Source organism: Streptomyces iranensis, from assembly GCF_017874715.1.
Lineage (GTDB): Bacteria > Actinomycetota > Actinomycetes > Streptomycetales > Streptomycetaceae > Streptomyces > Streptomyces iranensis.
This window is the reverse complement of sequence record NZ_JAGGLR010000002.1, coordinates 1-54,522: the sequence shown is the minus strand read 5'-3', so window position 1 is coordinate 54,522 and position 54,522 is coordinate 1. Positions and strand designations below refer to the sequence as shown.

Sequence of the window (54,522 nt, the reverse complement as noted above, 5' to 3'; positions counted from 1 at the left end):
GCTGTGGCCGGTCGACGCGCTCGTCGTCGCCGTTGCCCTGCTCTGCCCGCTGTCCGTGGCCGCGACCCCGCTGCTGATGGCCACGGTCGGCGGTGGCCGGGAGGCGAAGGTGCTCAAGCAGTGGACCGTCACCACCTGGCCGGCGGCCTCCGGTGTCGCCGTCCTCGGTGTGGCGCTCCTGCTGCTGGGTGGCTATGCCCTGGGGGTGGCGGCGGGTGCCCAGGCCGGACTGACGCGTCTGCTGATCGCTCCGCGCGAGGCCGAACTGGGCACAAGGGTCGTCGAGTTGACCCGTTCCCGGCTCCGGCTGGTGGACGCCTTCGAGGCGGAACGGCGGCGCATCGAGCGCGATCTGCACGACGGGGCGCAGCAGCGGCTGGTGGGACTGACGATGACGCTCGGCCTGGCCCGCCTGGACGCCCCTCCCGGGCCGGTTGCCGATCAGCTCGCGAAGGCCCAGGAGGAGGCGGACGAGGTGCTTGCGGAGCTGCGCGAACTCATCCGCGGCATCCACCCCAAGGTGCTGTCGGACCACGGCCTCCCCGCGGCCGTCGCCGACGCCGCGGACCGCTCCGCGATCCCCGTGGACGTGGCTCTGGCCCTCTCCGGACGGCTGCCCCAAGCGGTCGAGGCCGCCGGGTACTTCGTCGTCCGCGAGGCCCTCACCAACGTCGCCAGGCACAGCGGGGCGAGCCGCGCGGAGGTGAGCGGGGGACACCGGGACGGACGGCTGTTCCTCCAGGTGCGCGACAACGGCCGGGGCGGTGCGGACGTTGGCGCCGGAACCGGCCTGACCGGACTCGCGGACCGGGTTTCGGCGTTGGATGGCAGAATCTCCCTGTCCAGTCCGCCGGGCGGACCGACCCTGTTGCGTGTGGAGATTCCTTGCGTACGGACCGACCGCTCCGCGTAGTACTGGCCGAGGACAGTGTGCTGCTGCGGGAGGGGCTCATCGGCCTGCTCGGCCGCTGCGGGCACGACGTCGTCGCGGCCGTCGGCGACGCTCCCGCACTGCTCGCCGCGGTCGAGGAGCACGCCCCCGACATCGTCCTGACGGATGTGCGGATGCCCCCGGGGTTCCAGGACGAGGGGCTGCACGCGGCGGTGCGGCTGCGCGAGCAGCGGCCCACGCTGCCCGTCCTGGTCCTCAGTCAGTATGTGCAACGGACGTACGCCTCGGAACTGCTGGACTCCGGAGACGGCACGGGCGTCGGCTACCTGCTGAAGGACCGGGTCGGGCAGGTGGCGGACTTCGTGGCCGCCCTGTGCGAGGTCGCGGACGGCGGCACCGTCGTCGACCCCGAGGTAGTACGCCAGCTGCTGCGCCGACGCCGCAATCCGCTGGAGCGGCTCACCGCGCGGGAGCGGGAGGTGCTGGGGCTGATCGCGGAGGGCAAGTCGAACGGTGCCATCGCCCGTGCGCTGGTGGTGTCCGAGGCGGCCGTGGGCAAGCACATCGGCAGCATCCTCACCAAGCTGGACCTTCCTCCGGCGGAGGAGACACATCGCAGGGTGCTCGCGGTCCTCGCCTATCTGCGGGCGTGACGCGGAGGACGACCAGGAGGACCGGCCCGGCTATCGCTCGCCGGTGAGGTTCCCCATCACCTCGTAGACCTGATCCGGGGTGAGGGGGCCGACGGGGAGTGGCCGGTGGGCGGCCTCGGTGCGCAGTCCGTCGAGGAGGAAGGCGATATTGCGGCGCCAGGCGTCAGGGGCCGTGCGGGGGGTGGCTCGGGCCAGCACGGAGTTGGAGCCGAGGACGAACACCAGGTCCTCGGTGGTGAAGTCGGGGCGTAGCGCACCCGCGTCCTGGGCTCGTTCGACGATGCGCTTGGCGGCGTCCAGCGTCCGGCCGCAGACGGCCATGAGGCGTTCGGCGCCCGGGTAGCGGCCCCCGACAACATCGGCGACCGCCGGATCGGTGGCCTGCATCCGGCAGAGCTGCTCGATGTAGTACGCGAACCCCTCCCAGGCGTCCTCGCAGGCCAGGGCCCCTTCGGCGATCTCCTCGAGGCGCTCGGCCGCCAGGTCGGTCACCACCTCGTCGATGAGCGCCTCGCGGGTGCCGAAGAGGTTGTAGAGCGTTCCGTGGCTCACCCCGGCCCGCCGGGCGATCTCCTTCAGCGGTACGTGGAGGCCGCGTTCCCGGAACAGCTCGGCGGCGGCTGCCCGCAGCTTCTCCGCGTTTCGTTGCGCGTCGGCCCGCATCCGGTCGTTCCTCCTGGTCCTGGCGTGGCGTCCCCCATGGTCGCATCCTCCCGCGAAACTAACTTGACCCTGCGGTCAAGTTTCATGTTACCGTCGACCGCATAAGTTGACCCACTGGTCAAGTTAGCTGATCCAAAGCTGATTCATAACTGATCCAAAGGAGAGCCCTCATGTCCAAAGTGATCGCCGTCTTCGGGGCCGGTACCGGTCTCGGCGTGTCCGTGGCCCGCCGGTTCGGGCGCGAAGGCTTCCGGGTCGCCCTGGTGGCGCGCCGCAGGGACCGCCTGGACGGGCTCGTCGAGCGGCTCGCCGGTGAGGGCATCGAGGCGGCCGCCTTCTCCGCCGATCTGTCGAAGCCCGCCGAGATGCCCGCCCTGGTCGCGGCCATCCGCGACCGCTTCGGCCGGATCGACGCCATCGAATACGGGCCGATCAGCGGTGACCAGGGCTTCACCGCCGCCACTCGGCTGGACGCGGCCACTCTGGAGGATCTGATCCCGCTGCTCCTGCTCACCCCGGTGGAGGTGGTCCGCGCCGTGCTGCCGGAGTGGACCGAGCGCGGCGACGGCGCCTTCCTGCTGACACAGGGCTACTCGGCGGCGCAGCCGATACCCCACCTCAGCGGCGTGGGCCCGGTGATGGCCGCTACCCGCAACTACCTGTACTCGCTCAACGGCGAGCTCGCCGACACCGGCGTCTACGCGGGCACCCTCACGATCGGGGCCCTGATCGAGCGCAGCGAGATGGCGGAGTTGGCCGTGGCCAACGTCGAACCGCTCGCGAACTTCCCGGTCGTCGATCCGGACGACCTCGCCGAGCACTACTGGGACATGTACACCAAGCGCGACCGCGTCGAGCGGTTCCACCCGGAGCCCCCGGCCCCGCAAACCACCGCCGGGTGACCCGCGGGGGACTCGGGCTGCGCCCCTACGCCCAGCAGCCGTTGACCGTGGCGGCCAGGCCGTCGAGGGTGTCCTTGGTGGCGGCCGGGTCGGCGGAGGACTGGTTCTCGATGAAGGAGAAGACCTTCCACCGGCCGTCCTCCGCCTTCGTCAGGCCGCTGAGCGCGATGGCGCCGGTCAGCGTGCCCGTCTTGGCCTTGACCTGGCCGACGGCACACTGGGAGTCCGGGGTGTCGAAGCGGCCCCACTCGGGGCCCAGGGTGCTGCCCGCCTCGCCCGCCACCGGCAGGCCCTCGTCGATGGAGCGCAGCAGGCCGCGGTAGCGCGGGTCGGTGAGCAGATCGAGGATGTCCGCCACGGTCCGCGCCGGGATGCGGTCCGCGCGGGAGAGCCCGCTGCCGTCGTGGATCTCGAAGTTGGTCATCGAGACCCCGTAGTGGCGGCTGAGGACATCCCGCACCACGGCCGTGCCGTCCTCGTAGGTGGCGGGCCTGCCGGCACCGAGCGCGGTCATGCGCAGCACCGTCTCGGCGATGTCGTTGTCGCTCTTCTTGAGCATCTTCTTGATCGTCTCGGACAGCGTGGGGGACAGGTGCTGCCCCACCGGGACGTCGGTCGCCGAGGCCGTGCCGCGGGTGACCTCGCCATCGACGGTGACGCCCTGGTCGGCGAGTTGCTGGGCGAAGACCTTGCCCGCGTCGATGGAGGTGTCCGCGGACAGCTTGCCGTCCACCACCAGGGAGCGCACCGGCGACACCTGGTCGTCGTAGTAGGAGTCGTTCCAGCCGGTGGCGAGGGTCGGCTCGGGGAAGAGGCTGTCGTCGATGCGGACCTTCACCGAGTCCAGGCCCCCGAGCTTCACCCCGGCGGCGGCCGTCTTGGCGAGCTCGGTGAGATCGGCGGTGGTCAGCATGCGGTCGCCGCCGCCGATGAGGGTGAGCGTGCCGTCGCCGTAGACCACCTTGGTGGTGAACCGGTGCTCGGGGCCGAGTACGGTCAGCGCCGCCGTGGCGGTGGCCAGTTTGGCGTTGGACGCGGGCATCAGCGCGGTGTCGGCGTCATGCCCCCAGACGACCTTGTCGGACGCGGAGTCCAGCACGATGCCGCTGAAGGTGTCGCCGAGGTTCGGGCTCTGCGCGCGGGTGTTGAGGTTCTCCGCGATCCGCTGCTCGGCGGGGTCCAGCCCGTCGGCGGTCACGGACTGGGCCGTCGTGGTGGCCTTGGTGCTCTTGTCGGCGGCGAGCGCGGACGGTGCGGACAGCAACGCACCGGTGACCGGGACGGCCGCGACGATGAACGCGCGGCGCACGGCGAGGCTCATGGGCTTGGCTTTGCGATGACGCCCGGTGGACGAGGTCGCGCTGGACATGTGGGGGGCTCCGCGGGCGCGTAGGAGGGACAACAGTGGAGCAAACACTTTAACTGCAACTGATCAGCTTCGTCCCACCGGTTGGTGGACATGTGGTGAAGCCACTAGGGAGATACATCACTGCACCGACTCCTCCGGCTATTTACGAGATGTTGCGACCACCGTTGAGAACGATCGCCTCGCCGTCCGTATCCATCGGCGTCGGGCTGTGCCCTCCACTCCGGGACGGGTGGGGGAGCGCGCTCCGACGTGGCCGAGGGCAAGGCGTCCCCGGCGTATGAAGACTGCCGATGAGGGGCGAAGGATGAGGAACAAGAAGAGACACAAGCGATCCAGGGTCATCGGGCTGACCGTGGTCGGAGTGACCGCACTGGCCGTGGGTGGCGGGGCTCTCCTGATGACCGACAACGATGCTTCCGCCGCCCGTCAGCCGGCCGGGCGGCAGGCGCCGGCGGGTACGGCGATGACCGTCAAGTGCCCGGATGCCGCGACCCGGCTGGCGAGTGTGCCGCAGCAGGCGCGGCCCACCGTGGACAAGGAACTGGCGACGATGGACAGCCAGGTGGCCGACGCCTACAAGCAGTTGGCCGCGCGGGGCCCCGGCGCCGACCGGGACTGGGTGCGCACCCGGGTGCTGGAGCCGCTGACCGCCCAGCGGCGTGGCGCGCTGAACCGCATCGGGAACGAGATCGGCCGGGTGGCGAGCCGCCCGTCCGGCCTGGACACGATGGCGCCCTGCACCGTGCAGGAAGCGCCCAACCCCGCCGCCGCACCCGCCTCCGCGTCGGCGGGCGCCACCCCCGCCGCGGGAACGGCCGCCCCCGCCGCTCCGGCCGCGGGCGGCCAGGCGCAGTCCGGCCCGGTGCGGGCGGACTTCGTGGACATCCGCAAGGTGAAGCCGAACGTCAAGAACCCCCGCACCCGGGGCAACGCCTCCCGGGGTACCTTCTCATCGCGCTGCGGACGCAATGAGAACAAGCACTTCAACTCGGACAACGTGATCGTCGCCCCCGGTGTATCCAACGGCGCTCACCACATGCACGACTACGTCGGCAACCGCGACACCGACGCCTTCTCCACCAACGACAGCCTCGCCGCCGCCGGGACCACCTGCTCAGGCGGCGACCGCTCCACCCACTACTGGCCCGTCCTGCGGCTCCAGGACGGGACGAAGGAGGTCGACGCCGACGCGCCCGGCGGCGGCACCGAGGGCAACATCGGGCGGATCCTGCGGCCGGCCACCGCGTCGATCACCTTCCGCGGCAGCGCGGTGTCCAAGGTCGCGGCGATGCCCAAGTTCCTGCGCATCATCACCGGCGACGCCAAGGCCTTCACAGGCGGCACGGCCAACGCCAACGCCTCCTGGAGCTGCACCGGCTTCGAGAACCGGCAGCTGAAGGACAAGTACCCGCTCTGCCCGAAGGGCAGCAAGGTGGTCCGTACGTTCAAGTTCCAGAGCTGCTGGGACGGCAAGAACGCCGACAGCGCGAACCACCGCACCCATGTGGCGTTCGCGGACGCCAAGGGCGCGTGCGCCAAGGGGTTCAGGGCCATTCCGCAGCTGGTCCAGCGGATCACCTACAAGGTCGCACCCGGCTCGCTCTTCGCGGTCGACAGCTTCCCCGAGCAGCTGCACAAGCCGGTGACCGACCACGGCGACTTCATCAATGTGATGTCCGGCTCGCTGATGAAGAAGGCCGTGAAGTGCATCAACACCGGGCGTAAGTGCGGCTGACGGCCGCTGCCCGCAAGGCCCGGTGCCCCGGCCGGACTTCAGATCCGGCCGGGGCACCGCCCACGTATGGTTCAGTCCTGGGGCGTGCCCTTGGGCAGCTGCCGCCACGTCACCTCGGTGTGGGCCCGGAAGGCCCAGTCGAGCATCTTCTTCGCGTCCGGGTAGCGCTTGGGCGCGTTCAGGATCACGCCCACGACGGTGCGTCCGTCACGCTTCGCGGCGAAGACCAGGCACCTGCCGGGCGCGGTGCCGGTGCCCGTCTTGATGCCGATCGCGCCGCTGTACGAGCCCAGCAGCCGGTTGGTGTTGTTCCAGTAGTACGTCCTGGTCCTGCCGTTGGCGGCCGGGGCCTTCTGGATGGTGTCGACGGACTTGACGACCGTGCCGAGAGTGGCGTTGCGCAGCGCGTGCCTGGCCAGCTTGGCCATGTCGCGCGGCGTGGTGTAGTTCTGTCCGCCCTCCGAGATGCCGTCGAAGGTGTCGTAGTGGGTCCGGGTCATCCCCAGCGCGGACGCCTTCTTGTTCATCTGCGCGATGAACGACTTGGTGCGCTTGGCGGTGGTGTCACCCGTGCCGAACGTGTCGGCGAGCGCCATGGCCGCGTCACAGCCGGACGGCAGCAGCAGACCGTACACCAGCTGCTTGACGGTGAGCTTGTCCCCCTTCTGCAGGTCCGCCTTGCTGCCACCGACGCGCGCGGTGTAGTCGATGTACGACTGCTTGACGGAGACCTTCTTGTTGAGATCCAGCCCCCGGCTGTCCAGCACCACCGTCGCCGTCATGAGCTTCGTGGTGCTCGCCATCGGCCGCTTGGTGTCCGCCGCCTTGGCCCACAGCTGCTTGTTGGTGCCGTTGTCCAGCAGATACGCGCCCTTGGCGCTGACCCCCGACGGCCCGCGCGCGGCCTCGGTGGTCTGAGCGGCGCCCGCCGGCACGGCGACCGTCAAGGCCGCCGCCGAGGCGATGACCGCCGTCCCCCAGCGGCGGATCGCCTTACCCCCACGTCTCTCCATACGCCCTCCGTTTCTCCTATGACATGCCGGTGAATGTCCGGGCATGCGCGCATCGTCTCACTGGAGGGATGGTGGCGGCGGTCCGGGGTGCCGCCCATGACCAGCCGGGGGGCCGTCAACTACCGCTGGTGACCCACTCATAGGCCCGCCGGGCGTCGAACTCCGGCTGCCCGCCCCGGAAGAGCAGCCCCGCGGAGGCGAACAGCTCCCCGTCCGGAGACGGCCCGCCCGCGTACGGAACCGCGATACACCGCATCCCGGCCCGCCGGGCCGCCTCCACCCCGGGACCGGCGTCCTCGATCACCACACACTGCCCCGGATCGACGGCCAGCAGCCGCGCCGCGGCCAGGAACACATCCGGCTCCGGCTTGCCACGGCCCACGTCCTCCGCGGACACATAGCCGGGCAGCAGCGCGTCCAGCCCGGTGGCCTTGAGCGCGGTCTCGATCGCGGACCGGGACGAGCCGGAGGCCACGACCAGCGGATGCCCGGCGGCCCTCAGCCGCTCCACGAAGGCCCGCATCTCGGGAAAGATCTCGGTCGTGGCCGCCAGCGCCAGATAGTGCCGGTTCTTGACGGCGAGCAGCTCCTCAACGGGCGCCTCGATGCCGTACCGCTCGCGCAGCGTCTCCAGGGTCTCGCGGGTCCCGATCCCGATGAACTGTGTGTGCTCCTCCCAACTGAAGCCGGCGACCCCGTACCGCTCGAGGGTCCGCCTCCCCGCCTCGTAGTAGAGGGGCTCGCTGTCCACTAGCGTGCCGTCCAGGTCGAAGATCATGGCGGGCATGGTGCTCATGGGGACAGCATGCCAAGAGTTCGCTCGTGCTATCGCCGGAACCCCGCGTACGCCGTACTCGGCGAGGGTTCGTGTGACGGCGTGTTGGTCTAGACCGCTCTGTTAGCGTCGGCCCCGAGCGGATACCGAACCGGAGCCGGCGGAAGGGTAGTGCGGTGGGTGTGACAGGAAGTGGGTGGCGGGCGTATATCGGGTCGTTTACCTCGGCGGGTGGTGCCGGGGTCACCGTGGCTGATGTCGACGATGAGACGGGGGCGCTGCGGATCCGGAACTCCACGGATGTGGTCGTCAATCCGTCCTATCTGGCGGTCGCGCCCGGTGGGAGCGTGCTGTACGCGGTGAGTGAGACCGATGACGGGGCGGCCGCCGCCCTGGACGTCGGGCAGGATCCGCCCTCGTTGGCCGGGGAGGCTGTGCCGGTGCTCGGTGCGGCGCCCACTCATCTGGCGCTTGCCGGTGGGCAGCTGCTGACGGCCAACTACGGGTCCGGCAGTGTCACCGCGCTGCCGGTGCTGGAGGGCGGCCGGCTCGGGGAGCCGGTGGCCGTGCTGCGGCACGAGGGCAGGGGGCCGCATCCGGAGCGGCAGCGGGGGCCGCATGCCCATGCCGTGGCGGCCGATCCGTCGGGCGGCTGGTTGCTCGCCGTGGACCTGGGGATCGACGCGGTGCGGGTGTACGCGCTGCCCGGTCCGCGTCCGCATGGTGAGGTCCGGCTGCGCCCGGGGAGCGGCCCGCGCCATCTGGCGTTCCATCCGCGGGGCGACCGCGCGTATGTCGTCAACGAGCTCGACCCGACGATCACCGCCTGCCGTTGGGACGCGGCGTCCGGCGTTCTGGAACCGCTCGGTGAGACCCGTCTGGTGCCCGAGGGCACCGACGTCGAGACCTACCCCGCCGAGGTCGTGGTCTCCGGGGACGGCCGCTTCGTATGGGCCGCGAACCGCGGACACGACAGCATCGCGACACTCGCCCTCGACGCGTCGGGCGACCGCATGGAACTGGTCACCACCACGCCCTGCGGCGGCCACTGGCCGCGCGATCTGACGCTCGGCCCGTCGGGACGACGGCTCTATGTGTCCAATGAGCGCTCGGGCGATGTCACCTGGTTCGACATCGACCCGTCGAGTGGGGTGCCGCGTCGTGAGGGTTCGGTTCCGGCCCCGGCGGCGTCCTGTGTGGTCTTCGGGTGACGTCCGTCGGGCTGACGTGAGTGGGGGCGGTGACCTTGGTGGTCGCCGCCCCCACTTCGTCGTCCGTCGTTCCATGGCCCGCCGCGTCAGCGCATCGCCGGGGAGGCCTGCTGCAGCGTGATGCCGAGCGCCGCCGCGTACTTGGCCAGCGCCAGCTTGCCCACGGCCGGGTAGTCGCCCAGCCCCTCGGCCGCCGAGCAGCCCGCCTCCTCGGCCGCCGCCGAGATCAGCTCGGTGGAGACCTCCGGGCCGATGAGGTACGGCGCGAGGGCGAGCCGCGCGGAGCCCGCCGAGCGCAGCTGCTCGGCGACGCGGAGGACGGCCCCGTCCTCGTCCAGCGCGGCGGCCATCACCGGCACCGCGAGGCGCGCGGAGAGCAGCATGCCGGTGATGCCACCGGCCTGGGCCGCCTCCTCGCCGCCCACCGTGGCGAGGATGATGCCGTCCGCGGCGGTCGCGACCGTGAAGAGACGGGCGCGGTCGGCGCGGGCCAGGCCCGCCTCCGACAGACGTACGTGCAGGGCCTCGGCGAGCAGCGGATGCGGCCCGAGGACGTCGGTGAGTTCGGCCGCCGAGCCGCTGCTCATGACGGCCTGGCGTATCCGGCGCAGCTGGCCGTTGTCCGGGCCCGCGAGCAGCGGGACCACGACGGCCGCCGGGCCGTCCGTGGGGACCGTGGGGATGGGCGGGACCTCGTCGACGACCTCGCCCGCGGCCTCGGCCTCGGCGATCGCCTCCGCCGCCTCGTCGGCGAAGGCCTTGGCGGCCTCGGCCGCCTGCCGCAGACGCTCGGGGTTCTCCTGGGCGGCGCGCGTGAGCACGGCCTCGAGCTGCGGGAACTCCTCGCCGTCGCCGTCCAGGAAACCGACCTGGGCGTCGAGCCCCGGCATCTCGGAGCGGGCGATGCTCAGAAGCTCCTCGGCCAGGCGCCGGGCACCGTCATTCGGCGCACCGGGGACGGCCAGCACCAGCGGAGGCGCGCCGAGAGGTACGGCGGCGGGCTCCGGTCGGCGGTGCCGTCCGGGCTGGCGGGGACGCGGCATTCGTACAGGCAGGCCGGACGCGGGCCCTGTGGGGGAGCTCATGGCGCCGCATGTTAGTCGCTCAATGGGCTCGGCTGTTCGGGAGGGGGTGACTGGGGGCATATGTCCCGCTCTGTCGACTGGTGTTGTGTGTTGATGTGCGCTCAGCGGCCATACTTGGTCGAAGAATCAGTCATGTGTCCGGAATGATCGGTCATGGTGTTCGATATGGGTCGCCGGGTATTGATCACCCGTATGGGACGCCGGTGTCCGGCGTCCCGTGCCGGGTGTCCTGCTCCGTGCCCGCGTCGATTTCCCCGCGGGGCGTGGGCTCAGACGACGCCGAGCAGCGCCGGGTCCCGTGGCAGCCGCAGCTCGTCCGCATCCAGCGCCGCCGCGACGCACAACGCCCCGTCCAGCGGATCCCCGGCCGCCTCGACGACCCGGACCCCTGGCAGCCGCGCCGCCAGCTCCTCGCGCACGGGCGTCAGCAGCGGCGCGCCCATCCGGAACAGCCCGCCGGTGAGCGCCACCTCGCTCGACTCCAGCCGGGGGCAGACCGCCTCGGCGGCCTCGGCGACATGGCGGGCCGCGGTCCGCAGGATCGCCTCGGCGACCGGGTCCTCGGTGGCGCACCGGCCCACCTCGGGGGCGAAGGAGGCCAGGACGGCGGGGCGGTCGGGGCGCGGATACAGCTTCCCCGGCAGCCCGGTCGCGGGGCCGAACACGGCTTCCAGACGGGCCAGCAGTGGCTTGGAACCGCCGTCGCGCCCGTCGTACGCCCGCATCGCCGCCTCCAGGCCCGCCCGGCCGATCCACGCACCACCGCCACAGTCGCCCAGCAGATGGCCCCATCCGTCGGCCCGCCGCCAGCCGGTGGCGGCCCGGTGGGTGTACCCGCCCGTGGCGGTGGCGTCCGTGCCGGATGCGGCGTCCGCGCTGGATGTGGCGTCCGTGCTCGATGAGGCGTCCGGGCTGGACGCACCGCCCGTGCCGGGTACGCCGCCCGTACGGGATGCGTCATCCGCGTCGGACACCCCGCCCAAGCCCTCCGCGACCCCCTCCGGCACCGCCCCCAGCGCGATCAGCCCGGTCCCCGCCGCGACCACCGCGCCGGGGCGCTGGCCCAGCGCCCCGGCGTACGCGGTCACCGCGTCGGCCGCCAGGGCGAGTCGCCGTACGCCCAGGGCGTCGGCGAGGGCGTCCGGGAGCCTGGCGCGGAGGTCGTCCCCGAGTGTGGCCATGCCCGCCGCGCCCACGCAGACCGCGCCGAGGCGCCGGGCCCCGGCTTCGCGCAGCAGCTCCTGGGCGGCGGGCAGGACCCGCGCCAGCAGATCCTCCGCGTCGATGCCCCGGTCGCCGACGACGGCGGGCGTGGACGAGGACCATGTCAGCGGCGGGGACCCGGTCAGTGGGTGCTCCGCGGCCGAGCCGCCGTAGGCGTCCGCGCGGGCCACCCCCACCCGTACGCCCGAGCCGCCCGAATCGATCCCGAGCACATGCGTCGCCGCGGCGTCGGGCACCGTGTCGGCCACCGGCTCAGCCGAATCCGCGCGAGTCCTGCTTGAGCGCCGTGTCCACGGTGAGGGCCGTGGCGATCACAAGGCTCAGCAGCGGATCGGGCAGCTGGCGGTGGATCTGGAGGACGTAGTTGTCCGCCGTCGTGAACATCGTCTTCGCCAGGCCCTCCCAGGTCTTGGTGATCCGGGCGACCTCGCTGTCCGTGTGGTCGACGATGGAGAAGTTCCAGGCCCGCCAGTTCTCCGCCTTGATGGCGCCGACCTGCTGGCCGTTGACCTGAATGCCGAAGTTGATCTTGCCGAAGACGTTCTGCTGGACGATCTCACCGACCGGCTGTCCGTCCGGACGGGTCACCTGCACCTTGGACTTCACGAACTTCGCGGGCCGGGTGAGCACCAGATGCGGCTGTCCGTTGGCGTCGCGGATCTCCAGCCGGTGCGTCATGAACTGGTCGAGGCTCGAGACGAACCGCGCGACCTTCTTCAGCGTGCTCTGGCCGACCTGGACCACCGAACCGATGGTGCGCCCGTGCTGGTCGAAGACGCTGTACTCATTGGTGAGCTCGATCAGCTTGGCCTTCTGGTTCACCACCAGCACCGGTTCGGTGAACAGCGTGCCGCCGCCGCCCGCCGAGGGTCCCACATGTGCCTGCTGCTGCACCTGGTGCTGGACCTTGCCGGGGTTGTGGTTGGGCGGGGCGGCCTGTTGCGGCGGGGGCTGTCCGGGCTGGCCCGCGTGTGTATGGGCGGTCCACTGGGCGCCGTCCCACCAGCGCAGCTGGTTCGGTGTGCCCTGGGGGTCGGCGTACCAGCCCGGAGGGGTGTTCGTAGGTGATGTCATGGCGGGCAGACTACCTTCGCCCACCTGGACCTATCGGGTCAGGGAAGGCGCCAGTCCACGGGCTGCGCCCCCTGCTGCGCCAGCAGGTCATTGGCGCGGCTGAAGGGACGGGAGCCGAAGAAGCCGCGGTCGGCGGACATGGGGGAGGGGTGTGCGGACTCGACCGCCGGAAGGCTGCCCAGCAGCGGCCGTACGTTACGGGCGTCGCGGCCCCACAGGATGGCCACCAGGGGGCGGCCGCGCCCGGCCAGCGCCCGGATGGCCTGCTCGGTGACCTCCTCCCAGCCCTTGCCGCGGTGGGCGGCGGGGCGGCGCGGGGCCGTGGTGAGCGCCTTGTTGAGCAGCAGCACGCCCTGCTGGGTCCAGGGCGTCAGATCGCCGTTGGACGGACGCGGCAGCCCGAGGTCGGTGTGCAGCTCGCGGTAGATGTTCTCCAGACTGCCGGGCAGCGGCCGCACCTCGGGCGCCACCGAGAAGCTGAGCCCCACCGCGTGTCCGGGCGTGGGATACGGGTCCTGACCCACGATCAGCACCTTCACCTCGTCGAAGGGCTGCTGGAAGGCGCGCAGCACATTCGGCCCGGCGGGCAGATAGGTGCGGCCTGCCGCGATCTCGGACCGCAGGAAGTCGCCCATCGCCGCGATGCGTTCCTCGACGGGCTCAAGTGCCTTGGCCCAGCCCGCTTCCACAATTTCGTTCAAGGGTCGTGCTGCCACACCGCGTCACTCTAGTGGCTCAGCGGGTGGCCGCGTGCCACCTCACGATCACTCTCGGCCGATCACGGCGATCATCGTTGGCCGATCGCCCTCAGCTGATCACCGCGGCGCGGACACACAGCACATCGGGGAGATGGTGGGCGATCTGCCGCCAGCTCTCGCCCTCGTCGGCGCTCGCGTACACCTCGCCGTTGCGATTGCCGAAGTAGACCCCGGCCGGATCGGCGTCATCGGTGCGCAGGGCGTCTCTCAGCACCACCCCGTAGTGCGGCTCGCCCGGCAGCCCGGTGCACCGCTCCTCCCAGCTGGCGCCCGCGTCCTCGGTGCGGAACACCCGGCAGCGGTAGCCCGGGGGGTAGCGGTCCGAGCCGTCGGCGGCCGGGAAGACGTACGCGACGCCGCTACGGCGCGGATGGACGGCGACCGCGAAGCCGAAGTCCGCCGGGAGGCCCTCGCTGATCTCGGCCCAGTGCGCCCCGCCGTCGTCGCTGCGGTACACCCCGCCGTGGTTCTGCAGATAGAGCCGGTCGGGGTCGACCGGATCCCGGGCGATCTTGTGGACGCACTGCCCGAACTCGGGATACTGATCCGGCAGGAATTCCGCCTTGAGTCCGCTGTTGGACGGTGCCCAGCTCTCGCCGCCGTCCGCCGAGCGGTACACCCCGCCGGAGGACACGGCGACCATGAGCGCCCGCGGGTCCCGCGGATCGGTGATGACCGTGTGCACGGCCTGCCCGCCGAACCCCTCGCCCCACTCCGGCCGCTGGGGGTGGTCCCACAGGCTGCGGACGAACGCGAAGGTCTCCCCGCCGTCCTCGGAGCGGAACAGCGCGCCCGGCTGGGTGCCCGCGTAGACCACCTCCGGCTCGTCGGGCCCGGCCGGCTCCAGCTGCCACACCCGCTCCAGCGAGGTGTCGGTGCCCTCGGGGAACTTCACCGCGGGCCTGGCGGGCTCGTGCCAGCTCGCCCCGAGGTCGTCGGAGCGGAAGACCGAGGGGCCCCAGTGCGAGCTGTCCGCACCGGCCAGCAGCCGGGGGCGGTCGCCCCGGGTGTCGATGCCGACGGAGTACACCGCCTGCATGGGGAAGTGGGGGCCGCTGAAGTCCCAGCCCCCGCTGCCGCCGGGGCGGCCGAGGAAGAGACCCTTGCGGGTGCCGACGGCGAGCAGGACATCGTTCATGACGGCTCACTCCTTGGAGTGCGGGACGGGACGGCGGAACGGATGGATGTGTCCGTCATCACAGAGTCTGCACCCACCCACTGACAACGGCGCGGAAGCAACCGCGTCATCCGAGAGCGCATGGCGCCACGGGAGACCACCCGTGCCACAGAAGGCGACCCACACCACAGAGGCCACCCGCGCCACAGAAGGTCATGTGCGTCATACGACGGGCTTCGTAATTTGACGATCGTCGTACTACGGTGGTTACCGTACTAAGCGGCGGTCCGACCGGACCCCACGAGGAGAAACGGAGACGTTCGTGAGTGCCCTCTTCGACCCCTTCACCCTGCGGTCGCTGACCATCCCCAACCGCCTCTGGATGTCGCCCATGTGCCAGTACAGCGCGGACCCGGACAAGGGCGCCGGGGTCCCGCACGACTGGCACTTCGTCCACTACGGCGCCCGCGCCGCCGGCGGCACCGGACTGATCCTGGTCGAGGCGACGGCCGTGTCCCCCGAGGGCCGCATCAGCCCCGGAGACCTCGGCATCTGGAACGACACCCAGGTCGAGGCGTTCCGTAAGATCGTCGGCTTCCTCAAGGGGCAGGGCACCGTCCCGGGCGTCCAGCTCGCCCATGCCGGCCGTAAGGCGTCCACCGACGCTCCCTGGAGGGGCGGCGCGCCGCTCGGCTCCGACCAGCGGGGCTGGCAGCCGCTGGGGCCCAGTCCGGTCCCGTTCGACGAGGGCCATCCGGTGCCGGACGAGCTGTCCGAGGAGCGGATCGGCGAGATCACCCGCCAGTTCGCGGACGCGGCACGGCGCGCGCTCGCGGCCGGTTTCGAGGTGGCCGAGATCCACGGCGCCCACGGGTATCTCCTCCATGAGTTCCTCTCCCCGCACAGCAACCACCGCACCGACGGCTACGGCGGCTCCTTCGAGAACCGCGTCCGCTTCGCCCTGGAGGTCGTCGACGCGGTCCGCGCGGTCTGGCCGGAGGAACTGCCGCTGTTCTTCCGCGTCTCGGCCACCGACTGGCTGGAGGAGAACGGCTGGACCCCGGAGGACACCGTCCGGCTCGCCGCCCTGCTGAAGGACCACGGAGTGGACCTCCTCGACGTCTCCAGCGGTGGCAACGCCGCCGGTGTGCGCATTCCGGTGGAGCCGGGCTACCAGGTGCCGTTCGCCGCGCGGGTGCGCCGGGAGACCGGGCTGCCGGTGGCCGCGGTCGGGCTGATCACGGAGGCGGAGCAGGCGGAGAAGATCGTCACCAACGGCGAGGCGGATGCCGTCCTGCTGGCCCGCGAACTGCTCCGTGACCCCTACTTCGCCCGCCATGCGGCGGCCGAACTGGGTGGTCAGGTGCACAATCCGGACCAGTACCACCGCGCGGTCCGGTAGACCGCGAGCGTCACCGCCGTCCCGTCCGGGGCCTCGAGTAGTTCGGAGCCGAAGTAGTACGGCGATCGTCAAACTACACTGGAGGTCTCGGAACGAGGCGATGAGGAGCAGCCGTGCAGACGCAGACCACGCCGACCGCGCCCCAGTCCCGGGCGTCGTCCCAGCCCCAGGCGTCCGGGCGCTCGCTGGAGCATCCGCGGCGCGAGGCGATCCGCCTCGAGGACGTGCTGCACGCGCTCTCCGATCCCATGCGGATGCGGGTGGTGCGGACGCTCGAAGAGGAGAACTGCGAGCTGTCCTGTTCGGTCTTCGACCTGCCGGTCAGCAAGTCCACCACCACCCATCACTTCCGGGTGCTGCGCGAATGCGGTGTGATCCACCAGATCTACCGGGGCACCGCCAAGATGAGCGCGCTGCGCCGCGACGACCTAGACGCGCTGTTCCCCGGACTGCTCGACAGCGTCCTCGCCGCCGCGGCCCTCCAGGAGGGGCGCCTCGGCGGCAACCGGGGCTGAAGTCCGCCCGCCCGGCAGGTGGTTGAAGAGCAGATTGAGCGCGATCGCGGTGACGCACCCGGCGCTGATCCCGCTGTCCATCACCGTCTGGAACCAGTCCGGGAACTCCTTGTAGATTCCCGGCACGCCGACCGGCAGCAGCCCCACGGCGACCGACACCGCCACCACCGTCAGGTTGTGGTTGTCCCGGAAGTCCACCCCGGCCAGCGTGCGCAGCCCGCTCGCCGCGACCGTACCGAACATCACCAGACCCGCCCCGCCCAGCACCGGCGCCGGGATCGCCGCCACCACCGCGCCCAGTTTCGGGCCCAGCCCGAGCAGCACCAGCAGGCCGCCCGCGGCCGCGACCACCCAGCGGCTGCGCACCCGGGTCATCCCCACCAGGCCGACGTTCTGCGCGAAGGCGGTGTACGGGAAGGTGTTGAAGACCCCGCCGAGCACGGTCGCGGCGCCGTCCGCGCGCAGTCCGTCCGCCAGCCGCCGCCCGTCGACCGGGCGCTCGGTCAGCTCGCCCACCGCGATGAAGTCACCCGTGGTCTCCGTCATCGTGACCAGCGCGACGACCAGCATGGACACCACCGCCGGGGTCTCGAACGTCGGGGTGCCGAAGTGGAACGGGGTGGAGACGCCGACCCAGTCGGCGTCACCCACCCCGGAGAAGTCGGTGAAGCCCAGGGGTATCGCGGCCGCCGTCCCGGCCACGATCCCCACCAGCACCGCCACCCGGCCGAGGAATCCCGGCGCGAAGCGCTGCACGGCCAGGACGAGGACCAGCACCCCGGCGGCCAGGCCCAGGTTCTTCGGCGCGCCGAAGTCCGGCGCGCCCTGGCCGCCCGCCGCCCAGTTGCCCGCGACCGGCAGCAGCGAAAGACCGATGATCAGTATCACCGTGCCGGTCACCAGCGGCGGGAAGAACCGCAGCAGCCGCCCGAAGACCGGCGCCAGCACGATCATCGCCACCCCGGCCACGATCACCGAGCCGTAGATCGCGCGCAGTCCGCCGCCCTGCGTGCCGATCAGCACCATGGGGGTGACCGCCGCGAAGGTGCAGCCCTGCATGATCGGCAGCCGCACGCCGAACCGCCACAGCCCCACGCACTGCAGGACCGTGGCGATACCGCACAGCAGCAGATCGGCGTTGATGAGATACGCCAGGTCGGCGGCGGACAGCTTCATCGCCCCGCCGACGATCAGCGGCACGGCCACCGCGCCCGCGTACATGGCCAGCACATGCTGGAGTCCGAAGGCGGCGAGCCGGCCGGGCGGCGGCACCTCGTCCACAGGATGGCGTACGGACGTCATGGCGGCTCCTCGCGCGGCGCAGGGTTGGGCGGCGGATCAGGGTGAGGCGACCGTAGAAGGCTTAAACAATCTGTTGATTTCAGGGGTGTTGCCGCCCTGTGTCAACCCCTTGGACCGCGTGGACCCGCGGACCGGTGCCAACCCCTTGGACCGCGTGGACCCGCGGACCGGTGCCAACCCCTTCGACCGCGTGGACCCGCCGACCGCCGGTGGAAGCCGACCGGCGCCCGGCCCGGGTCACTCCTGCCCGCGCGCCGCGCCCAGCAGCCCCGTCCAGTCCGGGATCTTCACCTTCGTACGCCCCAGCGCCTCGCCGAGCGCCGACTCGGCCGCCTCGATCCGCAGCCAGCCGGTCCACTCCACCGGCTCCACCCCGGCCTCGCGCAGCGCCCGCAGCGGATCCGCCACCACCGGGCGGGCGGCGAGCGCCTCCGCGTCGGCCAGCAGCGAGGCCACGGTCTCCTTGGCGCACGGGCGGTTGGTGCCGATCACCCCGGTCGGCCCGCGCTTGATCCAGCCCGCCACGTACTCCCCGGGCGAGGGCGCGCCGCCGCGCAGCACCCGCCCCGCCGCGTTGGGGACCGTGCCGCGCTCCTCGTCGAACGGCAGCCCCGGCAGCGGCACCCCCCGGTACCCCACCGACCGCAGCACCAGCGGCGCCTCGATGTCCTCGAACACCCCGGTGCCCGCCACCCCGCCGTGCCCGTCCGGCGCGGTCCGCTCGAAGCGCACCGCGCGCACCGCCCCCTCGCCCAGCAGCGCCACCGGCTTGAGGAAGAACCGCAGATGGATCCGGCGCGGCCGGCCCGTGGGCTCGCGCCGCGCCCAGTCGCGCAGCACCTCGACATTGCGCCGGTTGATCCCCGGCAGCCCCGAGGGGTCCACATACGCCGGGTCCAGCGCCAGCTCCTCCGGGCGTACCAGCACATCGGCGCCGGTCAGCGCGCCCAGCTCGCGCAGCTCCTTGGTGGTGAACTTCGCCTGCGACGGCCCGCGCCTGCCGACCATATGGACGTCCGAGACCTGGCTCTCGGACAGCGTCCCGAGGGCGGCGTGCGGCACATCGGTGGGCCTCAGCTCCTCCGCCCCACGGGCCAGAATGCGCGCCACGTCCACCGCCACGTTGCCCACCCCGATGACGACGGCGGAGCCCGCCCCGAGCGCGAAGGAGTCGACGGTCGCGTCCGGATGGGCGCTGTACCAGGAGACGAACTCGGTCGCGGAGAAGCTGCCCGGCAGCTCCTCGCCCGGAACGCCGAGCCGCCGGTCGGTGGCCGCGCCCACGCAGTAGACCACCGCGTGGTAGAGCCCCAGCAGCCGCTCGGGCACCAGCGGCGGCGGGCCCACCTGCACATTGCCGAGGAAACTGACCCGGGGGTGCTCCAGGACCGCGCGCAGCGTGTTCTGCAGCGACTTGATCTTCTCGTGGTCGGGCGCGACGCCGTAGCGCACCAGCCCGTACGGACAGGGCAGCCGGTCCAGCACATGCACCGACACCTCGGGGACGGCCTGCTGCTGGACGAGCGCTTGGGCGGCGTACACCCCGCTCGGCCCGGAACCGATGACCGCGACTCGAAGCACGAGGAGCTCCTTCCGCAGGATGTCTCCAGCATCGCACCCGGCGGGGCGCCCTGTCCGGCACTACGCGCCGAGTGACCGGCGCGGGTGACACCGCCCGGCCGCCGGTCCATGGGTCCGCGACCGCGCCGCGAGCCGGGCTCCAGACCGGTCCGACGGTCCGCCGGGGCTCCGCGCCGCCCGCTACGACATCTGCCGCATCCGCCGGATCTCGCTGCTCTGCTGCGCGATCACGTCGTTCGCCATCTCCTCCACCCGGACGTTGTTGCCCTGGGCCAGCACATCCGTGGCCATGGAGACCGCGCCCCCGTGATGGGTGATCATCAGCTTGAGGAAGAGCGCGTCGAAGTCGGCTCCCTCGGCGGCGCGCAACCGCGCGAGCTGGGCCCTGGTGGCCATCCCCGGCATCTTCGCGTCATGGCCCTCGTGGCCGTCCCCGTCGCCGCCCTTCGGCTCGCCGCCAGTTGTCGTCTGCCAGGCGCGCATCGCCTCGATCTCCGGCTTCTGCCCGGACGCGATGCGCTCCGCGAGCCGCTTGACCTCTCCCGACTTGGCGCGGTCGGCGGCGAGGCCGGTCATCACCAGGGCCTGCCGGTGGTGCTCGATCATCATGCGGACGTAGGAGCGGTCGGCCGTGTTGGGGGAGTCGTCGTCGCCCGCCTTCGCCGCCTCCTCGGCGGAGAGCTTCTTCGCCGCCTCGCCGGGCTTGCCCGGCGCGATCACCGCGGGCTTGCCGTCCTTGCCCTTGCCCGCGTCGGCCGCACCGCCGCTCTCCGCGTCACAGCCGGTCAGGACGAGTGCCAGGGCGGCCGCCGCGGCGGCGGCCGCGAGGGACGCGGAGTGGAGCGTCGTACGGCGGTTCAACACCGTGGCCTCCTGGGGCGCTTGGGATCCGCAGACCGTCTTAGCACGTCAGCGGGGCTCCCGATCCGGGCACGTTGGGAAAATCTCTTTACGAACATGTTGCTACCTGTTGTGGTGTACATGGATAGAGCGATACTTCCCCCGGTCCGTCAACCGTTCAACTCCGAACGGAGACGGCGACAAAGGGAGGACGCAGTGAAGCCGTGGGAAAGACCTCCGCAGCGGCGCAGATACCTCGGCGCGGCCGCGGCCGCCTTCGGACTGGTGGCCACCTTGCTGGCCGCGGGCCCGGCGGCCGCGACGCCCGACCCCGGTGACGCTCCTCACAAGGAGCGGGTGACAAAGAGTCAGCAGTCGGAAGCCAAGGCCGCCATCGAGAACGGCGACATCCCCGGCGTGGACCAGATCGTCCACAGCGACAATGTCAGCCACCTCACCAACATCCCCAAGCAGGACCTCAAGGGCATCAACTCCGACCTGGCCTTCCAGGGCAAGTACGCCTTCGCGGGCAACTACGACGGCTTTGTCGTCTACGACATCAGCCGGCCGAAGAGCCCGAAGATCGTGAGCCAGGTGCTCTGCCCGGGTTCGCAGAACGATGTGTCGGTCTCAGGAGACCTGCTCTTCCTCTCCACCGACTCCTCGCGCAGCGACAACTCCTGCAACAGCACCACCCAGCCCGCGACCGAGAAGTCCTCGTGGGAGGGCATGAAGGTCTTCGACATCAGCGACAAGCGGAACCCGGAGTACGTCGCCGCCGTCGAGACCTCCTGCGGTTCGCACACCCACACCCTGGTGCCCGAGCGCAAGGACGTGTACATCTACGTCTCCTCGTACTCGCCCAGCGCCACCTTCCCGGACTGCCTGCCTCCGCACGACGGCATCTCCGTCATCAAGGTGCCCCGTAAGGCGCCCGAGAAGGCCGCGGTCATCGACTTCCCCGTGCTCTTCCCGGACGGCGGAAACCCCGGCGGGCCCACCAACCCCGGCGTCACCCAGACCACCGGCTGCCATGACCTCACCACGTTCCCCAAGCTGAAGCTGGCGGCGGGCGCGTGCATGGGCGACGGCGTCCTGCTCGACATCGCCGACCCCGCGAAGCCGCGGGTCATCGACCGGGTCGAGGACAACGTGAACTTCGCCTTCTGGCACTCGGCCACCTTCAACGAGCGCGGCACCAAGGTCGTGTTCACCGATGAGCTCGGCGGTGGCGGGGCCGCCACCTGCAACACCGAGGTGGGAGAGGACCGCGGTGCCGACGGCATCTACGACATCGTCGGCAAGGGCGACAAGCGCAAGCTGGTCTTCCGGAACTACTTCAAGATCCCGCGCCACCAGGCCGACACCGAGAACTGCGTGGCCCACAACGGCTCGCTGATCCCGGCCAAGGGCCGCGACATCATGGTCCAGGCGTGGTACCAGGGCGGCGTGTCCATCTGGGACTTCACCGACTCCGACCGGCCGAAGGAGATCGGCTACTTCGAGCGCGGGCCGCTCTCCAGCGACGCGCTCGTCACCGGAGGCTCCTGGTCCGCGTACTACTACAACGGCTATATCTACTCCAATGACATCCAGAAGGGCTTCGATGTCCTGAAGATCCACGACCGGCGCACCGACAGCGCCGGGTCGGTCCGGCTGCGCGAGCTCAACGCGCAGACGCAGCCCGACTACCGCTGAGCGCCGGGGCCCTAGCCCAGAGCGCTCATCCGGCTCCCGCCGGGCGGCTCATCGCCCGGCGGGAGCCCCAGCTCCCAGTCCAGTTCGTAGCGGTGGAACAGCTCCGCCCGCAGCCGCTCGGGCGCCATCGGCGCGCCCGGCAGCAGCACCGCGACCACCGCGCCCATCAGCAGTGCGCGCAGCAGCCGGTAGTCGGTCTCGGGGTCCTCGGAGCCGTAGCGCGTGACGGTGTCCCGCAGCAGGAGGGCCAGCCGCTGCTGCTCGGGGCACTGGATGAAGCCCTCGGCCGTGAGGATCCCCGCCATATGCGTCCGCATCAGCCGGGGCCGGTCCCGGGCCAGGCCCAGGATCGCGTCGATGGCCCGCGCCAGCAGCTCCCGCCCGGCCTCCGCGCCCTCCGGCCGCGGCTCCCGCTCGAGCCCCCGCGCCAGCTCCATGTGCATCAGCCGGTGCACGGCCGTCTGCAGCAGCTGCCGCTTGCCCGGGAAGTAGTACGACACCAGACCGCGGGCCGCCCCGGCCCGGTCGGCGATATCGGCGAGGGTGGTCGCCTCGTAACCGCGCTCGCCGATCAGCTCGACCGTGGCCTCCAGCAGACGGGCCTGGGATCGGCGCCGCAACTCCTCATTGACCGACGGGTTTCGGGGGACCATGCTATAACTCCTGTGTTGGCTGGCTGACAGCCAATATACTCAGGGGGCGTGGGGTTGTCCGCCGTTCCCCTGAGGGCGGCCGCATGTCTCCGCCGGTTCGGGCGACACGGGGGGATCGCCCGAACCGGTGGGTTCGCCCTGTTGGGACGCCTTTGGAATCCCTTGCGGGGCCCGGCCTTCGGGCGCTGGGGAGCGGTGGCGGCGTCCGGCAGCAGCCGGAGAATCGCCCGCAGCATGGCCTTCGCCCGGCCGCGGGCGGGCGATGGGCTGATACCCAACGCGATGGACGAACTGCTCCGGTACATCGCGATCGGGCTGAGGCAGACCCTCGCCCGGGTACTGGCCGCGCCGGAGCTGTTCGACCAGCGGGAGGAGGACGGGGCCGTCGTCCCGCTGGGCCCGAACCCGCCGCTCGCGCTCCGCGACAGCGTCGCCGAGGCGTCGTTCCTCTGCCCGGCCGCCGCGATCGCGGTAGAGGATTAGTGGATCAGCAAGCGCTCACACCCGATCGCGGCCCCGCGAGACGCTTCTCACCGAGGCCGCGCAAGCGAGGGGAAGGCAGTCTTGACCACGTCGACTTCCAGTCCGGCCGCCAGTTCCGCGTCTGCTTCCCGGCAGGTCACCGTCGGGCTGGCCGAACGCTCGTACACCGTCCACATCGGACACGGTGTGCAGCGGCTGCTCCCGCAGGTGGTGGCCGCCCTGGGCGCGCGCAAGGCGGTGGTGGTCACCGCGCGGCCCGCCGAGCGGACCCCCGACCCGGGTGTGCCCTCGCTCGTCGTACAGGCGCGCGACGGGGAGGAGGCCAAGGACCTGGCCGCCGTGACGGACCTGTGCCGCCGGTTCGTCGGATTCGGGCTGACCCGCTCGGATGTGGTGGTGTCCTGCGGCGGCGGGACCACGACCGACACGGTGGGCCTGGCCGCCGCCCTCTACCACCGGGGCACACCGGTAGTCCATGTGCCGACCTCGCTGCTGGCCCAGGTGGACGCGAGCGTCGGCGGGAAGACCGCGGTCAATCTGCCCGAGGGCAAGAACCTCGTCGGCGCCTACTGGCAGCCCGCGGCCGTGCTCTGCGACCTCGACCACCTGGACACCCTGCCCGAACGGGAGTGGCGCAACGGCCTCGGCGAGATCGCCCGCTGCCACTTCATCGGCGCGCCCGATCTCGACCGGCTGCCGCTGCTCGACCAGATCGCGGCCAGTGTGACGCTCAAGGCGGGCGTCGTCGCCGCGGACGAACGCGACACGGGCCTGCGCCACCTCCTCAACTACGGCCACACGCTGGGGCATGCGCTGGAACGTGCCACCGGGTTCGCGCTGCGGCACGGAGAGGGCGTGGCCATCGGCACGGTGTTCGCCGGGCGGCTCGCCGGCGCGCTGGGGCGCATCGGCCCGGAACGGGTCGCCGAGCACCGTGACGTGGTCGCCCGCTACGGCCTGCCGACCGGGCTGCCCCCGCGTGTCGCCGTCTCCGAACTGGTGGAGCTGATGCGTCTGGACAAGAAGGCCACCGATGGGCTGACGTTCGTCCTGGACGGCCCGGAGGGGCCCGGACTGGTGCGCGGGATCTCCGAGGAGACGGTCAGCACCACCCTCGCGGAGATGCCCCGCGAGCCGGAGGGGTGATGTGGCGCGGGCCGGAGGGGTGCCGCGCCCCAGCCCCAGCGCGCCGGAATCGCAATACGCCGCGGTATTCGGCCCGTTCGCTTGAGGAGTCGGCGTCCATCAGCGCCCGCGCATGTGCCGGGTGATCTTCCCCGAGGCGGTGCGCGGCACTCGCGCGATCTCGTGGGTCTCCTCCGGGACCTTGATGGCCTGGAGCAGTTCCGGCAACGCCGGATCAGGTCAGGCCCGGACGGGTGCGCCGGACCACGCGGCGGGCAGGACGTCGCCGACGGGCCCGCGCCGCACACAGCGGCCGCCGTCGAACAGCGCGGCCTCCTCGGTCAGCGCACGGACCGCGGGCAGATCGTGGCTGATGAACAGCAGGGCGGTGGCGGCCGGGGCGAGAAGGCGGGGCAGCGCGTCGAGGACCCGCTGCCGGGAAACGGTGTCCAGCGCCGACGTCACTTCGTCGCACACGAGCAGGGACGGACGCGCCGTCAGCGCCCGTACGAGCGCGCAGCGCTGGAGCTGGCCGCCGGAGAGCCGGTCCGGGGTCCGGTGCAGCAGCGCCTGGTCGAGCCCCAGCGCACCGGCCGCCTCGATCGCCTCAGCCGTCGCCTCCTCGGCGCGCAGGCCGCGCAGCAGCCGTGCGGTGTCCGCGAGTTGCCCGAGGACCGGACGGTGCTCCTCGAAGGAGCCCGCGCTGTTCTGGCGCACGTACTGGATGGCGCGGCGCTGTGGGGGCGTACGCCGGTCGATGCGGCGGGGGAGCGGTCGGCCGTCCAGCCGTACCTCGCCCCGGGTCGGTGTGGTCAGCCCGGCCAGCGTCCGTCCGAAGGTCGTCTTGCCCGAGCCGGAGGGCCCGAGCAGCGCGATCTTGTGGCCGGGCGGGAACGCCATCGACACCGGCCCGGCCAGGGGATCGCCGGACCGGCGGCGCACGACGATCTCCATGGCGGCGACCCCGGCACGGTCCGCTGACGCCGGGTCCTCCGGAGCGGACCCGTCTCGCGGCGGGCCGGTCGTGGTCGGACCGGACGCCGCCGGGTCAGGCGTCGTCGGGTCAGCCGTCGTCCAGCTCGACTCTCTGCCCGCGCCGCCGCCGCCTTCCGCGGTGAGGAGTTCCCGGGTGGCCCGGTGGCGGACGGCCGGAAGCCCGGTGGCGGCCGGCCCGTCGCTGGGGACGGGGGCACCGGCGCGCCGGTGACCGCCGAGGACGTCCGCCACCGGCCCGTCGTCCACGACCCGGCCGTGTTCCAGCACGATGACCCGGTCGCCCGTCTCCCGCACCAACGCCAGGTCGTGGCTGAGCAGCAGTACGCCCGCGCCGTCGTCCGCGAGTGCCCGCACCGTACGGCCCAGGGCGTGCGCCAGCGCCGGGTCCAGGCCGCTCGTCGGCTCGTCCAGCACCAGCAGCCGGGCCCCCGTCACCAGGGCGGAGGCGAGCGCCAGACGCTGCTGCTGGCCGCCGGAGAGCTGGTGCGGGAAGCGGCGGCGGACGGCCTCCCACTCCAGCCCGGCCAGGGCGAGTGCCCGGCGCGCGGCGGGCTTGCGCGCGGCCCGTTCCGGGTGCCCGAGGGCGGCCAGCTCCGTCAGCGCGCCACCGGCCCGGCGGACCGGATCCAGTACGGTCTCCGGGTGCTGCGGCAGATGCGCGGCCCGGCCCGTCCGGGCCGCGGGACGCCGGGCCGGTGTCAGGAGCAGCAGGTCCGTACCCGTTAGCAGAACGCGTCCGGTCAGCCGCACACCGTTGCGGGAGGCACCGAGTGCCGCCAGGCCGAGCGTCGTCTTGCCGCTGCCCGACGGGCCGACGACGGCGGTGACGGCACCGGCCGGAACGGTCAGTCCGACCCGGTCCAGCAGCGGCCGCTGCGCCCCGTCGGCATGCGCGGAGACCTCCGGTACGTGCAGCAGCGGCACATGGGCGGTGCCGGTCACCGGCCCTTCGCCTCCTCCGCTCACCGGCTCTTCGCCTCCTCCGCTCACCGGTTCCTCCTCCGTGCGAGGACGCGGTCCACGAGCAGGTTGCCGCCGACGCACAGCGCCGTCAGCAGACCGGCGGGCACCAGCACCGCGGCGGGCTGGGTGAACAGGGTGTCGCCGTTGCGCTCGATGAGTACCGCCCAGTCCGGCGAGGACACCGGCAGCCCCAGGCCGAGGAAGTTGGCGGACGCCAGCAGGTACAGCACCACGGAGAACCGGCCGCCCGCGTCCGTGGCCAGGGGAGCGGCCAACTGCCGTGCCAAGTGCCGGAGATGGATGTACGCCCAGCCGCGCCCCTGCATCCGCAGCGCCTCGACGACCGTCCGGGTGCCCGGCGCGAGCGCGGCTCCGCGCACCAGGCGCGCCACGGCCGGGACCTGGAGCACCCCGGCGACCGTCACCAGCCAGTACCAGTCGCGGTGTCCCGTCGCGGCCAGGGTCATCAGCACCAGCAGTCCGGGGAAGGCGAGCAGCAGGTCGAGGCCGCGCATCACCGTCTCGTCCAGGCCGCGCCGCGGCCCCGCGGCCAACAGCCCCAGCGGCACCCCGGCGGCCATGCCGATCAGCAGCGCGGCCAGGGCGCTGCCCAGGATCGAGGCGCCGCCGTGCAGCACGAGCCACAGCACATCGCGGCCCAGGACGTCCGTACCGAGCGGATGCCCGGCGCCCGGCGGCTGCGACGGCAGCGCGCCCTGTGCCGACGGCGTGTCCCCGGCCAGCCACGGCCCCAGCAGGGCCGCGAGCACCGGCACACCGAGCAGCACCAGAGCGACCCACGGACGGCGGGGTCGGCGGACGCGCGCGGCGCCGGCCCCCTCCCGTACGGTCTCGTCCTCCGGCACGATCGCGTCTTCCCGCGAGCTCACGCCGTCACCTCCAGGCGCGGTGCCAGCCGGTGGGCGACCAGGTCGGCGGCGAGGTTCACAACGATTGCGGTGCCCGCGAACAGCAGCGCGTACGTCTGCACCTGGGGCATGTCCCGGTTCTGCACCGCCTCGACGAAACCGCTGCCCAGCCCGCGGAAGCCGAATACCGCCTCCACCAGTACGGCACCGCCCAGCAGCCCCTCCACACAGCGGGCGAACTGCTGCGCCGCGGGACCCAGCGCGCCCGGCAGCACATGGCGCAGCACCACCGTCCGCTCCCGCATCCCCAGCAGCCGTAGGTGCTCGGCGACGGGCCCGTGCCGCTCGGCCGCCACGCCCGCCCGGATCTGCCGCGCCAGATCACACAGGTGCCGGGCGGTCAGAACGGTGACCGGCAGCACCAGCACGGCCGGCTGGGCCAGCAGCGCGGCCGTGTCCATGCCGACGGCGGTGGCCGGCAGCAGCCCGGCCGCCAGCGACACCGAGGCGACCAGCAGCAGCCCGAGCACGAACTCCGGGACGGCGTGCAGCACGACGGCCGCCGTGTTCAGCGTCCGGTCGAGGCGACTGCCCTCCCGCAGTCCCGACACCGTGCCCAGCAGTGGCGCCGCCACCATGACCAGAACCAGCGCCGGAACGCCCAGCAACAGCGTCACCCCGATACGGCGGCCGATGTCGTCGCCCACCGGCACCCCGGTCGTCAGGGAGTTCCCGAGGTCGCCGGTGAGCAGATTGCCGAGCCAGTGCCCGAAGCGGGCCCAGGCCGGCTCGTCCAGCCCCAACTGGGTGCGCAGCGCCGTCACCTGTTCGGGCGTGCCGAGTTCGCCGCGGAGGACGTCGGCCGTGTCGCCGGGCAGCAGCGAACCGACGGCGAACACGGCGACGAGCACCACCAGACACTGCAGAACGGCCAGCAGTGTGCGCCGCAGGACGTAGCCACGCACGTCAGCCGACGCGAACCCGGTCGAACCGCGCCCAGTCGTGGGAGTTCGGCGGTGCGGCGCGCAGGCCGTGGACCGACGCGCCGATGGCGTCGTTGGCATCGGAGAACGCCCACACCAGCAGCCCGGACCCGTCCCGGGCGAGCTTCTGGGCGCGGGCGAGCAGGGCCAGCCGGTCCCGCTCGTCGCGGGTGGTGCGGGCGCGTTCCAGCAGCGCGTCGAACTTCTCCGAGGCGTACTGCGTCTGGTTGCGGGCCGCTCCGCCACGCACCCGCTGCTGGAGGAAGTCGGACACGGGCAGCGTGGAGGTGGTGTTGAAGGCGGCGACGCCGTTCGTCTTGATTTCGCTGAAGTACGTGCTGGATGCGCGGGTGTTGGCGGTCAGCCTCAGCCCCACTTCGCGCAGCTGCCGCGCCATCAGATCCGCGGCCGGCTCCCACGCGGCATCGACCGAGCTGGTCTCCACGGTGATCTTCAGCCCGTCCGCGCCGGCCCGCTTCACCAGTCTCCGCGCCTCGTCGACGTCGCGCTCGCGGGGCTTCAGGCCGTCGGGGTAGCCCCGCAGGCCCATGCCGAACAGGTCGTTTCCCGGCTCGCCGTGCCCGGCGAGGGCGACGCGCACCAGCGCCTCCCGGTCGAGCCCGAGCTGTACGGCGCGCACCAGCCGTGGGTCGTCGAACGGCTTGCGGCCGGTACGCAGCAGCAACTGCTGGGCGGTGGCCCGCTCCACGGTCAACAGCCGCGTCGAGCCGTCCTGTTTCAGCCGGTTGACGGAGGCGCCGGCCATGTCAGCGGCGTAGTGGATCTGTCCGGACAGCAGCGCGTTGAGCCGTGCCGACTCCTCGTTCGCGGGGACGATCTCCAGCTCGGCGACGTGCGGGGCGCCGTCCCAGTGGTCCGCCCAGCGCCGGTACCGGGCGGTGCCGCCGGGGGTGAACGAGACGTAGGTGAAGGGGCCCGAGCCGATGGGCTTGCCGAAGTCCGTCGTCCCGTCGGGGATGATCTCGGTGCCGGGCCCGGCGAAGACGGTGGGGAACTCGAAGTTCGGAGCCTTCAGCGCGAAGACGACGGATCGTTGGCCGTCGGCCCTGCTCGCCTCGGAGTCGATTGCGGAGAGCAGCACCTGCGAGGGGGATCCGGTGGCGGGGTCGGCGGCGCGGCGGTAGCTGTAGAGGACGTCCCCAGCGGTGACCGGCTTCCCGTCGTGGAACTCCGCGGTGCGCAGACGTATCCGCCACCGGGTCCCGGACGCGTCGCTCTCCCAGGACTCCGCGAGCCGCTTACGGACGGACATGTCGTCCGCGTACGTGCCGAGCGTGTCGTACAGGGCCTTGGCACGGGCCTGGTCGACGAAGTTCGGGGCGACATGGGGATCGAGGGTCTCCTGCGAGCCGCCGGCCGTGAACGCGGCGCGGAACCGGTCGCTGCCTCCCCCGTCCCTCGCGTCCGCGCCGCACCCGGCGAGCAGGCCGGACCCGGCCAGTGCCAGGGCGCCGCCGGCGGCCAGCACCCCTCGTCTGCCGGGTTCCGGCCATCTGCCGCGTTCCGGCCGGCTGCCGGGTTCCGGCCGGTGCGTCGGCTCCGTCCTGGCGCGCGTCGTCACGGTCGATCCTCTCCGGGGTGTCCTCGCCCCTGCCATCGGACCGGCGACGGGTCAGTCTCCTGGCTCCCGGATCGTCGCTCACCTCCGCCTTCCCATCCGCGTCCGCGGACAGTGACATGCGGGAGGACCGCTCCCCGGTCACAGTGGCGGGACCGCGCCGGACTCGCACCGGCTTCCTGGCTCCCGTCGCCTCGTGCAGTCATTGTGACGCACGGGGCGGCGGGGCTGGGACCAGGGGCGCCCACCGGCCGGGCGCCGCGCCGGATGCCGCCGAGGAGGCCGTGGCCCCGCGCGCGAGGGAACTCTACAAACCTGTAGATTCTGTTTTCTCCCCACAATGGAGGTATTACTGAGAAGGAGATGCAGATGACGCTGTGGGACCGCCTCAAGGACTCGGTCCAGACGATGCAGGCTCAACTCACGGCGAAGAAGCACGAGTTGCAGAGCGGGGCGTTCCGGGACGCGAGCATGGCCATGTGCGCCCTGGTGGCGGCGGCGGACGGCACGATCGACCCGTCCGAGCGGCGGCGCGTCGCCCAGCTCATCGCCACCAACGACGTGCTCCAGAACTTCCCCCCGGACGATCTGCACCGCCGCTTCGAGGACCACCTCGACGAGCTCACCACGGACTTCGCCCTCGGCACGGCGAGCGCCATGCGGGAGATCGGCAAGGCGAAGAGGAGGCCCGCCGAGGCGCGGGCCGTCATCCAGATCGGCATCGTCATCGGCTGCGCCGACGGCTACTTCGACGAGAGCGAACGGGACGTCGTCCGCGAGGCGTGCTCGGCCCTGGACATCCCCCCGACCGAGTTCGACCTCCACCGCCCCCTCCGCGTCCCCCGCAGCCCGTACCGGGCCCCGGACGAGCTCCCACAGGCGGCCGGCGAGCGGGTGTCCGGGCGGGCGGACTCCGGTGCGAGGCGGGCGATACGCCCCGGGGCCGCCGTGCCCGGCGACGACCTCCAGGTCTTCCTCAAGGCGCTGACCAGCGGAACCCGTCAGAAGCTCTTCGCGCACTTCGCCGACGGGGAGGAGCTGACCGTCGGCGAGGCAGCCGAGCGTGCCGGACTCGGCCCGTCGACCACCTCCGAGCACCTCGCGGTCCTCCGGCGCGGCGGACTGCTCCAGTCGACGCGCAGCGGCAAGCTGGTCCGCTACCGCGCGGACAGGGAGGGCATCGCCGAACTGCTCGGGCAGCTCCATTCCTACCTCCTCGCCCCCTCCGAACCGCAGGACACCCCTCCCGCCCATGGCTAGTGCCGTGACCGCACGGGTCCGCCGGATCGGGTCATCACCGCGGCTCCGGCGCGGGACATGGCAGTAGAGTGCGACGGTGACCCCTCCGCCGGAAAACCCGCCGTCACTCGTCAGTGAGGACGACCGCGACACGGCCGTGCGGCGCCTGCAGGACGCGTACGCCCAAGGGCACATCTCGCACGAGGAGATGGACCAGCGCCTCCATACGGTGCTCACCGCCACGACCCACGACGAGCTCGCGTCGGCCCTGGCCTCGCTCCCGGCGGAGCCCCCGGGCGCCACGTCCACGATCGCCGCCCACAGCGGACGGATCCGGCGGCGCGGCCCATGGCGGGTGCCGCGGACCCTCAAGGTCGAGTCGGCGTTCGGCAGGGTGCACCTGGACCTGTCCCGTGCGGTCATCGAGCATCCGGTCATCGACATCGAGCTGGCGCTCGGCACCGGCAGGGCCAGGATCACGGTGCCGCGCGACGCGATCGTCGACGTCGAGGGACTGAGCACCGGCTGGAAGGACCTGCGCTACAAGCCCCGGCCGCAACGTTCCCTCCCCGGCGGCCCGGGTGGCCCCGGCGGCCCGAAGATCCGGATCTCCGGTGCCGTGGGGTTCGGACGCTTGAAGATCCGCCACGCGAGGCGTTGAGGCCCCCACCCCGCGTCAGAGCCACCCGCCCGGCACTCCGTGGCTCCTCCGACCCTTGACTTTCCTATCGGGAAAGTAGGACGCTTACTTTCCCGATAGGAAAGTGAGGTCTCGTCATGGACGACATCGCTCCGGAGCAGGCCCGCACCGCCCTCGACGCGGCCGACCGTGCCCGGCGCCAGGTGGCCGAGGAAGTCGGCCTGCCCCGCGGTTACTGGTGGGCCATGGCGGCCGGCTGGCTCCTGCTGGGCGTGCTCGGCAATGTGCTGCCGCCCTGGCCGGCCGGGGTCGCGACCGTGGGCTTCGGCGTGGGGCACGGGGTGCTCGCGTCGCGCCTGCTCGACGGACGCCGACGCACGGATCGGCTCCAGGTGAGCGCGGCGGTCGCCGGTCACCGTATCCCCCTGGTCGTGGTCGGCATGCTGCTCGGGCTCATCGGGGTCACCGTCCTGGTGGCACTCGGGCTCGACGCCGACGGCGCCGGCCATGCCGGCATCTGGGCGGCGGTGCTGACCGCGGCCGTCGTCGGGTTCGGCGGACCGGAAATGCTGCGCGTTCTGCGTCGGTGGGCGCGGGCATGACGAAGCCGCGGTTCGACGAGCTGATCCATCCCAGCACCCGGCTGTCGCTGGTGGCGACCCTGGCGGCCGCCGACTGGGCGGAGTTCGCCTTTCTCAAGGACCGGCTCCAACTGTCCGACTCGGCGCTCTCCAAGCAGCTCACGACACTCGAAGAAGCCGGGTACGTAGCCACGGAGCGCCGACTCAGCGGCAGCCGCCGGAAGGTGCGCGCCCGGCTCACCAGCGCCGGCCGGGATGCCTTCAACGGCCACATCGAGGCACTGCGGGCGATCGTCGCCGACGCCGCGGCACCGGCCCAAGAGCCTCCCGTGTGAGGCCGTCAAGGACGTGCGGGCCTCACGGGGCAGCCGATACGCGCACGGCCCGGGTCACCGCCGTCCCCATCCGCGACAGGACCCTGGCGGTCAGCCGACGTGCACGTGCGGCCGACGTGCCCTGTCGGGCTCGGCCTCGCGGAGCACTTCCCGGGTGACTCGAAGTAGATGTGCGGCCGCTGCCCGGTCCCGTCCCGTATGTGGAGCAGCAGGGCCGCCGGCGAGTTGGGGATGCTGGAGCCGTCGAGGGCGAGCACCCGGTACCGGCCGTGCAGCACCTCGCCGCGCACCCGTACCGCCGTCTCGAAGTCGGACGGATCACGCACGCCGACCTCACCGCTGCCGGGCGCCGCGGGCGGCGATGGTGACCGCGACGGCGGCGGAGGTCATCAGGACCAGCACGAAGAGCTTGCCCTGCCAGAACGACAGCAGCCGCTCCAGCATCGCGATCGATCCCTGGCCGTGCGGGCTCTCCTTGGCCACCCGCCGGTACACCGGCAGCGCCCCGGCCAGGGTCACGGCCACCAGCACGATGGTGGCGATGGGGGGCAGCAGCCCGGCGGCGAGGGCGGCGATGCCGTTCCGGCCCCCGCGGCCGGGACGGCTCCCCGGCCGAACCGTCCCGCTCCTGCCGCCGCCCGCCTGACCGGCAACCGTCGCCTGAGCCTGCCGGGCGCGGGCAAGGAGGTCCGCCGCTTCACCTTCGACACCCGCGACAGCGAGACCCCGCTGGGCTACGAGGCCGGTGACGCCCTGGCGGTGCAGTCGCTCAACTGGCCCGAACTCGTGGCCGAGTGGCTGGCCGCCACCGGCCTCGACGCGAACGCGACCGTTCAGGTCGAGAACGTGGGAGAGGTGCCCTTCGCCGAGGCCCTGTCGCGCCATCTCGACATCACCCGCATCACCCCCGACCTGCTGCGCTTCATCGCCGATCGCACCCGCGACCCCCGTGATCTGCGGAAGCTCCTGCGCCCGGACAACAAGGGAGAGCCGGCGAAGTGGTCCTGGGGACGGCAGGCCGTGGACGTATTGGCCGAGTCCGGCGTCCGGGCCGGAGCGCAGGAGTGGACCGATCTGCTGGGGCGCCTGCGGCACCGCCTGTACTCCATATCGTCCAGCCCGCTGACCGACCCCCACCTGGTGTCGCTGACAGTCTCCGTCGTCCGTTACGAGAACCTGGGCGGCCGTCCGCGCCAGGGCGTCTGCTCCCCCTTCCTCGCAGACGCCGAGCCGGGCACCCCGGTGCCGGTCCGGGTCCAGCGCGCACCGCACTTCCGCCCGCCCGCCGACCCCGCCACGCCGACGGTGATGGTCGGCCCCGGCACCGGCATCGCCCCCTTCATCGCCTTCCTGGAGGAACGCCGGGCCCGCGGCCACCGCGCCCCGAACTGGCTGTTCTTCGGGGAACAGCACCGCGCGACCGACTTCTACTACGAGGAGGAGCTGACCGCGTTCCTCGCCGAGGGCATCCTCACCCGCCTGGACACCGCGTTCTCCCGCGACGAGCGCGCCAAGAAATACGTCCAGGACCGCATGCGCGAACACGGCCCCCTGCTGTGGTCCTGGCTCCAGGACGGCGCGCACTTCTACGTCTGCGGCGACGCTTCCCGCATGGCCAAGGACGTCGACCAGGCCCTGCGGGACATCGCCACCGTCCACGGCGGCATGGACGAGACCGAGGCGGCGGCGTACGTCAAGCAACTCGCCACCGACAGACGCTATCTGCGCGACGTCTACTGACCGCCGCGTTCCATCAGGCGCCGACGGCTTCCAGCAGGAGATGGCGGCCGTGGGCACCCGCGAGGGCCGCTCGGTGGTGTACTCGCTGTACGACAACCATGTCGCCGAACTGCTGGACCAGGCCCTCTACCACGTTGAACACCTGCGGCTGCGGCTGCGGCTGCGGCTGAGCGACGCGTCGGCCGGGGACGTGGACGCGGTGTCCGCGGGCCTCGGACCGAGATCGCTCATGACTGCGCTCTCCCCTCGGGGGACGCCTCGCGCTCCCTGGTACGGCTCTGGACGTATTCGTACGAGGCGATCGCCCCGTACACCAGCGCCGCGCCCAGCAGCCAGCCGGCCAGGACGTCGCTGGGCCAGTGGACGCCCAGATAGAGGCGGGTGAAGCCGACGCCCAGCACGGACACCGCCCCCACGGCGGCCATGAGGCGCAGCCACTTCGCCGGTGCCCCGTGCAGTGCCAGCAGCCACAGCAGCAGCCCGAAGGCGACGGTCGCGGTCAGGGCGTGGCCGGACGGGAAGGCCGCGTAGTGCGCCGAGTCCACCGGATTCGGCCACCGGGGACGCTCCCGGCCGAGCGCGGCCTTCACCGCCTGTTGCAGCGCCGTGCCCAGCGCCGCCGTGACGGCCACCCAGAGCGCGAGCCGCCACTCCCGGCGCCACAGCAGCCACCCCACGGCCACGGCCAGCAGCGCACGCATCGTCCAGGGGTCCCAGAACCAGTCCGTGAGCACTCTGTTGGCCCGGGTGAAGCCATGGTGCCGTACGGCGGAGTGGTGCAGGCTGACGACGATGTCCCGGTCGACGGTCCCCAGCGGCCCCCAATGGGCGGCCACCAGGGCGAGCAGCACCAGGAAGAGCGCGGTGAACACGGCCGCGGCGCGGGCGGCTCGGCGGTGGAGGTTTGCCGACTGCATGGGTCGATGATCGCCGACGGGCGGGCTTCGGAGCCAGGAGGCCCTCGATCTTCCCCGAGCCGGGAGCCGCCGTTGTGCCGAGGACGCGGAGAACGCCTATCCCAGCACCCGCAGCGCCGGGACGAGCGTGACCAGCAGCGGGACGGCCGGGACGAGCGCCGCGGTGGCCGTAAGGCGCCAGCGGCGCGCCACGGGGAGGCGGGAGGCCGGGGCCAGCAGCCGGTCCACCCGCTGCGGCACCTGGGCGAGCGCGCTGGGGCAGGGGCCGAACACCCCGCGGTCCTCGTTGAGTTCGACCAGCGCGAGCGCGGTGGTCGTCCGCCCGAAGCGCCGTGACGCGGAGTCGTCGGCGGCCAGCTCGACCAGCCGGTGCACCTCGTCGCGGAATGCCGCGAACATCGTCACCTGCGGAAAGCCGCTGGCCAGCGCGCCCGAGCAGTGCAGCAGCCAGTGGTGGCGGGCGCGGGCGTGGCCCTGCTCATGGGCGATGACGGCGTCCAGCCGACGGCCCTTGAGACGGCGCAGCGCCGCCGTGGTGATGACGAGCCGGGGCGTGGTGCCCGGCAGCCACCAGGCGTCCGGCTTGTCGCTCTCCAGGACCACCAGGCGCTCCTCGCCGGGCTCCTCACCGGGCAAGGCGGGGGAGCGGACGAGGAGTTCGGCGCGGTGCTGCCTGCGCCAGGCGCGGGCGCGGCCGATCTCGCGGGTGAGCATCACCGCGCTCCAGACGGCCCCGAAGGCGAGCACGAGGGCGACGGGCGCGGCCAACGGCCCGTAGCCGGACAGCGCGTACGCCTCCACCACGCCCTTGGGCGCGGGGGCGAAGACATTGCCGCGCACGGCATCCCAGGCGGCCGCCCCGGTGAGCGCCATGGTCAGCGCGCAGCACAGCAGCACTCCGACGACCACGCACTGCCACACCCAGAGGGCGAGCACGGGTTCGCGGTCGATCCAGTCGGAGCGGGACAGCAGGCGCGGCGCCATTGCCGCCGCCAGTGCGCCAAGGCCCATCAGCGCGAACGGGACCATCATGGCCGTCAGCCTATGATCGCGACGCTCCGGCCGGGTACGGTCACGGCGGGGAAGTGACGCATACCACCACGGTGCGGCTACGGATCAGGCCACGGCCCGGCCCGCCGCCCGTTCACAGGGCCAACAGCATGGCGAACATCCCTATGCCCATCGACAGCCTGCAGGCATGCCGCAGCTCGGGCCGCCGCGACCAGCCGGCACCGGGCGGTCCCGCCCCCACGCCGTCCACCGCCCCGTCCACGGCCCCGTCCGTCATCGGTACGAGCCGCAGCCCGGACCGTACGACGTAGACCGCGAAGTACACGAGGAGCACCCCGGTCAGCAGCGGCACCCCGCCCGCCATCCGGCCCGGGGTCATACTGCCGGTGTGATGGTGGCTGCCCGTGGTGCCCACCATCATCGCGAGTGCCATATAGACCATCGCCAGCGCTCCGACGGCGTGATGCAGACGGTGCCCCGGGAGCCCCATGCCGCGCGGGACCGGCAGCAGCGCCCTTACGGCCGCCACGGCGAAGACCGCCGCGAAGGCGGGCGGACCCCAGGGCCGGGGGTCCAGCACGGCGGACGGCACCGCCATCACGGCCATCCCCCACCCCATCAGCGCCTCGGCGCCCGCGATCCGCCGCCCCGGCCCAGGTGGCTCACCGCGCATCTGCAGCAGACAGTAGCCACCCGTGGCCGCGCACAGCGCGACCAGCAGCCAGCCGATGAGCGGCGGTCCGTGCACGGCCACTCCTCCCGAACGGGGACGTAATACCAGGAGACATCCCCTTCCGCGGCACCACCCACGGGAGCGCACGGGCGCAGTGGGGGAGCGCGAGGCGTGCGGAGTGGCGGAGTAGGCGGGAGCGCGAGGAAGTGGTGTGGCACGGTGAGGGGTGCGGCCCGTGGATCACGCAGGCCCCAGCCGCACCACGGGACGTGAACAGCTGTCCAAAGAGGAGGAGAGCCCGTGTCGAATCCACCGCTTCCCGAGGCCGCGGTCGCCATGCTCGAGAAGCCCAATCCGGCCGTGATCGCGACGATCCGGTCCGACGGTCAGCCGGTGTCCACGGCCACCTGGTACCTCTGGGACGACGGCCGGATCCTGGTCAACATGGACGAGGGCCGCAAGCGGCTCGACCACATCCGCAACGACCCCAGGGTCTCGCTCACCGTGATCGACGAGGCGAACTGGTACAACCACATCACCCTCATCGGCCGGGTCGTCGAGCTCCAGGGCGACAAGGACCTGGCCGGAATCGACCGGCTGGCCCAGCAGTACCTGGGCAAGGACTATCCGCGGCGGGACCGCGACCGGATCAGCGCCTGGATCGAGATCGACCGCTGGCACGGCTGGGGCGAACACAAGGAGAACAGCCAGCCCGGCTGAGTCCCCTCGGCGTCGCCCGCCCCGCCCCGCCACCGCGAGCCGTGGCGGGGCCGACGGCACGAGGAGGAGGCATCACGGGCGGTAGCGCAGCGGATGGTCCTCGGGGACCTCCACGACCGCGATCCGCACGCCGTCCGGTCCAGACCACAATGACTTTGTTATTAGGGCACACTGGGTGCATGACTGTCCTACAAGGGGCGACGCAGCTCGAAGCCTTGTCGGCTATCCGGCTCAGCGTCCGCACGGACGAGACGACATCGCCAGGGCGCCAGCGAGCCGCTAACGGAGGTTCAGCACAGGCACTCGGAGCCAAGATCATTGGCGAGGCTGAAGACCTCGACGTGTCAGCATCTAAGACGACACCGTTCGAGCGACCTGAGCTAAGCAAGTGGCTCGCGGAGCCGTCGCGGTTCGACATGATCCTTTGGTGGCGCCTCGATCGCGCTGTGAGGTCCATGGCGGACATGCACGAGCTTGCGAAGTGGGCACGCACGTATCGCAAGATGCTTGTGTTCGCTGAGGGCCCCGGAGGGATGCTGAAGCTCGACTTCCGCAACCCGCTTGATCCCATTGCGGAAATCATGGTAACGCTCCTGGCGTTCGCAGCACAGATGGAGGCACAAGCCATCCGTGAGCGCGTGCAGGGAGCATCGGCAGCTATGCGTGCCATGGCGCTTCGCTGGCGTGGTGCGCGTCCGCCGTACGGGTACATGCCGGCGCCGATGCCAGACGGAGCCGGACAGACGCTTGTGCCGGATCCCGATGCCGTCAAGGTGATCGAGCGGATCGTCCGAGAACTCATCGAGGGCGGCAACCCCACGGCTATCGCGCGAAGCCTGAACTCTGATGATCCGCCGATCCCGACCCCGCGAGATCACTGGGCGCTGAAGCAGGGTCGGGCGACGGGAGGAAGGACAGGCGGCCCAGCCTACGAACGCGGGACGAAAGTCGAACGGTTCAAGTGGGGTGCGTCGACGATCAACTCTCTGCTTCGATCGCCGGCTCTGCTCGGGCACAAGTTGCACGGAGGGGTCCCGGTGCGTGACGCGAGCGGGCGTCCGGTGGCTGCGACAGCAGAGCCGATCTTGACGCGTGAGGAGTTCGACAACATCGCTGAGCTTCTGGGGACCAGGGCGCGAGACACCCGTCCCGCCGTCCGGAAGGACACCAACGCTCTGCTGTTGCGAGTGATCTTCTGTGCGGGGTGCGACGGCCGCATGTACTACACGAAGGCCAGCGGGAAGAGAAAGACGAACGTCTACGGATGCCGATCTGCCGCACACGGCGTGACGTGCGAGACTCCCGCCTCCATCAAGGCCGAGTGGGTAGAGGAATACGTCAAGCGCGAATTCTTGCAGCACGCCGGGCGCTGGGAAGTCATCGAGATCCGCAAGATCCCGGGATACGACCCGGGGCCGGAGATCGGTGAAGTGTCGGCGGAGCTGGAAGCCCACATGAAGCAGTCGGGACGCTTCAGGTCCGAGGCGGGTCGTCGGCTGTGGGAGGAGAAGGCAACCGCGCTAGAGACCCGCTTGGAGGAGCTGGAGGCAACTCCGCGGCGTCCTCCCGTCGAAGAGGAGATCCGTACGGGGCGCACATACGCTGATCAGTGGGAGTCTGAAGACGACGCCGGGAAGCGGAACATGCTGCTCGACGCAGGGGCTCGGGTGCTCGTGAAGCAGAGCCGTGCGGGCGGGAAACATGCCCTCGATGAGTCTCGGCTTGCGTTCGACGTTGCGCAACACAGTGACCCGGAGGCGGAGGCGTTGGAGGAAGCGCGGCATCAGGCGCTGCTCTAAGGTAACGGATCAATAACGCTTGTGGGTGCGTCGGGGCTTCCTCGGTGTCCTCGTCGACCAGCCTCGTCCGCCCGCAGGCCGTCAAGCGGAACGGTGGCTACCCCCGGGCACGCTATGGGTAACTGTGTAGCGTAAGCGAGAGGCTGTGAATTGCTACGCAGAGCAACCACTGGTGTCATTCTGAGGGTCAAAGGGTCAAACTAGACCCCTATTTCTAACTCTCTCTACACGCGTTAGAGAGACTTGAAAAAGGGTCTTAGTTTGACCCTTCTGACCCTAGTTTGCATTTCTGCAGGTGGAGGACGGGGCGGCCCGTTCGACGGCCAGCCGGTGCCAAACCAAGATCTGTGCCCCATAACAGTAGTAGGGCAGGAGAACGGCGACCGTCGCGAGTGGCGGGCGGTCCGCTTCTGCCCGCCCTCGTCCGGCGCCGTTCCTGCGCTCCCCGTCCTCTCCTCCGGGTTTGAAGCGCGGTCGAGCGGCGCCGGATGGTTCATAGGTTTCCCCGCCCGGTGCATGGGACTTCGACCCGTTCGAAGCCCGGGAAGGGGGATGGCAGATCACGTAGTCCAGAGGCCGAAGACGCCGCATGCAGTAGGGATCGAGTCCCGCCCTTCGGGGCAAGTGGCCACGCCTGCCGTAACGCCGGTTCGAATCCGGCCGTGATCACGAGCGCAATGACGGATGCGCAAGCTCCGGTTAGTCCCTGTGGCACGTCAACCGAGCAAACTCCGCCGACCCGCGAGGAATCCACAGTTACCCGCGCGGTGATCGGCGTAGCCGTCGACAGGTACGGGGCTGCTTCGGCAGGAAAATCCACCTCCCCGGATGTCGGAGCCTTGCGCACTCGGGATAGTCGGGGAGGCGAAGGAGCGGCCCGACGTCGCGCTTCCGTAGCTCAGTCGGTAGAGCGCCGCTCTCGTAAAGCGGTGGCCGCAGGTTCGAGCCCTGCCGGAAGCTCAGAGGGGCGTCCCGCGCAGCGACTTCGAAGCGCGCGCCCGAAGTAGAGGGAGGAAGCCAACACCCCGGCTGCCCTCACGCTGACTACCGGCGGGACCTGGTCAGCACCTTCCCCGTTCGTACAACGGCAGTACGCCCGGCTCTGGACCGGGAAATCGTGGTTCGAATCCACGGTGGGGAGCGCGGACCTTCGGGTCTAGCTTGCCGTCTCCCGCGGGGAGGCGGACGACGCCCCTGACGGTGGCCCGAGGCAACTCGGGAGCCGTCAGGGACGCATTGCTGTCGCGCCATCGCACTCCGGGACCTCTCGGGGCAAGCCTCTGGCGCACAGAGGGCATGGCCTGAGTCGGTGACCTGGGGCAGACCGGGAGCCGACGGGCGCAACGTCCAACACCCTAGGCAGGGGCGCGAGCGGAAGGGCTGGCGTCTTCAATGACCGCCCCATGGCGCCTGCCTAGTTGATCTGCGGTGCGCAAGCCCCTTGGCGTGCCGGTTGGGTGGGCCAGGAATGCGCACAGAGGGCAGGGCACCGATCCGCGCTCAGCGCGACACCTGGCGGTGACGGCCGCCCTGCCTAGCTGACTTCCTACTTCGGCAGCTTCACGACGAACGTCGGGCCTTTGCCCGGATCGTCTCCACCGACGTAACTCACCTTCCCGCCCCGACGGCCGACGTCGAGGACGAGCGACCCCGTGACAGCCTGGCCAGGCTTGTACGTCGTATCGAGGTCCGGCCCATCGCCGACACCTTCGAGCGTGCTCGCGTCCTGCGCGGCCGTCTGGTCGTCCTCCCACTGCATCATGCCGTAGGTCATGATCTCGGCTGGAGCCTTGCCGACGTTCTTCAGCGTGAGCGTCAGCTTCACGTACTGGCCTTGCTTGGGCTTGTTGGTGGTGTCCACCTCGGCCGGCGTCACGTACTTCGCGCTGACGGCCGTGACCTGCATCTTGGTCGTCACCTTGTAGTTCTCGCCGTAGTCGTCCGTCTCGCCGACGTCGAACGTGCCTGTCTCGCCGACGGCGATCACCGGGGCCGCGGACGTGGAGGCCGATGGAGAAGGCGACTCCTCAGCCGCCTTCTGTGCTGGCTTCGACGGAGCTGCGGAGGTAGCCGGCCCGTCGACGTCTGGCCCGTCACTGCTCTCCGAGCAGCCCACCAGAACAACCCCGAGAAGGGCCACAGACGCCGCTCTGACGGCGTATCGGGACGTGCGCATGGAATCCCCCCAAGGATCACGTAAGCGGCTCCCCAAGCCGCCCGAGAAGGCTAAGTATGCACGGAAGAACCCCGGGATGTAGCTCAGTAGGAAGAGCGCCCGCTTTGGGAGCGGGAGGCCGCAGGTCCGAGTCCTGCTATCCCGACCAGAACAAAGAAGACCCTGACCGTCGCAGCTCGGCCAGGGGCTCCACTTCGAAGGTACCGACCAGCCCTGCCGCAGTGAAGACCCCTGCGCGCAGGGCTGTTCCATTTCCAGGGAGGCGTGATGGCGTGGGCCAACAGCAACCGACGTGCCAGCCTCCCGAAGAACTGGCCAGCCATCGTGCGCAGGATCAAGCGCCGTGACGGCTACCGGTGTACCACGGTGTTCGAGGTGGGCGGACGATGCACCCAGCCAGGCACTGACGTGGACCACGTGATACCCGCGTCGCTCGGTGGTTCTGACGACGACAGCAACCTGACGTTGCTGTGTCGCTGGTGTCATGAGCGCAAGAGCGCACGTGAAGGTGGCACAGCAGCGGGGCTCAAGCGCGTGCGTACACAGCGGCCGACGTCTACACATCCAGCACTGGAGGACTGACGATGCGGTTGACACTGCGTCTGCGTACACGCAGATGGCCGCTTCACACGCGCACATCGCAGTCTCAGATGTGGGTGACGTTGGCATGTGGCTGCTCCACCCGAGTACCTACACCAGGTACTCCGTGCGCGCATGGTCGGTCGTGGCGGACCGGGAGGCGCCCACACAGGGCTTCCTAGAGGTATCTGAGCGGTACGGGGGTGATTTACCGTAACGCGCCGGACCTGATGATGGTTTGAAAAATCGCAGGTCAAGCCGGGTATTACCGTAACGCGCCGTGCTAGGATGGAGCCATGGAGAGGGAGAACGTGACTTGCGCACGGTGCCCGGAGCCGCTGAAGGCGAGCCGCTCCCACCGTGCGCGCTTTTGCTCCACCCGCTGTCGCATGGCGTCTCACCGCGCGGCGAAGAACAACCCGCTCCCCATTGAGCTGACGACCCGCGACAGGTGGGTCCGACGCTCCTCCACGAAGGTCCCGTTGACGGTGGCCGGCATGGCTGCCTCGTCGACGGACCCGCGGACGTGGAGCACCTACAAGGACGCCACCGTTTCGACGGCCGGCGTCGGTCTGGGCTTCGTCCTGAGCGACGAGGACGACATCGTCTGTCTCGACCTGGACCACAGCATCAACACACTCACGGGTCGACTGGCGCCGTGGGCAGCAGCCATCCTCCGTGACGCAGGGACCACCTACGTAGAGGTCTCCCCATCCGGCGACGGCTTGCATATCTGGGGCCGCGCGAACGTCCGACAGGGACGCCGCATCCGACGCCCCGACGGTACGGCCGTAGAGGTCTACGGGACCGGCCGCTACATCGCAATGACGAGGCGCCGACATGGCAACTCCCCGTCGATCCTCGCGGACCTCTCCGCGGTGGTTTCCAAGCTGACGTCTGGGTGTCAGACCCGCAAGGCATGCTGAAGCCATGAGCGAGGCACACACCATCACCAGCCTTGGCGCGACGTGGCAGCCGGGGGACGTGGTTCTCACTTCTAAAGGTGAGCTGCGCGTCCGTGCGTCTAACAACCCGGTGTTTCCGTGGGGTGACCCGAGCCAGATCCTTTGGGGCGGCTTCGGAGAGACCCACTTCGAGGGCGGATACGCAGACGAGGACACGGACCGCCCCTTGACGCTCCTGGTGCGCAACGGCGTGCCCGTGGGCGGCCTGGTGATCAATGAGGGGGATACCCCCGCAATCGACTGACGGTGTAGCCCCCGACATGGGACGGCGCTGCCGTTCCTGACCCGGGAGGTACCGAAGTGGCCGGACGAGGTCCCGCCCCCAAAGACCCTGCCAAGCGCCGTCGGCGCAACGCCGACGCCATCCCTGAGACCGTCATCACCCCTGATGATGAACTCCGCGGCCCCGAGCTGCCAGAGGGTGCCCTGGGTGTCAACGCCAAGACTGGCGAGATCATCGAGTGGCATCCCATGACTGTTGCGTGGTGGCTGACGTGGCGGAAGTCGCCGCAGGCGCAGACCTTCACTGACACCGACTGGGCGTTCCTCGTCGACACGGCGCTGATGCATCACTCGATGTGGGCGAAGGGTCAGTGGACTCTGGCCGCCGAAGTGCGCCTCAGGGCTGCCAAATTCGGCGCTACGCCAGAGGACAGAGCCCGCCTGAAACTGAAGGTCGACGACCCGACTTCACGCCCGCAGGCGCCCGTACAGAGCGCCGGAAACGTCTCGGACATCAACTCGCGCAGGGCGCGACTCACCAGTTAGGAACCCGGATGCCGCGCGCTATCGTGCGCGCCCCCGGTCACGACCGCTCCCGCTCTCTTGGGTGGCTAGCGGCCGACGAGCGACGCCCCGAAGGCCATGCCCGGTGTGTCGGCGATGGGTGCACGTGCCAGCACCGTCCCGTTGGCGACCGTCAGACGAAATGATCACATACAGCAGCCCCCGTCGGGATCATCCGGCGGGGGCTTTTTGCGTTTCCGGCGACTACTCCCAGACAGGCCGTCCGCTCTCCCAGAGCGCAGACACGTGGCCGGCGAACCGGTCGTGCAGGCCGTCGTCGCCCATCCGATGCAGGTGGAACATCGGCGATTCATGACCAAGAAGGCTCGACAGGTGCGGGGTCACCAGCATTTCGGAGTCGAAGCTGAACACCGACAGGGCAATGTGCTCATCACTGAACCGAGCGTCGACACCGTCAATGTGATTCAGCTTCGACAGCGCGTCGAGCGTGATCCTGATCCGCGTACTGACGGTGAGCGGTACTCCTTCGATCTCTTCCCGACGTCGGGTCACCTCCGAGTCGGGATCTCCGACGAGGAACCGCACAGAGCAGCCGGACGCCGCCTTAGCCGCCAACCGGTCGACGAGGCGGGGTTGCTCCTGCCACACGAAGTAATTGGTGTAACCAGCAAACGTAATGCTGTGCGCCGCTGCGTCAATCAACTGCCCCCACACGGACGTGGGACAGGCGTTTCGGTATGGATAGGCTTGGATGATCTCGCGGCTAGCCCCCGTCTTGACAACCGACCTGGCTGCCCTCGGCCACAACATGCCGTCATCTACTCCTAACGCCTTCGCGACGGCGGCTCTCGTGTCGGGGTGTGGAGCCCGACTAGGATCCTTCAACCATCGCTCTGCGGTCTTGGTGGACACTCCCACCATACGAGCGAGGCGGTTGGGCGATACGTGCGCGTCGGCCATAGCATCTCGAAGAGCTTCGTTCAAGATTCCTCCCCCGGACGTTTAGGACACTTAGGACCATAGCGCGAAGCTGTCCTAGCTGTCCCGTCCCAAGAGGTTCAAACGTCCTGTCAAGAGGGCCACAGTTTGCGCATGGACAGCGACGCAACGAAACCATCTCTCGTATTCATCTACGACCGTGAGGAGACCAGCCAGACGGATCGACTACTCGCCCGCGTCACCATCTGCCGGGCCTACACGGCTGAGATGGGCTGGGACGTTGCGGGGCAGTGGATCGACCGCGGGGACGCTGCTGTGGGTGAGCGTCGGCCGTTCTGGCAAGGCATGATCGCGGCGATGAGGCAAGAGGGCCAGGGTCGTCGCATCGTGTGCCTGGTGGCGACCTGGAACCGGGTCGCGTACGACCTGGAGATCCGAGCCCAACTGCGGAAGCTCGTCAGCGACATCGGTGGGACATGCGTGGCCGTGGAAGACGCCGCAGCACCGCCACCGCCCAACTCCCGAGACGCGGCCCTGCGCCGGATCCGGGCCAGCGGGACGCAGATCGGGCCGGGGGCGACGCTGGTCCGCCACGACGGGGCGATGTCGTGACGTGGTTCCCCAGCAGGGACGACCACCTGCCGCGACGAGAGGCGATCTCGCGTGTCGCGGCCGTGACGCCTCGCGAAAGGGCCGCCGTGACGTTCGAGGACCGGGGGCGCGCAGCCATCAGGGCGTCGTCGCGGTACCTGGCGGACCCGTCCACGTCGCTCGAAGATGCACAGGCCGCGATCAAGCTGCTTCAGCTGGCCCTCTCCGACGTGATCATGGTTGCGGAGGATCGACAGCGGCGGCTGGCGCGAATTCAGGAGGCCGCAAGTCACCCCGCCTGATGACTTCCTCGTCCCCCCCTGATCACCGGCTGCGGAGGGGGCAGGCATCGGCGGCGGACGCTTCCCACGCGTCGTGTCCACGCCGCCGCCGGGGTCCTTGGGGTGTGGAAGGGGCGCTCTCAGGATCCCCGCATCAAGCCCCTGCCTGTCGGGCGCTGGAAAGTCAGGCAGGCAGGAAGCGGTCCGGTGGAGGTCGGCTCCGACTCCGGACCGTGGTCCCCGCTCCGAATCCCGGTGACGTGCGACGGGATGGGGGGCGGGGGCCGTGAACAGCCTCGTCCCAGTCGCGTGCTTGGAGGCCGGTGACCGGGACGAGGGCAGCGCACCACTCACAGAGAAGAGGCACGCGCATGAGCCACGGTACAGCTCTGCTCGATACCGACGACCGATCAGGCGTGATCAAGACCGTCATGGACAACAATCCGGACATGGCAGAGAGCATGGCCGGCCGGATCGTTGACGAGGCCACGAAGTTCGTGATCGCCGCATCGTGCTCCCCCGGGAAGAACCTGACTCCGTCGCGGGTCGTCGACGAGGGATGGCATGCGCTCATCCTGCACACATACCTGTACTCCAGCCTGTGTGCGCGGCGGGGCGGCTACGTCCACCACACGCCCGGCTACAACCCCAGGAACTACGACCCGGCCATCCTGGAGCGTACGAAGGACCGCCTCTCGCAGCTCGGGTTCGAGGTGGACGCGGAACTGTGGGGCCCGCCCGGCAAGGACCCGGCCGTCGTGGCGGCCAAGTGTCAGCACACGGAGGAGTGCGCGATCATGCCGATGCCGCCGGACCCCGGTCCAACGGAGTAATGAACCTCGGAGGTTCGTCCTTGAGCGGGCCGTCGACGGCAGTAGCGTCACCGAAGGAGGTTCGAGATGCGAAAAGACTGGATTGACCCTCGGTATCGCGCCGTCGTGATGACGCTTCGGGGGCTCCGAGAATGCACCGGGCGACCGGTGAAGGGGTTCCTCATCCCTGAGCGTGGTAGCGGCCAGGCTCAGGACAAGAGGAGCTAGCACTACCCCACAGCGGCCCCGTCCGTGCGCTCACCCCCGTGGCGCCGGGCGGGGCTTTTTCATGTGTGCTGTCGGCCGTCAGATCCCTGGCCGGTAACGGATCGGATGATCCTCGGGCACCTCCACGATAACGATTTTGAGTCCGTCCGGATCGGCGATCCACATCTCCACCAGCCCCCACGGCTCCTTCTTCGGCGGCCGCAGCACCTCGACCCCCTGCGCGGTGAGCTCCTTGTGCGCCGCCGCCGCGTCCGCCACCTGGAGCCACAGCTGGAGGCCCGGGGCGGGCGGGGTGTCCGAGCGGCCGGAGACCTCCAGGAAGCCCCCGCCGAGGAAGTAGACCGTGCCGCGCTCGGGGCCCGTTCCGAACTCCCGGTAGACCGCCAGGCCCAGGGCCTCGCCGTAGAACGCCCGGGAGCGCTCGGGGTCGGTCGGCCGCAGCAGGACGCGGCTGCTCAGTACGTGAACCATGCCCGCGACCCTACGCAACCTGACCTCTTCGGGGCAGGTTAAGGTCTATTTGCCGCCACCGGCCGCCACACCGGCCCACACCGGCCACCGGTTGCCGCACCGGCCGCCCGGCCGTCACCGAAGGGAACCCCGCCGACGCCATGGACACCGCGGACGCCACCGTACGAGCCACCGACCCGCTCACCTTCCGCACCGCCACCGAGGCCGATGTGGAGGGGCTGGTGGCCCTGATCGAGTCGGCCTACCGCGGGGACGCGAGCCGCGCCGGCTGGACCACGGAAGCGGACATCCTGGACGGGCAGCGCACCGACCCGGAGGACGTCACGGACGTGGTGGGGGCCGAGAACGGCCGGATGATGATCGTCGAGCGGAACGGTGAGCCGATCGCCTGCTGCCAGCTCGAGCACCGCGGTGACCACGCCTACTTCGGCATGTTCGCGGTCCGGCCCGCGCTCCAGGGCGGGGGCCTGGGCAAGGTGATCATCGCCGAGGCCGAGCGGTTCGCGCGGGCGGAGTGGGGCGCCAAGGAGATGCATATGACGGTGATCTCCGCCCGCGAGGAGCTGATCGCCTGGTACGAGCGGCGCGGCTACGCCCGTACCGGCCGGATGACCCCGTTTCCGTACGGGGAAGTGCGCTTCGGCGTACCGCGCCGCGCCGACCTCGAGTTCGAGCTGCTGATCAAGCCCCTCGGCTGAGCCCCCTCTGAGGGCCCCGAGAGGTCTCGCACCGCTTACGCCGTACGGGTGAATACGGGTGAATACGGGTGAATGCCGCCCGCGAGTGCGTCATGCCGTGAAGCGCGCCGCCCGCCGGATCTCCGGGAAGTCGGTGGTGGCGCCGTCCAGGCGGAGGCCGCGGGCCAGCTTCAGATGGTCGGGGGTGTTCACGGTCCAGCCGATGACCTTGAGGTCGTCGGCGTGCGCCTTCTCCACCAGCTCCAGCGTCAGCCTGCGGATGTTGAGCACCAGCATCCCGGCGCCGACGGCATGTGCCCGGTCGATCACATCGAGGCCGTAGCGGCTGGCCACGAGGGCGGTGCGGGCGGTCGGGAGCAGGGTGCGGACCTCGGCGAGCGCCTCGTCGTGGAAGGACAGGATGTCCACCCGGTCCAGCAGATCGCGGCGGGTCAGCACCTGGGCCAGCGCGCGGGCGGCCGCCGTGTCCTTGATCTCGGCCTGGAGCGGCGCCTCCACGGCGTCCACGACCTCCTCGAAGACCGGGATCCGCTCACCCTCCCCGGCGTCCAGCCCACGCAGCTCCGCGAGGGTGAAGTCGCTGATCGGGCCCTTGCCGTCGGTGGTGCGGTCGACGTCCGCGTCGTGCATCACCACGAGTGCGCCGTCCTTGCTGAGGTGCAGGTCCAGTTCGATGACGTCCATGCCCTCGTGCTCGGCGCGAACGAAGGACCGCAGGGTGTTCTCCGGCTCGACACCCATCACTCCGCGGTGTCCGATGGTGAGAAAAGTCAACGCTGTCTCGCTCTTCTGACGGCCCTCGACGGCCTTCGCCGGGTCGTCTTCGTCGGGTCGGGGGAGGCAGTGGGGTGGCTGATTCATCGGCATGCGGCGGACGGGCCGCCCGGACCGGCGCACACCATACCGGCCGCTCGTGACAGGACCGTTCAAGCGGGGCCGTGGCATGAGCCGAGCCGATGGGGGCAGGAAAAACTGCGGTGGTGCGGGTGTGGCGCAGGATGATTTCCCGCACCGTCGCTTGAGCGAGGGAGCATCCATAGATACGGTGGTCATACGCAAGTTTCTTCGGTGAAGGAGTGGTCATGGCGGAAATCCTTTCGTCTGTGATAGCTGAAGGTGTCGTTCTGCCCGCAGAGCGTGTGGTCGATCATCCGGCCTGGCCAACCCTCAAGGACGCTGTCGAAACGTTTCGCCGTTGGCAGTCCAAGGACGGTTCCATCGACTTCGACGCCGAGGGCGCACCCACTCGGGAGACCGCCGCGGCGACCGTCGACCGGGTGATCGGGGCCATCGAGGAGCTCGCCCCGCTGCTTCCGCACGACGCCGACTACCACCGGGCGGTCGTCGCGGATCTGCGCCGCTGGACCGAGGAGGGATTCGGCGTCCCCGACTTCCTCGACTCGCTGCTCGCCTTCCAGCCCGCCCGCACGCGCGCCGACGGCCTCCAGCACCTCGTGGTCTTCCCCATGTACACGCAGAACGGCAACCCGGACCGCAATCTGGAAGCCGTGGTGCTGCGCATGGTCTGGCCGGAGTGGCTGGCCGGGCTGGAGCGCACCCGCTATGACAACCCGCTCTACTGCGGACTGGCCTTCGAGGACTTCACCTCCGGCTACGACACCAACTCCGCGGTGCTCTTCCCGGAGACGATCGCCGTCCGCGAGGCCCCCGAGCGCTTCAGCTGGGGCGGCATCTTCTGCGACCGGGAGGCGGCCCGGTTCCGCCGGGTCAGCGAGGCCGCCGTCCGGGCCCTGGGGATCGAACTCCCCGACGACATCCGGGACATGCTCGCCGACCAGCACCGCTGCCAGGAGGCGTTCGCCCTGTGGGACATGGTCCACGACCGCACCCACAGCCATGGCGACCTGCCGTTCGACCCCTTCATGATCAAGCAGCGGCAGCCGTTCTGGATGTACGGACTGGAGGAGCTGCGCTGCGACCTCACCGCCTTCAAGGAGGCCGTGAAGCTGGACGCCGAGGGCGTCGCCCAGGGCCGTGACGTCCAGTACGCCGTGATCTTCGACCGGATGTTCCGGTTCCCGGTCACCGGCGCGCGGGTCCGCAACTACGACGGGCTCGGCGGCCAGTTGCTCTTCGCCTACCTCCACCAGCACGACGTCGTACGCTGGACGGACAACACCCTGCAGATCGACTGGTCCCGCGCCTCGCAGGTCACCAACCAGCTGTGCGGCGAGATCGAGAAGCTCTACCGCGACGGCATCGACCGCCCCAAGCTCGTCCACTGGTTCAAGGCGTACGAGCTGGTGTCGACCTATCTCGCCCCGCACCCCGGCTCGGTCTGGGCCAAGGGCCCCGAAGCCCTGGACCTGAGCCAGCCGCCGCGCAAACTCGTCGACGACGTGCTCCCCGACGAGTTTCCGCTGAGCATGTTCTACGAGGCGCTTGGGAAGAAGCTGCGTGACGTGGTCGCCTCCACCAAGGGCATCACGGCCGACAGCGACCTGTCGGCCGCGGCATGAGCACCGCGGCGGCGCACAGCCCCCGGGCGGGGCAGGACGAGGAGGCAGCGAGCATGACCACACCGACATCGAGCCCCAGCCCGAACGAGCCGGGCGAGAGGCCGCTGGACGGTGCGGTGGTGGCGGTGGCCGGCGCGGCCGGCCCCGCGGGCCGGGCCACACTGCTCCGCCTCGCCGAGGCGGGTGCCACCGTCGTCGCCTCCGACGCCGACCCGGCGCGGCTGGCCGAGGCCGTGGACGCGGCGCGTTACGCCCACGGCGGCGCCAGCGTCACCGGCGAGACGGTCGATCTGCTCGACCTCGGCGCCGCCCGCGCCTGGGCCGACCGCACCGAGAAGGAGTTCGGCCGGGTCGACGGGCTGATCCACCTGGTCGGCGGCTGGCGCGGCAGCAAGACCTTCGCCGACGCCCCGCTCGCCGACTGGGACACCCTGCACAATCTGCTGATCCGCACCGCCCAGCACACCTCCCTCGCCTTCCACGACGCCCTGCTGCGCAGCGGCAAGGGCCGCTATGTGCTGATCAGCGCGGCGGGCGCGTCCAAGCCCACCGCGGGCAACGCCGCGTACGCCGCCGCCAAGGCCGCCGCCGAGGCCTGGACGCTCGCGCTCGCCGACTCCTTCCGCAAACTGGGGGGCGAGAGCGGTCCGCCGGCGGCCGCTGCCATCCTGGTGGTCAAGGCGCTGGTGCACGACGCCATGCGGGCGGAGCGCCCCAACGCGAAGTTCGCGGGCTTCACGGACGTCAAGGAGCTGGCCGAGGCCATCACCGGACTCTGGGACCGGCCCGCCCAGGAAGTGAACGGAACCCGCCAGTGGCTGACCCCCAAGCAGTGAGGACCGACGCCCGCCGTCACCACGACCCCGAGGTGCGCGGCTTCGCCAGCGACAACTACGCCGGCACCCACCCGGAGATCCTCGCCGCGCTCGCCCTCGCCGACGGAGGCCATCAGGTCTCCTACGGCGAGGACGACTACACCGCGCATCTGCAGTTCGTCATGCGCAGCCACTTCGGCCCGCACGCCCAGGCGTTCCCGGTCTTCAACGGCACCGGCTCCAACGTCGTCGCCCTGCAGGCCCTCACCGACCGCTGGGGCGCGGTCATCTGCGCCGAGTCCGCCCATATCAACGTGGACGAGTGCGGGGCGCCCGAGCGCGTCGGCGGGCTGAAGCTGCTCACCGTCCCCACCGAGGACGGCAAGCTCACCCCCGAGCTCATCGACCGCCAGGCGTGGGGCTGGGACGATGAGCACCGGGCGATGCCGCAGGTGGTCTCGATCGCCCAGAACACCGAGCTCGGCACTGTCTACACGGTGGACGAGATCCGCGCCATCTGCGACCACGCGCACGAGCGCGGGATGAAGGTCCACCTCGACGGCGCCCGGATAGCCAACGCGGCCGCGTCGCTGGACGTACCGATGCGCGCGTTCACCAACGCGGCGGGCGTCGACATCCTGTCGTTCGGCGGCACCAAGAACGGGATGCTCTTCGGCGAGGCCGTCGTCGTCCTCGACCCGGACGCGGTGGGCGCCATGAGGCATCTGCGCAAGCTGTCCATGCAGCTGGCGTCCAAGATGCGGTTCATCTCCGTCCAGCTGGAGGCCCTGCTCGCCCGCGACCTGTGGCTGCGCAACGCCCGGCACGCCAACACCATGGCCCAGCGGCTGGCCGACGGCGTGCGCGCGGTGGACGGGGTGAAGATCCTCCACCCGGTCCAGGCCAACGCGGTCTTCGCCCGGCTCCCGCACGAGGTGAGCGAACGCCTCCAGAAGCGCTACCGCTTCTACTTCTGGGACGAGGCCGCGGGCGATGTCCGCTGGATGTGCTCCTTCGACACCACGGAGGAGGACGTGGACGGCTTCCTCACGGCCCTCAAGGAGGAGATGGGCCGGTAGGCCGTTTCCGGGAAACGAGCGCACGGGGCGGGCCGCACGGCCCGCCCTGCGGCCTTCCGTCCCCTAAGCGGATCGGCGGAAGTCGGCTGCGGTTCGGTGGCGCCCCGAAGGGGCGCGGGCCTGTGTCGAGGTGCGGCTCCGCCGCGCGGGCGCGACCAGCCACGACGCAGCCGCGGATGAACGACGGCACCTCGCGCCACTTCCCGCGGAGCGCTTAGCGGCCCCGGTCCAGGGACAGCGCCTCGGCCGGGGTGGGAGCGGTGCCGCCCAGATGGGCCGGGACCCACCAGGTGTCCTCCGGGCCCTTGGGCCGCACCGGATACGCCCGCTGCGCCGCCTCCAGCAGCTCCTGCACCCGGCCGCGCAGCCGCTCGGTCAGGGTGTCCGAGGGCTCGGTCGGGTCGGCCTCCATCGGCTCGCCCACCCGCATCGTGATCGGGAAGTGATGGCGGCCCAGCGCCCGCTTCTGGCCCTTGGTCCACAGCCGCTGCGTGCCCCACAGCGCCATCGGCAGCAGCGGGACGCCCGCCTCCTGCGCCAGCCGGGCCGCGCCCGACTTGAAGTTCTTGAGCGTGAAGGACCGCGAGATCGTCGCCTCCGGGAAGACGCCGATGATCTCGCCGGAGCGCAGCGCCCGCAGGGCGTGCTTGTACGCGTCCATGCCCGCCGCGCGGTCCACCGGAATGTGCTTCATCGCGCGCATCAGCGGCCCGGAGACCTTGTGCCGGAAGACCGACTCCTTGGCCATGAACCGCACCAGCCGCTTGGCCGGAAGGGCGGTCAGCCCGCAGAAGACGAAGTCGAGATAGCCGATGTGGTTGCTCACCAGAACCGCGCCACCCGTCTGCGGGACATTCTCGGTGCCCTTGATGTCGAAGCGCAGATCGAGCGCCTTGAACATGGTGCGGGCGATGCCGATCACCGGCGGGTAGACGAGCTCTGCCATCGAGGACCCTTCGTCGTATGCCTGGGGAGGGTTCTCCCGGCGGAAGTTACGCGGCCGTAGGTATCCGGCTTCTGGCAGATGGTGCCCGATGTCGTCTCTTTGTGCTACCGCGCGGCACGGCCCGGCCGAGAGATCCTCATCACGTCGGCGAGCCGCCGGGGAATTCCCGGGCCGCCCAGGACGCTGCACCAGGGAGGTCCGACCGGGAGGAGACAGGTGCGAGACGGCGACGGAAGCCGGCGGCTGGGCGCCGCCGAGCTCGGCGCGGAGCTGGGGGAGCGGGCGACGCTGGTCCAGTTCTCCAGCGCCTTCTGCCAGCCCTGCCGGGCCACCCGGCGGACGCTGTCCGAGGTGGCCGCGATGGTGGACGGCGTGTCGCACATCGAGATCGACGCCGAGTCGCGGCTGGAGCTCGTCCGGACGCTGGACATCGCCCGTACCCCCACCGTGCTGGTGCTCGACGCGGCCGGGCGGGTCGTAAGGCGGGCCTCCGGGCTGCCGCGCCGGGCCGATGTCATCGCCGCTCTGGGTGATGCCGTGTGAGCCTCCGCGCCCCGGCCCCACTTGACGGTCCGCACCCGGCGTGGTCAGGGTGAACGGCATGTGGCCTGGACCCCTTCTCTACGGACGTGTGTACGTGGACCTGATGCGGACCGCCGGCGCACGGTGTCCGGGCGGGTGAGCGAACGAGGACAAGCGCAGCCCCCCGCCCGTACCTCCGGCAGAAGGACAACTCCATGACGGCAACGCACGACCTCGGCACGTCCCCACTGACGACGTCCGACCTCTTCCGCTCCGTCTTCCGTCGGCACGCCTCCGGCGTCGCCGTGATCACCGCCCAGGGCACCCGCCCGGTCGGCTTCACCGCCACCTCCCTCGCCTCCGTGGCCGCCGAGCCGCCGCTGCTCTCCTTCGGCGTGGGCACCGGCTCCTCTAGCTGGCCGGTGCTCTCCGAGGCCGAGCACGTCGGTGTCCACATTCTGGGCGAGCATCAGCGGGAGCTGGCCGCGACCTTCGCGCGCAGCGGTGCCGACCGCTTTGGACCGGCCACCGGCTGGCGCTCGGGACCGGAGGGCGTGCCGGTGCTCGACGGGGTGCTGGCGTGGCTGGTGTGCCGGGTGGTGGCCCGGATACCCGCCGGTGACCACCGGGTGCTGATTGGCGAGGTCACCATGGGTACGGCGGCCGGGACCGGCCGTCCGCTGCTGTACCACCAGGGGCGCTTCAACGCGCTCCGCGACTGACCTGCCACGCGCTCCGCGGCCGACCCGCCCCTCTCCGGTTGGCATGTACGCCTCGCGTTTGATCACCGCCGTTGGCAAGGTCACAGTTCAAGCGGGTTGCGTACGGGGAATGAGCTGGGTGTACTGACGAGTAATATTTTGCTGCGGTGCATGGGCCGCTCGGCAGGAAACCGCCCGCGGTACCGCCCGGGTCCCGCCCCCGAAGGCGCCTATGCTGCCAGCAACAAGGCAGCTCGGTAGAGACGATGCAGTAGGAGAGCCGGCGTGAGCTTGAGGATCGTTGTCTGTGTGAAGTACGTGCCCGACGCCACCGGCGACCGGCACTTCGCCGAGGACCTGACCGTTGATCGTGATGA

55 protein-coding genes, 4 tRNA genes, 7 pseudogenes and 1 riboswitch (1 of these 67 only partly in view) are annotated in these 54,522 nt (G+C 70.8%); of the genes and pseudogenes, 37 read left to right on the top strand and 29 right to left on the bottom strand.

Going from position 1 to position 54,522, the window contains the following annotated elements; translation table 11 throughout:
- Together J2Z30_RS03850 and J2Z30_RS03845 are read left to right on the top strand one after the other, a co-directional pair.
- Window positions 1-913, top strand: partial view of a sensor histidine kinase gene (locus J2Z30_RS03850; RefSeq protein WP_044579052.1) — the 3' portion only. It extends 377 nt beyond the left edge of the window; 913 of the gene's 1,290 nt are visible here — the last part of the coding sequence; its start codon lies off the left edge, out of view; the stop codon is at window positions 911-913.
- Complete coding sequence (locus J2Z30_RS03845) at window positions 886-1,545, top strand: response regulator transcription factor (RefSeq protein WP_044579054.1); 660 nt, start codon at window positions 886-888, stop codon at window positions 1,543-1,545. Before J2Z30_RS03850 ends, J2Z30_RS03845 begins: the two co-directional genes overlap by 28 nt.
- 30 nt (window positions 1,546-1,575) lie before the next feature.
- On the opposite strand, the gene J2Z30_RS03840 is transcribed toward J2Z30_RS03845, so the two are convergent.
- Window positions 1,576-2,208: a TetR/AcrR family transcriptional regulator gene (locus tag J2Z30_RS03840; RefSeq protein ID WP_044579057.1), complete on the bottom strand. Its 633-nt coding sequence runs from the start codon at window positions 2,206-2,208 to the stop codon at window positions 1,576-1,578.
- 170 nt (window positions 2,209-2,378) lie between these two features.
- On the opposite strand from J2Z30_RS03840, the gene J2Z30_RS03835 reads away from it, so the two are divergent.
- Complete coding sequence (locus J2Z30_RS03835) at window positions 2,379-3,110, top strand: SDR family NAD(P)-dependent oxidoreductase (RefSeq protein WP_044579059.1); 732 nt, start codon at window positions 2,379-2,381, stop codon at window positions 3,108-3,110.
- 25 nt (window positions 3,111-3,135) lie between these two features.
- Here J2Z30_RS03835 and dacB read toward each other — a convergent pair whose 3' ends face one another.
- Window positions 3,136-4,479 carry a D-alanyl-D-alanine carboxypeptidase/D-alanyl-D-alanine endopeptidase gene (gene dacB, locus J2Z30_RS03830; RefSeq protein WP_044579062.1) on the bottom strand — a complete coding sequence of 448 codons (1,344 nt, stop codon included), beginning with the start codon at window positions 4,477-4,479 and terminating at the stop codon, window positions 3,136-3,138.
- Window positions 4,480-4,783: 304 nt separating this feature from the next.
- On the opposite strand from dacB, the gene J2Z30_RS03825 reads away from it, so the two are divergent.
- Window positions 4,784-6,214, top strand: coding sequence for a DUF1996 domain-containing protein (locus J2Z30_RS03825; protein ID WP_044579063.1), 1,431 nt, complete (start codon window positions 4,784-4,786; stop codon window positions 6,212-6,214).
- Between the two features lie 71 nt (window positions 6,215-6,285).
- Here J2Z30_RS03825 and J2Z30_RS03820 read toward each other — a convergent pair whose 3' ends face one another.
- Window positions 6,286-7,227: a D-alanyl-D-alanine carboxypeptidase family protein gene (locus J2Z30_RS03820; protein WP_044579065.1), complete on the bottom strand. Its 942-nt coding sequence runs from the start codon at window positions 7,225-7,227 to the stop codon at window positions 6,286-6,288.
- 115 nt (window positions 7,228-7,342) lie between these two features.
- On the bottom strand, window positions 7,343-8,023 hold the full coding sequence (locus J2Z30_RS03815; RefSeq protein ID WP_044579067.1) for an HAD family hydrolase: 681 nt from the start codon (window positions 8,021-8,023) through the stop codon (window positions 7,343-7,345).
- A 155-nt stretch (window positions 8,024-8,178) separates the two neighbouring features.
- Between J2Z30_RS03815 and J2Z30_RS03810 the strand changes: the two genes are divergently transcribed.
- The gene (locus tag J2Z30_RS03810; RefSeq protein WP_044579070.1) at window positions 8,179-9,213 is read left to right on the top strand and encodes a lactonase family protein; all 1,035 of its coding nucleotides are present in this window, start codon (window positions 8,179-8,181) and stop codon (window positions 9,211-9,213) included.
- Between the two features lie 86 nt (window positions 9,214-9,299).
- Here J2Z30_RS03810 and J2Z30_RS03805 read toward each other — a convergent pair whose 3' ends face one another.
- The 5 genes from J2Z30_RS03805 to J2Z30_RS03785 form a co-directional block, all read right to left on the bottom strand.
- Entirely contained in the window at window positions 9,300-10,298 is a 999-nt protein-coding gene (locus J2Z30_RS03805; protein ID WP_078957074.1) for a sirohydrochlorin chelatase family protein, read from the bottom strand.
- Between the two features lie 269 nt (window positions 10,299-10,567).
- The gene (locus J2Z30_RS03800; RefSeq protein ID WP_372453237.1) at window positions 10,568-11,647 is read right to left on the bottom strand and encodes an N-acetylglucosamine kinase; all 1,080 of its coding nucleotides are present in this window, start codon (window positions 11,645-11,647) and stop codon (window positions 10,568-10,570) included.
- Window positions 11,648-11,774: 127 nt separating this feature from the next.
- Window positions 11,775-12,596, bottom strand: a complete 822-nt coding sequence (locus J2Z30_RS03795; RefSeq protein WP_044579074.1) for an LURP-one-related family protein — start codon at window positions 12,594-12,596, stop codon at window positions 11,775-11,777.
- 38 nt (window positions 12,597-12,634) lie between these two features.
- Window positions 12,635-13,312, bottom strand: a complete 678-nt coding sequence (locus J2Z30_RS03790) for a uracil-DNA glycosylase (protein WP_044579075.1) — start codon at window positions 13,310-13,312, stop codon at window positions 12,635-12,637.
- A gap of 91 nt (window positions 13,313-13,403) precedes the next feature.
- Window positions 13,404-14,492, bottom strand: a complete 1,089-nt coding sequence (locus J2Z30_RS03785; RefSeq protein WP_044579077.1) for a WD40/YVTN/BNR-like repeat-containing protein — start codon at window positions 14,490-14,492, stop codon at window positions 13,404-13,406.
- 301 nt (window positions 14,493-14,793) lie between these two features.
- Between J2Z30_RS03785 and J2Z30_RS03780 the strand changes: the two genes are divergently transcribed.
- Both J2Z30_RS03780 and J2Z30_RS03775 read left to right on the top strand, forming a co-directional pair.
- On the top strand, window positions 14,794-15,873 hold the full coding sequence (locus tag J2Z30_RS03780; RefSeq protein WP_044579079.1) for an NADH:flavin oxidoreductase/NADH oxidase: 1,080 nt from the start codon (window positions 14,794-14,796) through the stop codon (window positions 15,871-15,873).
- A 113-nt stretch (window positions 15,874-15,986) separates the two neighbouring features.
- Window positions 15,987-16,388 carry an ArsR/SmtB family transcription factor gene (locus J2Z30_RS03775; protein ID WP_044579080.1) on the top strand — a complete coding sequence of 134 codons (402 nt, stop codon included), beginning with the start codon at window positions 15,987-15,989 and terminating at the stop codon, window positions 16,386-16,388.
- On the opposite strand, the gene J2Z30_RS03770 is transcribed toward J2Z30_RS03775, so the two are convergent.
- The 3 genes from J2Z30_RS03770 to J2Z30_RS03760 all read right to left on the bottom strand — a co-directional run bounded on the left by J2Z30_RS03770 (window position 16,302) and on the right by J2Z30_RS03760 (window position 20,135).
- On the bottom strand, window positions 16,302-17,690 hold the full coding sequence (locus tag J2Z30_RS03770) for a nucleobase:cation symporter-2 family protein (RefSeq protein WP_044579081.1): 1,389 nt from the start codon (window positions 17,688-17,690) through the stop codon (window positions 16,302-16,304). The two genes, J2Z30_RS03775 and J2Z30_RS03770, sit on opposite strands and share 87 nt — an antisense overlap.
- 237 nt (window positions 17,691-17,927) lie before the next feature.
- Window positions 17,928-19,271 carry an FAD-dependent oxidoreductase gene (locus tag J2Z30_RS03765; RefSeq protein WP_044579083.1) on the bottom strand — a complete coding sequence of 448 codons (1,344 nt, stop codon included), beginning with the start codon at window positions 19,269-19,271 and terminating at the stop codon, window positions 17,928-17,930.
- Between the two features lie 180 nt (window positions 19,272-19,451).
- A complete protein-coding gene (locus J2Z30_RS03760) occupies window positions 19,452-20,135 on the bottom strand; it encodes a DUF305 domain-containing protein (protein WP_044579085.1) in 684 nt (227 codons plus the stop codon).
- A 192-nt stretch (window positions 20,136-20,327) separates the two neighbouring features.
- On the opposite strand from J2Z30_RS03760, the gene J2Z30_RS03755 reads away from it, so the two are divergent.
- Window positions 20,328-21,809 (top strand): LVIVD repeat-containing protein, encoded by a 1,482-nt coding sequence (locus J2Z30_RS03755; protein ID WP_044579087.1) that lies wholly within the window; start codon window positions 20,328-20,330, stop codon window positions 21,807-21,809.
- Between the two features lie 11 nt (window positions 21,810-21,820).
- On the opposite strand, the gene J2Z30_RS03750 is transcribed toward J2Z30_RS03755, so the two are convergent.
- A complete protein-coding gene (locus J2Z30_RS03750) occupies window positions 21,821-22,462 on the bottom strand; it encodes a TetR/AcrR family transcriptional regulator (RefSeq protein ID WP_044579088.1) in 642 nt (213 codons plus the stop codon).
- Window positions 22,463-22,696: 234 nt separating this feature from the next.
- Here J2Z30_RS03750 and J2Z30_RS03745 point away from each other — a divergent pair, with 234 nt between their 5' ends.
- Entirely contained in the window at window positions 22,697-22,945 is a 249-nt protein-coding gene (locus tag J2Z30_RS03745) for a ferredoxin (protein ID WP_372453228.1), read from the top strand.
- Window positions 22,946-23,026: 81 nt separating this feature from the next.
- Window positions 23,027-24,091 (top strand): 3-dehydroquinate synthase family protein, encoded by a 1,065-nt coding sequence (locus J2Z30_RS03740; RefSeq protein ID WP_044579090.1) that lies wholly within the window; start codon window positions 23,027-23,029, stop codon window positions 24,089-24,091.
- Between the two features lie 219 nt (window positions 24,092-24,310).
- Here the strand turns inward: J2Z30_RS03740 and J2Z30_RS03735 are convergent, their stop codons facing one another.
- Genes J2Z30_RS03735 through J2Z30_RS03720 form a run of 4 tightly spaced genes read right to left on the bottom strand, consistent with a single transcriptional unit; the run spans window position 24,311 to window position 29,463 of the window.
- Window positions 24,311-26,056: an ABC transporter ATP-binding protein gene (locus tag J2Z30_RS03735; RefSeq protein ID WP_308279700.1), complete on the bottom strand. Its 1,746-nt coding sequence runs from the start codon at window positions 26,054-26,056 to the stop codon at window positions 24,311-24,313.
- A complete protein-coding gene (locus J2Z30_RS03730) occupies window positions 26,053-26,919 on the bottom strand; it encodes an ABC transporter permease (RefSeq protein WP_308279699.1) in 867 nt (288 codons plus the stop codon). The genes J2Z30_RS03735 and J2Z30_RS03730 overlap by 4 nt, the downstream gene beginning before the upstream one ends.
- Window positions 26,916-27,863, bottom strand: a complete 948-nt coding sequence (locus J2Z30_RS03725; protein ID WP_044579093.1) for an ABC transporter permease — start codon at window positions 27,861-27,863, stop codon at window positions 26,916-26,918. Before J2Z30_RS03725 ends, J2Z30_RS03730 begins: the two co-directional genes overlap by 4 nt.
- Before the next feature lies 1 nt (window position 27,864).
- On the bottom strand, window positions 27,865-29,463 hold the full coding sequence (locus tag J2Z30_RS03720; protein ID WP_308279698.1) for an ABC transporter substrate-binding protein: 1,599 nt from the start codon (window positions 29,461-29,463) through the stop codon (window positions 27,865-27,867).
- 50 nt (window positions 29,464-29,513) lie between these two features.
- Window positions 29,514-29,676: riboswitch (cobalamin riboswitch) on the bottom strand.
- Window positions 29,677-29,829: 153 nt separating this feature from the next.
- On the opposite strand from J2Z30_RS03720, the pseudogene J2Z30_RS49315 reads away from it, so the two are divergent.
- From J2Z30_RS49315 to J2Z30_RS03700, 5 genes and pseudogenes are all read left to right on the top strand, one after another.
- A pseudogene (locus tag J2Z30_RS49315) lies at window positions 29,830-30,282 on the top strand (tellurite resistance TerB family protein); the annotation flags it as partial.
- Between the two features lie 72 nt (window positions 30,283-30,354).
- Complete coding sequence (locus tag J2Z30_RS49310) at window positions 30,355-30,720, top strand: ArsR/SmtB family transcription factor (RefSeq protein WP_308279784.1); 366 nt, start codon at window positions 30,355-30,357, stop codon at window positions 30,718-30,720.
- A 76-nt stretch (window positions 30,721-30,796) separates the two neighbouring features.
- Window positions 30,797-31,360, top strand: coding sequence for a DUF1707 SHOCT-like domain-containing protein (locus tag J2Z30_RS03710; protein ID WP_044579099.1), 564 nt, complete (start codon window positions 30,797-30,799; stop codon window positions 31,358-31,360).
- Between the two features lie 116 nt (window positions 31,361-31,476).
- Entirely contained in the window at window positions 31,477-31,941 is a 465-nt protein-coding gene (locus J2Z30_RS03705) for a hypothetical protein (RefSeq protein WP_044579101.1), read from the top strand.
- Window positions 31,938-32,255 carry a winged helix-turn-helix domain-containing protein gene (locus J2Z30_RS03700; RefSeq protein WP_044582306.1) on the top strand — a complete coding sequence of 106 codons (318 nt, stop codon included), beginning with the start codon at window positions 31,938-31,940 and terminating at the stop codon, window positions 32,253-32,255. Before J2Z30_RS03705 ends, J2Z30_RS03700 begins: the two co-directional genes overlap by 4 nt.
- Window positions 32,256-32,260: 5 nt before the next feature.
- Here J2Z30_RS03700 and J2Z30_RS03695 read toward each other — a convergent pair whose 3' ends face one another.
- Both J2Z30_RS03695 and J2Z30_RS03690 read right to left on the bottom strand, forming a co-directional pair.
- Window positions 32,261-32,581 carry a hypothetical protein gene (locus J2Z30_RS03695; RefSeq protein ID WP_044579104.1) on the bottom strand — a complete coding sequence of 107 codons (321 nt, stop codon included), beginning with the start codon at window positions 32,579-32,581 and terminating at the stop codon, window positions 32,261-32,263.
- A 19-nt stretch (window positions 32,582-32,600) separates the two neighbouring features.
- Window positions 32,601-32,846 (bottom strand): annotated as a pseudogene (locus tag J2Z30_RS03690) (amino acid transporter); the annotation flags it as partial.
- Here J2Z30_RS03690 and J2Z30_RS03685 point away from each other — a divergent pair.
- A pseudogene (locus tag J2Z30_RS03685) lies at window positions 32,832-33,995 on the top strand (diflavin oxidoreductase); the annotation flags it as partial. The pseudogenes J2Z30_RS03690 and J2Z30_RS03685 overlap by 15 nt on opposite strands.
- Window positions 33,996-34,047: 52 nt before the next feature.
- Window positions 34,048-34,155, top strand: a pseudogene (locus J2Z30_RS03680) (transcriptional regulator); the annotation flags it as partial.
- Between the two features lie 67 nt (window positions 34,156-34,222).
- Here the strand turns inward: J2Z30_RS03680 and J2Z30_RS03675 are convergent.
- The 3 genes from J2Z30_RS03675 to J2Z30_RS03665 form a co-directional block, all read right to left on the bottom strand.
- Window positions 34,223-34,912 carry a phosphatase PAP2 family protein gene (locus J2Z30_RS03675; protein ID WP_044579108.1) on the bottom strand — a complete coding sequence of 230 codons (690 nt, stop codon included), beginning with the start codon at window positions 34,910-34,912 and terminating at the stop codon, window positions 34,223-34,225.
- A gap of 96 nt (window positions 34,913-35,008) precedes the next feature.
- Window positions 35,009-35,944, bottom strand: a complete 936-nt coding sequence (locus tag J2Z30_RS03670) for a M56 family metallopeptidase (protein WP_044579110.1) — start codon at window positions 35,942-35,944, stop codon at window positions 35,009-35,011.
- A gap of 112 nt (window positions 35,945-36,056) precedes the next feature.
- Complete coding sequence (locus J2Z30_RS03665) at window positions 36,057-36,671, bottom strand: DUF5134 domain-containing protein (RefSeq protein WP_044579112.1); 615 nt, start codon at window positions 36,669-36,671, stop codon at window positions 36,057-36,059.
- A 225-nt stretch (window positions 36,672-36,896) separates the two neighbouring features.
- On the opposite strand from J2Z30_RS03665, the gene J2Z30_RS03660 reads away from it, so the two are divergent.
- The gene (locus J2Z30_RS03660) at window positions 36,897-37,316 is read left to right on the top strand and encodes a PPOX class F420-dependent oxidoreductase (protein WP_044579114.1); all 420 of its coding nucleotides are present in this window, start codon (window positions 36,897-36,899) and stop codon (window positions 37,314-37,316) included.
- Between the two features lie 72 nt (window positions 37,317-37,388).
- Here the strand turns inward: J2Z30_RS03660 and J2Z30_RS51270 are convergent.
- Window positions 37,389-37,466 (bottom strand): annotated as a pseudogene (locus J2Z30_RS51270) (VOC family protein); the annotation flags it as partial.
- Between the two features lie 29 nt (window positions 37,467-37,495).
- Between J2Z30_RS51270 and J2Z30_RS03655 the strand changes: the two are divergent.
- The 4 genes from J2Z30_RS03655 (at window position 37,496) to J2Z30_RS03640 (ending at window position 40,256) form a co-directional block, all read left to right on the top strand.
- Complete coding sequence (locus tag J2Z30_RS03655; RefSeq protein WP_044579116.1) at window positions 37,496-39,115, top strand: recombinase family protein; 1,620 nt, start codon at window positions 37,496-37,498, stop codon at window positions 39,113-39,115.
- Between the two features lie 558 nt (window positions 39,116-39,673).
- A tRNA-OTHER gene (locus J2Z30_RS03650) sits at window positions 39,674-39,784 on the top strand.
- Window positions 39,785-40,002: 218 nt separating this feature from the next.
- Window positions 40,003-40,075 (top strand) — tRNA-Thr (locus tag J2Z30_RS03645).
- A gap of 110 nt (window positions 40,076-40,185) precedes the next feature.
- Window positions 40,186-40,256 (top strand) — tRNA-Gln (locus tag J2Z30_RS03640).
- 405 nt (window positions 40,257-40,661) lie between these two features.
- Here the strand turns inward: J2Z30_RS03640 and J2Z30_RS03635 are convergent.
- Entirely contained in the window at window positions 40,662-41,291 is a 630-nt protein-coding gene (locus J2Z30_RS03635) for a DUF4352 domain-containing protein (RefSeq protein WP_078957076.1), read from the bottom strand.
- A 72-nt stretch (window positions 41,292-41,363) separates the two neighbouring features.
- Between J2Z30_RS03635 and J2Z30_RS03630 the strand changes: the two genes are divergently transcribed.
- The 5 genes from J2Z30_RS03630 to J2Z30_RS03610 all read left to right on the top strand — a co-directional run bounded on the left by J2Z30_RS03630 (window position 41,364) and on the right by J2Z30_RS03610 (window position 43,603).
- Window positions 41,364-41,439 (top strand) — tRNA-Pro (locus J2Z30_RS03630).
- Between the two features lie 119 nt (window positions 41,440-41,558).
- Window positions 41,559-41,873, top strand: a complete 315-nt coding sequence (locus J2Z30_RS03625) for an HNH endonuclease (protein WP_044579119.1) — start codon at window positions 41,559-41,561, stop codon at window positions 41,871-41,873.
- A 293-nt stretch (window positions 41,874-42,166) separates the two neighbouring features.
- Entirely contained in the window at window positions 42,167-42,796 is a 630-nt protein-coding gene (locus J2Z30_RS03620; protein WP_044579121.1) for a bifunctional DNA primase/polymerase, read from the top strand.
- Window positions 42,797-42,800: 4 nt separating this feature from the next.
- Complete coding sequence (locus tag J2Z30_RS03615) at window positions 42,801-43,079, top strand: hypothetical protein (protein ID WP_044579123.1); 279 nt, start codon at window positions 42,801-42,803, stop codon at window positions 43,077-43,079.
- 56 nt (window positions 43,080-43,135) lie between these two features.
- Window positions 43,136-43,603, top strand: coding sequence for a phage terminase small subunit (locus tag J2Z30_RS03610; protein WP_044579125.1), 468 nt, complete (start codon window positions 43,136-43,138; stop codon window positions 43,601-43,603).
- Window positions 43,604-43,825: 222 nt separating this feature from the next.
- On the opposite strand, the gene J2Z30_RS49305 is transcribed toward J2Z30_RS03610, so the two are convergent.
- Entirely contained in the window at window positions 43,826-44,392 is a 567-nt protein-coding gene (locus J2Z30_RS49305) for a hypothetical protein (protein ID WP_078957077.1), read from the bottom strand.
- A gap of 18 nt (window positions 44,393-44,410) precedes the next feature.
- Window positions 44,411-44,542: pseudogene (locus J2Z30_RS51630) on the bottom strand (helix-turn-helix domain-containing protein); the annotation flags it as partial.
- A gap of 132 nt (window positions 44,543-44,674) precedes the next feature.
- Between J2Z30_RS51630 and J2Z30_RS03600 the strand changes: the two are divergent.
- The 3 genes from J2Z30_RS03600 to J2Z30_RS03590 all read left to right on the top strand — a co-directional run bounded on the left by J2Z30_RS03600 (window position 44,675) and on the right by J2Z30_RS03590 (window position 46,226).
- Window positions 44,675-45,133: a recombinase family protein gene (locus J2Z30_RS03600; RefSeq protein WP_052701743.1), complete on the top strand. Its 459-nt coding sequence runs from the start codon at window positions 44,675-44,677 to the stop codon at window positions 45,131-45,133.
- A gap of 86 nt (window positions 45,134-45,219) precedes the next feature.
- Window positions 45,220-45,414, top strand: coding sequence for a hypothetical protein (locus J2Z30_RS03595; protein ID WP_209468545.1), 195 nt, complete (start codon window positions 45,220-45,222; stop codon window positions 45,412-45,414).
- 350 nt (window positions 45,415-45,764) lie between these two features.
- Window positions 45,765-46,226 carry a glycine-rich domain-containing protein gene (locus J2Z30_RS03590; RefSeq protein WP_044579130.1) on the top strand — a complete coding sequence of 154 codons (462 nt, stop codon included), beginning with the start codon at window positions 45,765-45,767 and terminating at the stop codon, window positions 46,224-46,226.
- A 285-nt stretch (window positions 46,227-46,511) separates the two neighbouring features.
- Here J2Z30_RS03590 and J2Z30_RS03585 read toward each other — a convergent pair whose 3' ends face one another.
- Window positions 46,512-46,904, bottom strand: coding sequence for a VOC family protein (locus J2Z30_RS03585; RefSeq protein WP_044579132.1), 393 nt, complete (start codon window positions 46,902-46,904; stop codon window positions 46,512-46,514).
- 140 nt (window positions 46,905-47,044) lie between these two features.
- Between J2Z30_RS03585 and J2Z30_RS03580 the strand changes: the two genes are divergently transcribed.
- Window positions 47,045-47,602, top strand: coding sequence for a GNAT family N-acetyltransferase (locus J2Z30_RS03580; protein ID WP_044579133.1), 558 nt, complete (start codon window positions 47,045-47,047; stop codon window positions 47,600-47,602).
- Window positions 47,603-47,692: 90 nt separating this feature from the next.
- Here J2Z30_RS03580 and J2Z30_RS03575 read toward each other — a convergent pair whose 3' ends face one another.
- A complete protein-coding gene (locus tag J2Z30_RS03575; RefSeq protein WP_044579134.1) occupies window positions 47,693-48,376 on the bottom strand; it encodes a glycerophosphodiester phosphodiesterase in 684 nt (227 codons plus the stop codon).
- Window positions 48,377-48,684: 308 nt separating this feature from the next.
- On the opposite strand from J2Z30_RS03575, the gene J2Z30_RS03570 reads away from it, so the two are divergent.
- Genes J2Z30_RS03570 through J2Z30_RS03560 form a run of 3 tightly spaced genes read left to right on the top strand, consistent with a single transcriptional unit; the run spans window position 48,685 to window position 51,976 of the window.
- Entirely contained in the window at window positions 48,685-50,082 is a 1,398-nt protein-coding gene (locus J2Z30_RS03570) for a DUF6421 family protein (protein ID WP_078957078.1), read from the top strand.
- A 53-nt stretch (window positions 50,083-50,135) separates the two neighbouring features.
- Window positions 50,136-50,918, top strand: coding sequence for an SDR family NAD(P)-dependent oxidoreductase (locus J2Z30_RS03565; protein ID WP_078957079.1), 783 nt, complete (start codon window positions 50,136-50,138; stop codon window positions 50,916-50,918).
- Window positions 50,915-51,976, top strand: coding sequence for a threonine aldolase family protein (locus J2Z30_RS03560; RefSeq protein WP_209468544.1), 1,062 nt, complete (start codon window positions 50,915-50,917; stop codon window positions 51,974-51,976). Before J2Z30_RS03565 ends, J2Z30_RS03560 begins: the two co-directional genes overlap by 4 nt.
- 214 nt (window positions 51,977-52,190) lie before the next feature.
- On the opposite strand, the gene J2Z30_RS03555 is transcribed toward J2Z30_RS03560, so the two are convergent.
- A complete protein-coding gene (locus J2Z30_RS03555; RefSeq protein ID WP_044579140.1) occupies window positions 52,191-52,922 on the bottom strand; it encodes a lysophospholipid acyltransferase family protein in 732 nt (243 codons plus the stop codon).
- A gap of 78 nt (window positions 52,923-53,000) precedes the next feature.
- On the opposite strand from J2Z30_RS03555, the gene J2Z30_RS03550 reads away from it, so the two are divergent.
- From J2Z30_RS03550 to J2Z30_RS03540, 3 genes and pseudogenes are all read left to right on the top strand, one after another.
- Entirely contained in the window at window positions 53,001-53,465 is a 465-nt protein-coding gene (locus tag J2Z30_RS03550; protein WP_078957080.1) for a TlpA family protein disulfide reductase, read from the top strand.
- A 194-nt stretch (window positions 53,466-53,659) separates the two neighbouring features.
- On the top strand, window positions 53,660-54,166 hold the full coding sequence (locus J2Z30_RS03545) for a flavin reductase family protein (protein ID WP_044579144.1): 507 nt from the start codon (window positions 53,660-53,662) through the stop codon (window positions 54,164-54,166).
- A 264-nt stretch (window positions 54,167-54,430) separates the two neighbouring features.
- Window positions 54,431-54,522, top strand: a pseudogene (locus J2Z30_RS03540) (electron transfer flavoprotein subunit beta); the annotation flags it as partial.

Bases quoted from the DNA above. Each gene is read 5' to 3' on its own strand.
- J2Z30_RS03840 (WP_044579057.1), bottom strand. From the start codon at position 2,208: ATGCGGGCCGACGCGCAACGAAACGCGGAGAAGCTGCGGGCAGCCGCC.
- J2Z30_RS03835 (WP_044579059.1), top strand. From the start codon at position 2,379: ATGTCCAAAGTGATCGCCGTCTTCGGGGCCGGTACCGGTCTCGGCGTG.
- dacB (WP_044579062.1), bottom strand. From the start codon at position 4,479: ATGTCCAGCGCGACCTCGTCCACCGGGCGTCATCGCAAAGCCAAGCCC.
- J2Z30_RS03825 (WP_044579063.1), top strand. From the start codon at position 4,784: ATGAGGAACAAGAAGAGACACAAGCGATCCAGGGTCATCGGGCTGACC.
- J2Z30_RS03820 (WP_044579065.1), bottom strand. From the start codon at position 7,227: ATGGAGAGACGTGGGGGTAAGGCGATCCGCCGCTGGGGGACGGCGGTC.
- J2Z30_RS03815 (WP_044579067.1), bottom strand. From the start codon at position 8,023: ATGAGCACCATGCCCGCCATGATCTTCGACCTGGACGGCACGCTAGTG.
- J2Z30_RS03805 (WP_078957074.1), bottom strand. From the start codon at position 10,298: ATGAGCTCCCCCACAGGGCCCGCGTCCGGCCTGCCTGTACGAATGCCG.
- J2Z30_RS03795 (WP_044579074.1), bottom strand. From the start codon at position 12,596: ATGACATCACCTACGAACACCCCTCCGGGCTGGTACGCCGACCCCCAG.
- J2Z30_RS03785 (WP_044579077.1), bottom strand. From the start codon at position 14,492: ATGAACGATGTCCTGCTCGCCGTCGGCACCCGCAAGGGTCTCTTCCTC.
- J2Z30_RS03770 (WP_044579081.1), bottom strand. From the start codon at position 17,690: ATGACGTCCGTACGCCATCCTGTGGACGAGGTGCCGCCGCCCGGCCGG.
- J2Z30_RS03750 (WP_044579088.1), bottom strand. From the start codon at position 22,462: ATGGTCCCCCGAAACCCGTCGGTCAATGAGGAGTTGCGGCGCCGATCC.
- J2Z30_RS03745 (WP_372453228.1), top strand. From the start codon at position 22,697: ATGGCCTTCGCCCGGCCGCGGGCGGGCGATGGGCTGATACCCAACGCG.
- J2Z30_RS03705 (WP_044579101.1), top strand. From the start codon at position 31,477: ATGGACGACATCGCTCCGGAGCAGGCCCGCACCGCCCTCGACGCGGCC.
- J2Z30_RS03700 (WP_044582306.1), top strand. From the start codon at position 31,938: ATGACGAAGCCGCGGTTCGACGAGCTGATCCATCCCAGCACCCGGCTG.
- J2Z30_RS03675 (WP_044579108.1), bottom strand. From the start codon at position 34,912: ATGCAGTCGGCAAACCTCCACCGCCGAGCCGCCCGCGCCGCGGCCGTG.
- J2Z30_RS03670 (WP_044579110.1), bottom strand. From the start codon at position 35,944: ATGATGGTCCCGTTCGCGCTGATGGGCCTTGGCGCACTGGCGGCGGCA.
- J2Z30_RS03655 (WP_044579116.1), top strand. From the start codon at position 37,496: ATGACTGTCCTACAAGGGGCGACGCAGCTCGAAGCCTTGTCGGCTATC.
- J2Z30_RS03635 (WP_078957076.1), bottom strand. From the start codon at position 41,291: ATGCGCACGTCCCGATACGCCGTCAGAGCGGCGTCTGTGGCCCTTCTC.
- J2Z30_RS03625 (WP_044579119.1), top strand. From the start codon at position 41,559: ATGGCGTGGGCCAACAGCAACCGACGTGCCAGCCTCCCGAAGAACTGG.
- J2Z30_RS03620 (WP_044579121.1), top strand. From the start codon at position 42,167: ATGGAGAGGGAGAACGTGACTTGCGCACGGTGCCCGGAGCCGCTGAAG.
- J2Z30_RS03615 (WP_044579123.1), top strand. From the start codon at position 42,801: ATGAGCGAGGCACACACCATCACCAGCCTTGGCGCGACGTGGCAGCCG.
- J2Z30_RS49305 (WP_078957077.1), bottom strand. From the start codon at position 44,392: ATGTTGTGGCCGAGGGCAGCCAGGTCGGTTGTCAAGACGGGGGCTAGC.
- J2Z30_RS03600 (WP_052701743.1), top strand. From the start codon at position 44,675: ATGGACAGCGACGCAACGAAACCATCTCTCGTATTCATCTACGACCGT.
- J2Z30_RS03590 (WP_044579130.1), top strand. From the start codon at position 45,765: ATGAGCCACGGTACAGCTCTGCTCGATACCGACGACCGATCAGGCGTG.
- J2Z30_RS03585 (WP_044579132.1), bottom strand. From the start codon at position 46,904: ATGGTTCACGTACTGAGCAGCCGCGTCCTGCTGCGGCCGACCGACCCC.
- J2Z30_RS03580 (WP_044579133.1), top strand. From the start codon at position 47,045: ATGGACACCGCGGACGCCACCGTACGAGCCACCGACCCGCTCACCTTC.
- J2Z30_RS03570 (WP_078957078.1), top strand. From the start codon at position 48,685: ATGGCGGAAATCCTTTCGTCTGTGATAGCTGAAGGTGTCGTTCTGCCC.
- J2Z30_RS03565 (WP_078957079.1), top strand. From the start codon at position 50,136: ATGACCACACCGACATCGAGCCCCAGCCCGAACGAGCCGGGCGAGAGG.
- J2Z30_RS03555 (WP_044579140.1), bottom strand. From the start codon at position 52,922: ATGGCAGAGCTCGTCTACCCGCCGGTGATCGGCATCGCCCGCACCATG.
- J2Z30_RS03550 (WP_078957080.1), top strand. From the start codon at position 53,001: ATGGTGCCCGATGTCGTCTCTTTGTGCTACCGCGCGGCACGGCCCGGC.
- J2Z30_RS03545 (WP_044579144.1), top strand. From the start codon at position 53,660: ATGACGGCAACGCACGACCTCGGCACGTCCCCACTGACGACGTCCGAC.